Below are 50,035 nucleotides of genomic sequence, written 5' to 3'. Positions count from 1 at the left end.
AAGTATGCAGAATCCATTGGGGCTAGAAGAAAGAGATCTTCATCAAAAGCCGGATATATGACTGCAGCTCACCTTAACCATTGGTACTTTTATCTTGCATAACGCGGGACGGACCATATATGACCTTCGGTCTGACCCCTTTTTATTAATACGAACTAATCTACTCTGCGTAGTCACTCACCGGTGGACAGGTGCAGACGAAGTTTCGATCGCCGTAGACGTTGTCAATACGGTTAACCGTTGGCCAGAACTTCGCTAGGCGAACGGCACTGACTGGGAACACAGCCTGCTCTTTTGAGTAGCTGCGGGTCCACTCTGCATCCACCAGATCTTCCAGGGTGTGCGGTGCATGTCTAAGCACTGAATCTTCTGCAGCGACTTCACCTCGCTCAACCGCCGCAATCTCTTCGCGAATCTTAATCATCGCTTCAATGAAACGATCAAGCTCTTGAATCGATTCTGACTCAGTCGGTTCCACCATTAGTGTGCCCGGCACAGGGAAGGACATGGTCGGCGCGTGGAATCCATAGTCCATCAAACGTTTAGCTATGTCCTCTTCAGTAATGTCAGAGACCTCTTTCAGCGGGCGAATATCGATAATACATTCGTGTGCGACAAAACCATTTGTGCCGCGGTAGAGAATCGAATAGTGATTCTCAAGACGCTTAGCAATGTAGTTAGCATTTAGAATCGCCAGTTCGGTCGATTCGCGCAGACCGCGATCACCGAGCATACGGATGTACATCCAGGTAATCGGCAGAATAGACGCTGAACCGTAAGGTGCTGCCGCTACGGCTCCGTTGCTGCCATTACCGGGCACAGGCGATACACTGTGGCTGGCAAGGAATGGCGCCAAGTGTGATTTGACGCCAATAGGCCCCATACCTGGACCACCGCCACCGTGAGGAATAGCAAAGGTTTTGTGCAAATTAAGGTGTGATACGTCAGCGCCAATCGAACCTGGCTTACACAGGCCTACCTGCGCGTTCAAGTTGGCACCGTCCATGTAGACTTGACCGCCGTGCTGGTGGATCAGTTCACAGATTTCACCCACAGCCTCTTCAAAGACACCGTGCGTCGATGGGTAGGTAATCATCAGTGTCGACAGGTTGTCGCTGTGCTGTTCCGCTTTGGCTTTCAAGTCAGCCACATCCACGTTACCCACTTCATCACAGGCAACCACGACCACTTTCATATCCATCATTGCGGCTGAAGCAGGGTTGGTACCGTGCGCCGACGACGGAATCAAACAGACATTTCGGTGACCTTCACCGATAGACTCTTGGTACTTACGAATCGCTAACAGACCGGCGTACTCACCCGACGCCCCTGAGTTTGGCTGCATAGAGATCGCATCGTAACCGGTAATATCAATCAACCAACGATCCAACTGTTCTAGCATTTCAGCGTAGCCCTGTGCCTGCTCTGCAGGAACGAACGGATGAACATTACCAATCTCTGGCCAAGTGACCGGCGCCATCTCTGAAGTCGCATTCAACTTCATCGTACATGAACCTAGCGGAATCATACCGTGAACCAGAGAGTAATCTTTATTCTCTAGACGCTTCATGTAGCGCAGAATATCGTGTTCAGCGTGGTAGCGGTTAAAGACCGGATGCGACAGAACCTGGTCGTCACGAACTAAATCTGTCGGCAAGGATAAGGACTCATCGACATCGCCTAACTCTTCAACTGAGATAAGCTTACCGGTAATAACACTGATCAGATCCGCGACATCTTCAACGCTGTGCGTCTCATCAAAACTGATACCAAAACGAGTATCAGAGAGTTTACGAAGGTTGATATTGGCATCCAGTGCGCGCTGATAGACCGACGCGTCAGCATCAAAGCTCAAGGTGTCAAAGAAATGGGTATTGGTCGTTAAGCCAGCAGAGTTAAGCTGTTTCGCTGCAAGCTGAGCGAGGCGATGAACACGAGTGGCAATCTTTTTCAGACCGACTGGGCCATGGTAGATCGCATAAAACGCAGCCATATTGGCAAGCAGTGCCTGCGCCGTACAGATGTTAGAGGTCGCCTTCTCGCGACGAATGTGCTGTTCACGTGTCTGCATCGCCATGCGGTAGGCTTGGTTACCGCGGGAATCGATCGATACCCCAATGATACGGCCAGGAACCGAGCGCTTAAGCTTCTCGCTGGTCGCAAAAAATGCAGCGTGTGGACCACCAAAGCCCATCGGCACACCAAAACGTTGTGCTGAACCGAGTGCAACATCTGCACCAAGAGAGCCCGGTGATTTAAGCAGCATTAGTGCTAAAAGATCGGTTGCCACTGCAACCAGTGCACCTTGTGCCTTCGCATCTTCAACGACGCTGGCAAGATCGATGATCTCCCCCTCACTGCCTGGGTATTGAACCAGACAGCCGAAACAGTCGTGTGAAGAGAGGTTCGTGGCATCATCAACCACGACTTCAATACCAAAGTACTCGGCACGTGTTTGAATCACATCCAAGGTCTGTGGGTGTACCTGAGAATCGACAAAGAAGGTGTCTGATTTCTTACGATTAGATCGCTTGAGTAGAGTCATTGCCTCGGCTGCAGCGGTCGCTTCATCAAGCAACGACGCGTTTGCCAAATCCATGCCGGTCAGATCCATGACCATCTGCTGGAAGTTGAGCAGTGACTCAAGACGGCCTTGTGAGATCTCAGGCTGGTAAGGGGTGTAGGCGGTGTACCAAGCAGGATTCTCTAGCACATTACGTTGAGTGACGCCCGGCACCAAGGTGCCGTAGTAGCCCATACCGATAAAGTTTTTGTTCAGTTGGTTCTTAGCCGCGATCTGCTTAAGTTCCGACAGGGCTTCAACCTCTGTCACCGGATTACCAATCGAGAGCGCATCACTCAGCAAGATCGATTCAGGGACGGTTTTCTGAATCAAATCAGCACGATCAGAGACACCCAGGGTGCTGCACATCTGTGATTGCTCAGCATCATTTGAGCCGAGGTGGCGCTGAATGAATTGATCAGAATCGCGAAGTTCTTGAAGCGTACTTTGAGAGTGAGGCATGAAGGGTTCCAACTAACAATTAGAAAGTTTCAATTAAGGCCAATATTCTACTCCTTCAGCCTATTTCATGACACTTTTTGATAGATTGATTGAAAATAAAAAGGCCAGTACACATTTCACAATGCGAACCGGCCTTATCAATTACCGAATTAAAAAAGTTGTTAGCGTCACTAAGCCGCTAGTTGGAGAGCGATCTCTGATCGGTTGATGGCCGAGATCAGTGCCTTTAGAGAAGCCCCTAAACTGTCTGTATCAAAGGCCATACCGACGACACGCTGACCATCAACATTGATTAAGAAGTAAGCTGCTGCCAAGGCATCGGTGCCACTGCCAACGGCATGTTCAGAGTAGTCGATGACGTTGACTGTCTGCCCTGTCAATGCGGCCCAACCATCAAGGAAAGAGGAGATTACCCCTTCCCCCTGACCGATCAGTTCACGATCTTGGCCGTTGATCGAAACTGTCGCTTTGAACTGTTCGTTTTGCTGACGATCAATGGAGAAGCCTTGCAACGCAACTGGCTCAGCCGATTTGATAAAGTTCGCTTTAAGGATTTCAAAAATCGCATCACTGCCCATTTCCGAAGCACTCTCTTCTGAGGCTTTTTGAACCAGCGGAGCCAATTCAGTCTGCATCCAGCGCGGCAGAGTAATGCCATAATCACGTTCAAGTACAAAGGACATACCGCCCTTGCCTGATTGACTGTTAACGCGAATAACCGCTTGGTAATCACGACCAATATCCTTAGGGTCGATTGGCAAGTAAGCCACCTGCCAGTGCTCATCCTCACCCTGTCGGTGCAAACACTTCTGTATAGCGTCCTGATGGCTACCCGAAAAGGCCGTGTAGACCAATTCACCAATCCAAGGGTGACGGGGACTAACCGGCAAGCGCGTACACTCAGTAAAGGTGGTAATAATCTCATCCGGATTAGACAGATCCATTTTAGGATCAACACCTTGGCTGTATAAGTTCATCGCCATTGTGACCAAATCCATGTTGCCGGTACGCTCGCCATTGCCTAGCAAGGTCCCTTCGACACGATCAGCACCGGCCAAAACTGCCAGCTCAGCAGCCGCCACAGCACAACCTCGGTCATTATGAGTGTGAACTGAGATAATCGCGCCAGCACGATTCTTTATATGGGTACAGAAGTACTCAATCTGATCGGCAAAAATGTTGGGCGTCGACTCCTCTACCGTTGACGGTAGATTGATGATGCAGCGGTTCTCAGCCGTTGGCTGCCAAACATCCATTACCGCATCACAGACCTCGATCGCATAGTCGATCTCAGTTCCGGTAAAACTCTCTGGTGAATACTGGAAGGTCCAATCCACTTCTGGGTAATCTTTGGCACCGTCCATAACCCACTGCGCACCCTGAGTCGCAATGGCTTTGATACCTTCGCGATCCTGATTGAATACGCGCTCACGCTGAATCGTACTGGTTGAGTTGTAGACGTGAACCACCGCACTTTTAACACCACGAAGCGCTTCATAAGTACGGTCGATCAGCTCTTTACGGGCCTGTACTAGTACCTGAATCGTCACGTCATCAGGGATCTCACCATTATCGATCAACCAGCGAACAAAGTCGTAGTCTGGCTGACTCGCTGACGGAAAGCCCACCTCAATCTCTTTCAGTCCGATCTTCACCAACAGACGCCATAGACGCTGCTTCTGCTCTACGGTCATCGGTTCAAGTAGTGCCTGATTACCGTCACGCAGATCCACCGACGCCCAAATCGGCGCGTGGGTGATTGTGTTGTTAGGCCAAGTACGATTCTCAATTTGAATCTGTGGAGCTGGCTGATAGCGGCGGTAATCGAAGTTAGACATACAATCCTCAACAGTGGCTTCGAGTTAATTCAATGCTACACAGTTTACTGGGGTTATTGAGGTGAATGATTGCGAATCACCCAACAAATAGGTGAAATTATTATCATTAATTGCTATAAATTAATTAATTAAGCAATTTTATTCTAATTTTTTGCGGATTGTAGAAATGGATCGTTACGATAAGGCTATTCTTCAGCAGCTTCAGCTAGATGGACGCATCTCAAACCAAGAGTTAGCGGATAAGGTCGGTCTCTCACCCTCCCCCTGCTTACGCCGTGTCAGAGCCCTTGAAGAGAGCGGCATCATTAGCGGCTATCGCGCCAACTTGGATGCCAAAAAATTGGGGTTAACGCTTACCGCAATCATTATGATCTCGATGGATCGCCACACCCCAGAGCGTTTCGCTAACTTTGATAAGGTCATTAATGATCTACCAGAGGTATTGGAGTGCTTGCTGATTACCGGTCAGGATGCTGACTACCAACTCAAAGTGGTGGTGCATGACATGGAAGATTTTCAACGCTTATTGCTCGAGAAGATCACCCGCATAGAGGGAGTGACCGGTGTACATTCGAGTTTTGTCATGCGCAATGTTAAGAGTGAATCGGCACTACCCGTTCGATAAAAGCGTGTTATATTTCTGGTCTATAAAAACAGAACAAGGTGTGTGCTATGCCGTTAAAAGCCCTCTCTTTAAGTGTGTCAGTTTTCACAAGCCTAGTGTCGACCTCAGCCTTTGCTGTGACGCCCGATGATAAGTACAAAGAGTCCCTACTCTACGATAAACCCGTCAAAGTCGCCGATGATGTCTACTCGGCCATCGGGCAGTTGAAGTTTTACACCTATGAGAATGCCGGCCACAACAATAACCTTAGCTTCGTGATTGGCGATGAGTCAGTCCTGGTGGTGAATGGTTCAAGTACTTACCTATTAGCCAAAGCCCTACATGATGAGATCAAACAACTGACCGACAAACCGGTTAAATACGTCGTTGATGAAAATGGCCAATCCCATGCCGCTCTGGGAAATAACTACTGGAAAGAGCAAGGGGCAACCATTATTGCCCACGTCGATGCCGAAGAGGAGATTCAAGAACAGGGATTTCGCGGTCTAGAGATGCTCAAAGAGACACTTAAAGAGCGCATCAATGGCACCGAATTGACCGAGATCGATCAAACCTTTGAAGAGAGCATGACGCTGGATCTTGGCGGCATCACGGCAGAACTTATTCACCTTGGTCCTGCCCACTCCAAAGGGGACATCAGTGTTGTGATTCCTGAGCGCAACGTCATGATTGCCGGCGATATCGCGTTTCACCAACGCATGCTGCCCGTCTTTCCAGAGACCAATACGGCTGAATGGATAGAGACTTGGGTGAATGAGTTTACACCGATAGCACAGGATATGATCATTGTTCCGGGTCACGGGGAACCCACTAACTTTGCCGAGGTCGATCGATATACTCGCGGTTACCTTGAGTACGTTCGGGGTAAGATCGGAGAGTTGATTGATGAGGGCGGCACACTCGATGACGCCTACAAAATTGACCAAACACCCTACCTTCATCTAGAGACAGCCGATGAGCTAGCGGGCAAAAACGCGGGGCGCATCTTTGAAGCGATGGAGTGGGAGTGACACAGCGCTTTACTCTTCGCCCCTATCAACAACAGGCGGTTGATGCGACGCTGACGCACTTCCGCCAAACCTCCGAGAGCGCCGTACTGGTGCTCCCTACCGGAGCCGGTAAAAGCCTAATCATTGCCGAGCTAGCCCGCCTAGCAAAGCGTAAAATATTGGTGGTCACTCACGTTCAAGAACTGGTCGAACAGAATGCTTCCAAATATGCGGCATTAGGGCTGACACCGGGTATCTACTCGGCGGGACTAAAGCAGCGTGACACTGAACATCAAGTGGTGTTTGCCTCGATCCAATCAATCGCCAGAAATCTCGATCAGTTTGATCATCAGTACTCATTGATCATTATTGATGAGTGCCACCGTGTCTCTGATAACGACGAATCGCTCTATCAACAACTGATCAGCCAGATTAAGAAGAGTAATCCATCGCTAAAGGTATTAGGACTCACTGCCACCCCCTATCGTTTAGGCCATGGCTGGATATACCATCGGGATTACCGTGGTTTTTTCCGCCAATCAGAGAGCACCATTTTCCAACACTGCATCTATGATCTGCCGATGCGCAACCTGATCAAACAGGGGTTCTTAACGGAGCCTAAGCTGATCAATGCAGCGACCGCACACTACGACTTCTCAGCACTGACACCCTCACCTAACGGACTGTTTGCAGAGCGGGAGGTCAATGAACTGCTGGCTAAATACCCCAGAGTCACTGAAGCCATTTGTGAGCAGGTCGTGGAACTTGCTAACGATCGGCAAGGCGTCATGTTGTTTGCGGCCAGTGTTAAGCACGCAAAAGAGATATTGGACTACCTCCCTAAAGGGGAAGCGGAGCTGGTGATAGCCGATACCGATGCTAAGCAACGTACAGAGATCATCAACCGCTTTAAACAGCGGCAGTTTAAATACCTCGTTAACGTTGCGGTACTGACCACCGGTTTTGATGCACCACATGTCGATCTAATTGCGATTCTTCGCCCCACTCAATCAGTCAGTCTGTTCCAACAGATGGTCGGTCGCGGCTTACGACTGAGTGAAGGTAAAAAAGAGTGTTTAGTCATCGACTACGCCAACAACGGAATCGATCTATTCGACCCTGAAGTCGGCGTACCCAAGCCAGCACCTGATACCGAGCCGGTACAGGTGTTCTGCCCTATCTGCGACTTTGCTAACCTCTTTTGGGGAAGAACCGATCAAGATGGAGCCGTCATTGAGCACTATGGACGCCGCTGCCAAGGTCTCTCTGATGACGGGGAGCAGTGTCAGTTTCGCTTTAAGTTCAAAAGCTGCCCTCATTGCGGCGCTGAAAATGATATCGCGGCACGAAACTGCCAAGGGTGTCATGAGGCTCTGATCGACCCTGATGATCTGATCAAAAAAGCTCTATCACTGAACAGCTGCAAAGTGATTCGCTGTGCGGGACTTAGAGTCAATCAAGAGGATATGGCGATACGAGTGACCTACTATGATGAAGATGCAAACACCCTATCGGAGAAGTTCAACCTCACCAACCCCAAACAAAGGGTGCTGTTTAATCAACTCTTTGGATCACGGGTGAATAGTGGTCAATCACCCACTCTTTTCAATAGCGTGGAATCAGTACTTGAGCTGAGCAGCGCTTTACCCGTACCGGACTTTGTCGTCTCCAGAAAATCGGGTAAGTATTGGCAAGTGACCGAGCGCATCTTTGACTACCAGGGGCGCTATCGTAAAGCGAACCAGCTGTAAAAAACCCTACCTTTTACAGGGTGTTAATTCTTCTCTATTTGCTATGATGCGCGCTCAAATTGAGAGGAGAGAACTATGCGTTTAGCCGAAATGGAAGCGATCATGTTTAACGTCGGTGTCACCGTCTTCGCTCTCTTCATCTTCTTTATCATCTACGATCTTGCTAAAAAATCGAACGCCGGCAAATTCGGTACTTTTATTCTTTTCTTTGCACTCGGCCTAGGCCTTGCTGCCTTTTTAGCAAAATCGATCATCGTTGAGTTTATCGGCGGCTCGATTTAAAGCAATTGCCGGATTCACCAGTGACTGGCTTTAGCCTGTCATCTGCTTTATCAGCGTTTTCCAGAAGATTGAATGTAATTCGAAAGCGGATGACAGGCTGAAAGCCAGTCACCGTTGCTAAAGTAGTTACCTTCTACAATATACCGGCTAGTTACTTTATAATCGCGGAATCATTTTTATAAGGAACAACAATGGAACAGCGCAGTATCAAAGTCGGTCAAATCGATGTGAATAACGATAAGCCGATGGTGCTTTTTGGTGGTATGAACGTATTGGAGTCGCGTGATTTAGCAATGACCATTGCTGAGCAGTACGTTGAGGTGACCAACAAGCTGAACATCCCTTACGTGTTCAAAGCGAGCTTTGATAAGGCAAACCGTTCCTCTATCAACTCTTTCCGTGGCCCTGGCTTGGATGAGGGTTTGAAGATCCTTCAAGAGGTTAAATCGACCTTTAAGGTACCTGTTATTACCGACGTGCACGAACCCTTCCAGTGTCAGCCTGCCGCTGAAGTTTGTGATGTGATTCAGCTACCTGCATTCCTCTCTCGCCAGACTGATCTTGTGGTCGCTATGGCGAAAACCGGTGCGGTGATTAACATCAAGAAAGCACAGTTTTTAGCTCCTCATGAGATGAAGCACATCTTAACCAAGTGTGAAGAGGCCGGTAACGACCAACTGATTCTGTGTGAGCGCGGCAGCGCCTTTGGTTACAACAACCTAGTGGTCGATATGCTTGGCTTTAGCATCATGAAAGAGTTTGGTTACCCAGTTATCTTCGATGCTACCCATGCACTGCAGATGCCAGGTGGTCGTTCGGATTCAGCCGATGGACGTCGTGCACTGGTAGCACAACTTTCTCGCGCGGGCCTTTCACAGGGTATAGCTGGTCTCTTCCTAGAAGCACACCCAGATCCAAACGTTGCAAAGTGTGACGGCCCCTGTGCCCTACCACTATCGAAGCTAGAGCCTTACCTAGCACAGATGAAAGCGGTGGATGAGTTGGTTAAGTCATTCCCAGCGTTGGATACTTCGGCGGAGTAACGCGATCCTGTAGGAACGAATTGCCGAAGGCAAACCGTGAACAATTAATTTGGCGGGTTCGTCCATTCGCGGTTTTTCACTTCGTTCAAATTCGCTCCTACAGAGTGCCGGTGACTGGCTTTCAGCCTGTCATCCGCTTTATCAGCATCTTCCAGAATCTACAATGTAATTCGAAAGCAGCTGACAGGCTGAAAGCCAGTCACTGTTGTCAGACCCCGGCATTTTGCCCAAGCTTCGCTTCCCACTGCTGAGCTCTCTCTAAATCAATCTCCCTACCCAGCTCCCCCTTGGTGTAGATATCCACCATTCGCTGAATGGCAACTGGGTGGCCCTGTTCCGCCGCAGCTTTGTAGTGTTCATAGGCTTTATCAGCCAATTTGAAAATCACTGGCGGATACCCAGACTCATAGAGCTTAGCCATTTGGTATTGTGACTTTGCATCACCGCGCTCAGCAGCAGCCTGAATATACAAAGCCCCCTGCTCTTTGCTGGCAGCATCGGCACCGCGAAAGTGCAGAAGAAACCCATAAGTAGAGAGCGCTTTGACGCTACCGCGTTGGGCCCCTACCCTGAAGAGCTTCATCGTCTTATCGTGAATCCATTTAGAGCGACGTGCGAATGGGCTTCTAAATATGGCGTAGGCAGACCAAGCTGCTAAATTACCCAGCAGTGACATCTTCACTCCTATTTTTTCGGTAATAAAAAAGGGATCAATAGTAGATCCCTTTATTAGATTCAGCTCATTGCGAGATATCAAGCTTTTTCATTGTGCCAGCAGATCAGCCCACTCAGCTTTGAGTGCTTCGAGCTCGTTTTCCGCTTTCTGCTTCGCTTTTTTCTTAAGGCTTGCAACCTCATCTGTTTTCGCTGCAACAATCGCTTTAGCTTCTGCGGCAGGATCCTCGGCATTGGCTACCTGATCCAATAGAGGCTGGGCACCACGGAGAATGGCACGACGGCGCCCCTCTTCAATGCGCGCTAACTCTTCTGCTGTAAGCTCTTTCTGCTTGGCTTTCTGCTTTTCAGCCTTAGGTGCTACATAGGTCAACGGACGAATACCGGCCGCGATACGAACCTTTTCAAGCAGTGGAGCCGCTTCTGCACGTGCCTTTTCAGCCCCTTTGTGAAGCTCAGCTTCAACGGCATCAAGATTGTTCATCAGTTCATTGTAACGTGCACGTGGCGCTGACAATTTGGCATCCAGAAACTCAAACAGCTCTCGCTTTGCTTCACCCCAAGCGATGCCATTTTCAAACGCTGATCGCATTGTTGCACTTTCGTCCTTATTGGCGAACAGATTGTAGAGTTGGAAGATGGTGCTGTTATCGGCATCCTTTGGCTCACCGGGCTCACGCAGGTCGGTTTTAATCTGATTGATGAGCTTGCGTAGCTGATCAGTTGGCGCAAACAGAGGAATCGTATTGTCGTAACTCTTCGACATCTTACGACCATCCAAACCGGGGATCAGTTGAGTCTCCTCATCCACCTGAGCTTCTGGAAGTGTAAACAACTCTTCATAGGTATGGTTGAACTTACCGGCAATATCACGCGCCATTTCGATGTGTTGAATCTGATCTTTACCCACCGGAATCTTATGCGCGTTGAACATCAGAATGTCTGCCGCCATTAGAATGGGGTAGCTAAACAGGCCCATGGTGATGCCATCGTCCAGATCTTCTGACCCAGCATCACGGTTAGCATCGACTGAAGCTTTATAAGCATGAGCACGGTTCATCAAACCCTTGGAGCACATACAAGTAAGAATCCAAGTGAGTTCTGGAATCTCTGGTATATCGGTCTGACGATAGAAGGTCGCTTTGTCGGTATCCAACCCAAGTGCCAACCAAGTCGCAGCAATTTCGCGTGTTGATTGCGCCACGCGCTCTGGATCGTGACATTTGATCAGCGCGTGGTAATCCGCCAAAAAGAAGAACGAATTGGTGTTTGGATTAAGGGTCGCTTCAATTGCAGGTTTAATCGCACCAAGGTAGTTACCAATGTGCGGAGTACCGGTGGTTGTGATACCTGTTAAAACGCGTGTATTGCTCATGGAACACTCAAGAGTCTGTGTGAAAATTAAGGTGCAGATTCTACACAGTTGTGGCTGTAACGCCCACCCCAATCCATTTGCACTTGCCGGTTAATGAAGGTTTAATTTAGGCACTGTTAATTTAAGGAATCATTTGATGGATAGCCAACTTCCGTCCTACATCACTCTGCTAGGCTTTGTAGTGCCTGCCCTGGTCTTTATCATTCGTTTAGACCGCTACCAAGCAGCGACTATCGTACATGCACTGTTGATGGCTCTGCTCTGTCTATTTGTTGGCTTCCTGTTCTCTGGGGCCGCCATCAAGTTATTGAGCCTTAGCAACCCCTTACTCACCTCAGGGATGGTGGTGCTTGGATCTACAATTGCCACCCTGGCGAGATTGATCTGGATAAAACGCTTCGCGTAACAGCTATCAAACCCTCTATTTCAAGTAAATTATCTGAAGAGTGTATCCATGCTACTACTGATATCACCTGCTAAGACTCTCGATTATGAAACACCGGCAAGCACCCAACTGAAAAGTGAGCCTGAGTTTACTGACCGAGCTGAGACGCTGATCAACAACTTGCGTGACTACGCGCCGCAAGATATCGCTGAACTGATGAAGCTCAGCGACAAACTGGCCTCTTTGAACGTAGCGCGTTACCAGAGCTGGGTGAAAGAGCATAACGAGACGAATGCAAAACAGGCATTACTGGCCTTCAAAGGGGACGTCTACACTGGCTTGGATGCTGATTCGTTCGACGAAGCGGACTACCAATTTGCACAGAACCACCTAAGAATTCTGTCCGGCCTCTATGGTCTCCTAAAACCGATGGATTTGATGCAGCCTTACCGCTTAGAGATGGGCACAAAACTTGAAAACGAAGCTGGTAAAAACCTCTACAGCTACTGGGGTTCAACGATTACCGATCGCCTCAATGACGAGTTAGACAGTGATAAAACACCGGTCGTTGTGAATCTTGCGTCGAACGAGTACTTCAAGTCGGTGCAAGCTAAAGCACTTAATGCTCGCCTTATCAGCCCAGAGTTTAAAGATCTGAAAAACGGCCAATATAAGATTATTAGCTTCTACGCGAAAAAGGCACGCGGCCTAATGACCCGCTACGCCATAAAGAACCGCATTGAGAATCCAGAGGATCTGAAACAGTTTGATCTAGAGGGTTATGCATTTAATGCGTCGATGAGTGAAGGAGATAAGTGGGTGTTTACGCGGGATCATGCGGAGTAACGGAACAACTTGGTGACTGGCTTTAGCCTGTCATCCGCCTGATCCGCCTCTACAATTTAGTTCGAAAGCGGGTGACAGGCTGAAGCCAGTCACCTAACACGGAGTAAAAAAAGACCGCCAATAGGCGGTCTTTTTTATTGCTTAGATCAAGCGTCCGGTGACGCTTTATCGAGCTGTTGTGTCTCGTACATCAGGATCGGATCATTCTTATCTTTAATCACACCCTGATCGATCACCACTTTCGATACACCCTCTAGAGACGGTAGTTCGTACATGATCTCGAGCAGTTTAGACTCTAGGATTGAACGCAGACCACGTGCACCGGTTTTACGCTCAAGCGCCAACTCAGCCACTGCGAACAGTGCATCTTCACGGAACTCTAGATCAGCACCTTCCATCTCAAACAGCGCTTGATACTGCTTAGTCAGGCTGTTTTTAGGCTCAGTCAAAATCTGAATCAATGCCTCTTGATCCAATTCAGAGAGCGTCGCGATCATCGGTAGACGACCAATGAACTCTGGAATCAGACCAAACTTAACTAGATCTTCTGCTTCGACGTCATGAATACGATCGACACCCTTCTCGTCATCTTTACTACGAACAGTAGCACTGAAGCCGATTGAGCTTCGCTCACTGCGATCGGCAATGATCTTCTCTAGCCCAGCAAAGGCACCACCGACGATAAACAGGATGTTAGAGGTATCAACCTGTAAAAACTCCTGCTGAGGGTGTTTGCGACCACCCTGTGGCGGTACAGAGGCAACGGTACCCTCAATCAGTTTTAGAAGTGCCTGCTGTACACCCTCACCCGATACGTCACGCGTGATCGATGGGTTGTCGGACTTACGTGAGATCTTATCGATCTCATCAATGTAGATAATGCCCTGTTGTGCTTTCTCTACATCGTAGTCACATTTCTGCAGCAACTTCTGAACAATGTTCTCAACGTCTTCACCGACGTAACCCGCTTCAGTCAGCGTCGTCGCGTCAGCCATAGTGAAAGGCACATTCAACATGCGCGCTAGCGTCTGCGCCAACAGGGTCTTACCGCTACCCGTTGGGCCGATCAGAAGTATATTGGACTTACTCAGCTCAACGTCACTGTTTTTACCCGTAGCACGTAGGCGTTTGTAGTGGTTATAAACCGCTACCGCCAACACTTTCTTGGCACGCTCTTGACCGATCACATACTCATCAAGATTGTCTTTAATCTGACTCGGCGTAGGGAGCGTTTCGTCATCCTGTGACTCTTCGATCTCCGCCATCTCCTCGGTGATGATGTCGTTACACAGATCGACACACTCATCACAGATGAAGACTGAAGGACCAGCAATCAGCTTGCGTACTTCATCCTGGCTTTTGCCACAGAATGAACAAAATAGCTTGCTGTCGTTCTGATCGTTGTTCTCTTCAGACATGTTAATTCCTCTAAAAAGATTAGCCTTCTCGGCTGCTAAGCACTTTGTCAGCTAGACCAAATTCCACCGCCTGTTCGGCTGATAGGAAGGTGTCGTGTTTCATGATTTCGTACAACTCTTCGTACGACTTACCCGCTGTGTTACGTTCAGCGTAGATCTCGGTCAGACGATCGTTAAGGCGCTTAGCCTCTTCCATGTGGCGACGAGCATCTTCAAATTCAAGCTCTTGTACATGTACAGAGCCACGTGTACCAGGCGTACCTGAGCTGACACGGTGAATCATTGTACGTGATTCAGGTAGTAAGAAGCGCTTACCTTTGGCGCCGGCCATCGCAAGGAATGAGCCCATGCTAGCCGCTTGACCCAATACCATGGTGCTGACATCCGGTTTAATGAACTGCATGGTATCATAGATCGCCATACCGGCAGTGACCGATCCACCAGGTGAGTTGATGTACAGGTGGATGTCTTTTTCTGGATTTTCCGCTTCCAAAAAGAGCATCTGTGCAACGATCAGGTTCGCCATGTGATCTTCGACAGGACCGACCATAAAGATTACTCGCTCTTTTAATAGGCGAGAGTAAATATCGTAAGCGCGCTCACCACGGGAACTCTGCTCGACAACCATTGGCACCAAGCCACTGTCTGTTACATCAAATGGGCGGCCTGAGTAGATATCTGACATCAATAGTTTTCCTTATTCACGGCACTAATAACCAAAAAACGACAGCCAGCTTTCGCTAACTGCCGTTTTTTATAAGGATCTAAACGAGGTTTAGATCCATTACTCAACAATAATTACTGCTGAGCCGGCTTAAGAGCTTCTTCGTAGCTGACTTTAACTTCCTTCACCTTAGCAGATGCAAGAAGGTGGTCAACAACTTCGTCTTCTAGAGCAAGGCTACGGATCTGATTTAGCATCTGTTCGTTGCCTTTGTAGTAGCTGATCACTTCATCAGCATCGTCGTAGCTCTCTGCGATATCCGCAAGAATCGCATCAACACGCTCGTCAGTCGCTTCAAGGTTACCCGCTTTGATCACCTCTTGTACTAGAAGACCGATCTTAACGCGACGGATTGCCTGCTCTTCGAACAGCTCTTTAGGTAGAGTGTTTGGATCGATTTGAGCCTGGCCACCAAACTGCTGAACCGCTTGCTGACGAAGTACGTTCACTTCATCATCGATCATTGCTGCTGGTGCTTCGATATCGTTCTGAGCGATCAGTGCATCGAATACAGCTGTTTTAGTCTTAGTTTTAAGCGCGTGGTTCATTTCACGAGCCATGTTCTTTTCAACTTCCGCTTTGAATTCAGCTTCGTCTGCAGAAGAGACACCGAACTTAGCGAAGAACTCTTCGTTTAGCTCAGGAAGTTCTGGCTTAGACACTTCGTTAAGCTTCATCTTGAAGGTTGCAGCTTTACCCGCTAGCGCTTCAGACTGGTACTCTTCAGGGAAAGTGACTTCTACGTCGAACTCTTCGCCTTTCTTCTTACCGATGATGCCATCTTCGAAACCAGGGATCATGCTACCAGAACCGATTACTAGGTCTTGGCCTTCTGCTTTACCGCCTTCGAACGCTTCGCCATCTACGAAACCTTCAAAGTCGATGTTAACTTGGAAGCCTTCTTTAACCATGCCGCGAGTCGCTTTAAACGTGCTCTGCTGCTTGCGAAGTGTGTCGATCATGTTCTTAACGTCAGCCGCTTTGATCGATGCTGTTGCTTTCTCAACTTCAACGCCCGCTAGATCTTTTAGTTCGATCTCTGGGTAAACGTCGAATGTCGCAACGTATGCAAAGTCTTCACCTTCTTTATCAGTTTTGAACTCGATAGAAGGAGCGCCTGCTGGCATTAGTGATTCCTGCTGAACAGCTTCGTAGAAAGTCTCTTGTACGACGCGGTTTAGTACTTCGTAACGAATCGCGTCACCGTACATACGCTTAATCACTTTTGCAGGTACTTTACCTGGACGGAAACCGTCCATACGGCGAGTGCGAGCCTGCTGTACAACCTGCTTCTCAACGTCAGTATCGATACGTTCGGCCGGAACAGTCACGGTTAGTTGGCGCTGAAGGCCTGAAGTAGTCTCTACAGAAACTTGCATGGAATTCCTCATTAATTCTTTTGAGAGTGTCAAACTCTTCTGTCATCAAAAATGACGCAGTCCGAGTCATTAAAATCAAGCGCGAAATTTTCCGGTAACTGAGCCCATTAGTCAAGTAAACATGGCAACAGAACTGAAAAAGTTACAAGGTATAGAAAACGAAGATAAGCTTGATAATACGAGCGATAAAAAAGAGGGAACTTCTAAGGGGTGTTTCCAGATGGTGCGGTCGGAGAGACTCGAACTCTCACACCTTGCGGCACCAGAACCTAAATCTGGCGTGTCTACCAATTCCACCACGACCGCATCTGGATTGTTGCGATTCGGCTGAGCCGAACAGTATTGCTCGTTATAAAAGTATGGTGCGGTCGGAGAGACTCGAACTCTCACACCTTGCGGCACCAGAACCTAAATCTGGCGTGTCTACCAATTCCACCACGACCGCATACTTTTATGATGTACCCAAAAATTGGGGTGGATGATGGGGCTCGAACCCACGACCACCGGAATCACAATCCGGGGCTCTACCAACTGAGCTACACCCACCATTGTGGTACATCTGGACAGGTTGCTTGGCGCGCCCAGCAGGGCTCGAACCTGCAACCTACGGCTTAGAAGGCCGTTGCTCTATCCAATTGAGCTATGGGCGCCTAACGTGCTGCCCGACCTCACAAGTGACTGGATGGAAGTCGTCATCTGCGAGGAGGTGCGTATCCTACGACCTGACCTGCAGGTGGTCAATACCCTGTTTTACTTTTTTAAAGATTTTTTTTCGTTTTGATTAATAGTTGATCAGAAACCGGGGATTTCGGGGGTTTAGCTGGGGTTTCTGGAAGACGGTGAGGTGGCGGATGACAGGCTGAAGACCTGTCACCGGAGAATTAACCAAGCTACGGAGTGGCGGTGACTGGCTTTCAGCCTGTCATCCGCTCTCAAAGGCAACTACCCTTCCCGATACCAAGTCGTTCCTTCCGGACCATCTTTAAGGATGACTCCCGCTGCAGCCAATTGATCACGAATCTCATCAGAGCGGGCAAAGTCTTTGTTCGCTCTCGCCTCTTTACGCTCTACGATCAACGCTTCCACTTCGTCGCCACTGATCTCTCCAGCACTGCCCTGCTGTAGAAAATCTTTAGGGTTTTGCTGCAGTAGACCCACAACACCAGCAAGCGCCTTAATCTGACCTGCCAATTGTGAAGCCGCTGCCTCATCATTACCTTTCAGGCGGTTTAGCTCACTGGCCATCTCAAACAGCACAGCAAACGCCATTGGGGTATTAAAGTCATCATCCATCGCTGCAAAGAAACGATCGCTGTAGTCGTTTGAGGCGATCTCAACTTCAGGTATCTCAACCCCGTCGAGCGCTTGATAGAAACGATCCAGTGCTGAACGGGCCTCTTTAAGACTATCCAGCGAGTAATCGATCGAAGAGCGGTAATGCACACTCGATAAGAAGTAGCGAACCACCTCTGGATTATGCTCTTTAAGCACTTCACGAATCGTAAAGAAGTTACCCAACGACTTGGACATCTTCTCTTTGTTCACTCGCACAGGGCCAGCATGCATCCAATAGTTTACATAGGTCTTGCCATTAGCAGCTTCCGACTGAGCAATCTCATTTTCATGGTGCGGGAAGGGAAGATCAGGTCCGCCACCGTGAATATCAAAGGTTTCACCTAGACAGCATTTAGACATTGCTGAACACTCAATGTGCCAACCTGGACGGCCAGCTCCCCAAGGCGATTCCCAACTGGTCTCACCTGGTTTAGCAGCTTTCCAAAGTACAAAGTCGAGTGGACTCTCTTTTGCTGCCTCAACCTCGACACGAGCACCTGAACGAAGCTCGTCAATCACCTTATTGGTTAGGCGTCCATATGTCTCAAACTTCTCAACACGGTAGTAGACATCACCGTTGGCCGCTGCATAGGCAAAACCTTTGTCGATAAGGGCTTGGACCATGTCGATAATGTCTTGAATGTGATGGGTTGCACGCGGCTCTTGATCAGGACGCAGTACGCTTAGCGAAGCCTCATCTTCATGCATCGCCGCGATCATACGCTGAGTCAGCTGATCAGGAGTCTCACCGTTCTCAGCTGCGCGCTTTAGAATCTTGTCATCGACATCGGTGATGTTTCGAACATACTCAACATCCCAACCACGCGCCCGTAGGTAACGAGTGATCACATCAAACGAGACCATGACTCGCGCATGACCTATATGACACAGATCGTAGACGGTCACCCCGCAGACATACATGCGGATTTTACCCGCTTCAATCGGAGTGAAGGGCTGCTTTGATTTTGAAAGTGTGTTGTATAGTTGAAACATACTCTATCCGTATTAATGCATTTGAGTTGGCAGCTTAACCTCTGCCAACAACGCGCCACCCAGCGGACTGGTTTCGCGTGAAATCAATAAATGACCTTGGTACCAGTGAATCGCTTCCCACTGCCCCATCTTCGCCAGTGAGTAGCGCACCGCCTGATCAAACTGTGCCTGCCCCTGATCCACTGGAACTATCCAGACAAAGGGCTGGGTGACTGCAAAGCCACTGCCATAACCTATAAGCGCTAGACGACGACTCTTTGCGTCATAATCAGCTCCGGTAATTAAACCGGCCACATCAAAGCTCTGTTGCGACCTTACCGACTGTTGATCAGAGTTTGGATCGACTATATAGAGCCGACTCTTATGATCTCGCCAATTCTTAGTAAAGAGCCAGTAGTTACCGTCTACCTCTGTCACTGCTTCACAGTCACGATTGTGGTCTTGGCGCTCGACTGCTGGCGTGACATCAGCCAATTTCACATTAATTGTATTGGCATCTACCAAGCCTTGGCTTTCGTCTAGCTGGTCCCAACTGATTGAGTGGAACTGAAACCAGATACGATCACCGCGATTATTACCGCAATCAGCAATGACCAGCGCCTCACTGGTGGTAATCAGTGACTCCCAATCAAGGTTAGCCGCATTTCTTAGGGTAACCTTTTCCACCTTTGTGGCTGACTCATCCGTTAAATCAAACCCATAAAGGATGGGATCATTACCGCCATCATTAATGGACCATAGGGTCTGATTGTGAAGCGCCAAACCAGAGCCTTCTGGCAAATTTTCGTCTAAGGAGCGAATCGATGTTGGCATCAATCTCAGCTCTGACCACTGCGCTCGATTCACCGGTGACGATGAACAACCGATCAAGATCAGCAGTGGAAGAGCCAGAGAGATCCAGCGCATCTATTTCGCCATTTTCGCCCAAGAGTCACGAAGACCCACAGTGCGGTTAAAGACTAAGCGATCTGCGTTACTGTCTGGATCAACCGCAAAGAAACCCTGTCGCTCAAACTGATAACGGCTCTCGATTGCAGCATTCGCCATACCAACCTCTACACGTGCATTAGGGAATACTGATAGAGACTCTGGATTAATGAACTCCAAGAAATCGCGCTCTTTATCCCCATCTGGATTCGCTTCAGTAAATAGTCGATCGTAGAGACGCACTTCACAAGGAATCGAGTTGTCTGCACTGACCCAATGAATGACACCCTTGGGTTTGTAGTCGGTTGGGTTTTCACCTTTAGTCGCCGGATCATAGGTCACTAATAATTCGGTTACTTCACCCTGCTCATTAGTGACCACCTCTTCACAGGTGACACAGAAAGCGCCACGCAGACGTACGGCAAACCCTGGTGCCAAACGTTTCCACTTCTTAGGCGCTTCCATCGCAAAATCTTCGCGCTCAATCAGAAGGTTCTTAGTAAACGGAATACGACGTACGCCCATCGACTCATCTTTAGGGTGAACAGGCACCTCAAACCACTCCTCTTTACCCTCTTCGTAGTTGGTAATGGTCAGTTTGATGGGATCCGTCACACACATAGCACGAGGCGATTTAGCGTCCAGATCTTCACGAATAGCCGCTTCCAGCATACCCATGTCGACCGTTGAGTTAGAGCGTGTCACGCCGATCATGTCACAGAAATTACGAATTGAATCGGGTGTATAACCGCGACGACGCAAACCAGAGATGGTTGGCATACGCGGATCATCCCAGCCTGAAACGTGCTGCTCATCGACAAGCTGTTTCAGCTTGCGCTTAGAGGTGATGGTGTAGTTCAGATTGAGACGTGCAAATTCATACTGACGGGGTGTTGCCGGTACTGGCAGATTGGCAACAAACCAGTCGTAGAGTGGACGGTGATCTTCAAACTCGAGCGTACAGATCGAGTGTGTAATCTCTTCAATCGCATCCGATTGACCATGTGCGAAGTCGTAGCTCGGATAGATACACCACTTATCACCCGTCTGGTGGTGGTGTGCTTTGCGGATACGGTAGATAACCGGATCACGCATGTTCATGTTAGGCGATGCCATATCAATCTTGGCACGCAACGCCGCTTCACCCTCTTCGAAGCCACCATCACGCATCTTTTCAAACAGCGCTAGGTTCTCTTCAGGTGAGCGATCACGGAACGGGCTGTTTTTGCCCGGCTCGGTCAAATTACCGCGGTACTGACGCATCTCTTCGCCATTCAGCTCACAGACAAAGGCTTTGCCCTCTTGAATCAGGTGAGCCGCCCAAGCATAGAGTTGATCAAAGTAGTTTGAGGTGTAGCGGATGTCACCATTCCATTTGTAACCCAACCACTCAACATCGCGCGTAATCGCATCGATGTACTCTTGTGACTCTTTCTCTGGGTTGGTGTCATCAAAACGAAGGTTACAGACACCTTGGTACTTCTCAGCCGTACCAAAGTTCAGACAGATCGATTTGGCATGACCAATGTGAAGAAAACCATTGGGCTCTGGTGGGAAACGGGTAACAACCTTACCCTGATGCGTGCCCTGCTCTAGATCCTTTTCAACGATCTGATGAATGAAATTGGTAACGGTAACCGCTTCGTTTTTACTCATAATTCAACTTTGACGTGACTGTAAAATAATAAGCGCGGAATTATATGCCATCCGAACACGTCAATACAGGGCGAAACCTCTATTTGATCTGATATACTTCGCACAAATTTCAACTTAAAGGGAAAAACTGATGATCGTTCTTACGACCAACTTCGGCGAAATCAAAATTGAACTCGATTTTGACAAGGCTCCAAAAACTGCAGCGAACTTCGAACAGTACGTTAAAGAGGGTTTTTACGACGGTGTGATTTTCCACCGCGTCATCAGCAACTTCATGATTCAAGGCGGTGGTTTTGAGCCAGGCATGCACCAGAAAAAAACTCGCGAACCGATTGAGAACGAAGCCGATAACGGTCTAAGCAACGAGATGTACACCGTTGCAATGGCACGCACAATGGACCCACACTCAGCCTCTGCTCAGTTCTTCATCAACGTAGCGGATAACGCCTTCCTTGATCACTCTGGCAAGAACACGCAAGGCTGGGGCTACGCGGTATTTGGTAAAGTTGTTGAGGGCCAAGAGGTAGTCGACAAAATCAAACTGGTACCTACAACTATGAAAGTGGGTCACCAAGACGTACCGGTTGACGATGTGATCATCGAGAAGGCTGAAGTTCAGGCTTAATCTTGAAACGTCTATTCATTTCAGACCTTCACCTGCAAGCGGAGCGACCCGAGATCACTCGGGCGCTTCGTTACTTCCTCTCACATATCGCGCCTTCTAGCGATGAACTCTACCTACTGGGTGATATTTTTGAAGCCTGGATTGGTGACGATTTTGCCGACCCTGTTCTCAAGGAGATTCAGCCCTACTTCGAAGCCTTGAGCCGAACGGGTACCAGCATCTTTCTCATGCACGGCAACCGTGACTTCCTGTTAGGCAAGAAAAGTGCAAGGAAACTGTCAGCCGAACTGCTGCCTGAACAGATCAAGATTGAGCTACCCAAACGCGGCACCGCCCTACTGATGCACGGTGATGAACTCTGCATCGATGATTCAGCCTATCAGGCCTTTCGAAACCAGGTGAGAAACCCAAACTGGCAGCAAGGGTTTCTAGCAAAAAGCATTGATGAACGTCTCGCCATTGCACGCCAAATTCGCGATAAAAGCCAACAGCAAAATAGCAACAAAGAAGATTACATCATGGATGTAAATGTTGGATTTTGTGAAGAATTACTTACAAAAGAAGAGTGTCAGATACTGATCCATGGACATACTCATAGACCCAGCATTCATACCAATATCAATGGTAATGATTCGCTAACTAGAGTTGTTTTGGGTGACTGGAGCTCAAGCGGTTATTATCTTCTGAGTCACAAAAAGGAGTTCACACTCTCTAAGTTTGAACCCCCAGAAGATTTCACTTAATTGAGTGAAGGCTTACCCGAATGAAAGCGGAACAGATCATCTTCTGACTCCACTAACTCTTGCTCTCTCTGGCGGAAAAGTTCAATTCGATCGGTAATCGACTCACCCGCATAATCCTCAGCCAGTTTTAGATAGTCCTGATAGTGACGGCCCTCAGAGCGCAGCAGTGAGCGATAGAACTTAGCCAACTCTTCATCAAGGTATGGGGCCAATGCGGCGAATCGCTCACAGGAGCGTGCCTCAATAAACGCACCGACAATCAACGTATCGATCAATCGACCCGGCTCTTCACGTCGAACCAACTCATGCAGACCACTGGCGTAACGCGAAGCAGATAGGTTGCCATATTTAAAGCCTCGCTTATCCATCAGACCCAACACCTGCTCGAAATGGATCAACTCCTCTCGTGCGAGTCGTGACATCTTATTGAGAAGCTCTGGACGATCGACGTATCGAAACATCAACGTCATGGCCGTAGAGGCCGCTTTCTTCTCACAGTGAGCGTGGTCGGTCAGTAGCAGAGATTGATGCTTAGGATCTTTGGCCACCTGGATCCACTGATCCGGTGTTTGGCATCCTAAAAAGCTTTGAATCTCGGTTAACGCGTCCACGTCTCTCTCCATATCATTGTTGGGTGGGGCGAATTATAACGATCAGCGCACCTGTCCGGTACCCTCTTAGATATGTTGCGCTGCAGCGATATACTTTTTCTTTGTAAAACAATAAGAAAAGGTTCTATAAACAGCCGGTTACAAGCCCAAAGTATAAAGGCCTTTTAGCCTTTGGGTGATTAACAGAGAATGGCGACTCCTGTAGAATAACGGCGTTTTTTTAATAACCATTGATATCGGGAAGATATCCTCCTTTCGCCTCACAAGGGCGTTAGGTGTAGCCATTAATGAGGGCCATATCGTGCTTGAAGCTTACCGTAAACACGTTGAAGAACGTGCCGCAGAAGGCGTACCGCCAAAGCCACTAGACGCTGATCAAACCAGCGCACTGGTTGAGCTACTTAAAAACCCACCAGCAGGCGAAGAAGAGTTTCTTCTAGACCTTTTAACTAACCGTGTTCCTGCCGGTGTTGACCAAGCTGCTTACGTGAAAGCAGGTTTCTTGGCGGCGATCGCTAACGGTGAAGCTTCATCTCCTCTAATCAGCAAAGTTGCTGCGGTTGAGCTTCTTGGCACAATGCTAGGTGGTTACAACATCGAGCCAATGATCAAGAGCCTAGATGACGCTGAACTAGCACCTGCTGCTGTTAAAGGCCTATCACACACTCTTCTTATGTTCGATGCGTTCCACGACGTTAAAGAGAAGATGGATGCAGGTAACGCATCAGCTAAACAGGTGATGGAGTCTTGGGCTAACGCTGAGTGGTTCACTAGCAAGCCTGAAGTTGCTGAAAAAATCACAGTGACTGTATTCAAAGTACCTGGCGAAACAAACACCGACGACCTATCACCTGCTCCAGATGCATGGTCACGCCCAGACATTCCACTGCACGCTAACGCGATGCTTAAGATGGAACGTGAAGGCATTAACCCAGAAGAACCTGGTGTTAAAGGCCCTCTAGCTCAGATCGAAGAAGTTAAAGCGAAAGGCTTCCCTGTTGCTTACGTGGGTGACGTTGTCGGTACTGGCTCTTCTCGTAAGTCTGCAACTAACTCAGTTCTATGGTTCTTCGGTGATGATATCCCGAACGTGCCTAACAAACGTGCTGGCGGCTACTGTTTCGGCGGCAAAATCGCTCCTATCTTCTACAACACAATGGAAGATGCAGGTGCACTACCGATCGAGATGCCAGTTGACGACCTAAACATGGGCGACGTGATCGACGTTTACCCATACGAAGGTAAAGTATGTAAGCACGGCACTGATGAAGTGATCTGTGAATTCGGTCTAAAAACTCAGGTTCTTCTAGACGAAGTTCGTGCCGGCGGCCGTATCCCACTGATCATCGGTCGTGGTCTAACGGATAAAGCACGTGAAGCACTAGGCCTAGGTCAAACTGACCTATTCCGTAAGCCACAACAGCCTGCCGACTCTGGCAAAGGTTACACCCTTGCTCAGAAGATGGTTGGTAAAGCGTGCGGCATGGACGGTGTTCGTCCAGGCATGTACTGCGAACCTAAGATGACAACTGTAGGTTCACAGGACACTACAGGCCCAATGACGCGTGACGAGCTTAAAGACCTTGCTTGTCTTGGTTTCTCTGCTGACCTAACAATGCAGTCTTTCTGTCACACAGCGGCTTACCCTAAACCAGTAGACGTTAACACTCACCACACGCTTCCTGATTTCATCATGAACCGTGGCGGTGTATCGCTTCGCCCAGGTGACGGTGTTATCCACTCTTGGTTGAACCGCATGCTTCTTCCTGACACTGTTGGTACGGGTGGCGACTCGCACACTCGTTTCCCACTCGGTATCTCTTTCCCTGCAGGTTCAGGTCTAGTTGCATTCGCTGCGGCTACAGGCGTTATGCCACTGGATATGCCTGAGTCAGTATTGGTTCGTTTCAAAGGCAAACGTAACCCTGGCATCACGCTACGTGATCTAGTACACGCGATCCCTTACTACGCAATCAAAGAGGGTCACCTAACGGTTGCTAAAGCCGGTAAGAAGAACATCTTCTCTGGTCGCGTTCTTGAGATCGAAGGTCTTGAAGAGCTAACCGTTGAACAGGCATTCGAGCTATCTGACGCATCTGCAGAGCGTTCTGCAGCAGGCTGTACTATCACACTAGGTGAAGATTCAGTAGCTGAGTACTTGAAGTCGAACATCGTCATGCTTAAGTGGATGATCGCTGAAGGCTACGGTGATGCGCGTACTATCGAACGTCGTATTAAAGGCATGGAAGAGTGGCTAGCTAACCCAAGCCTAATGCGTGCTGATTCTGACGCTGAATACGCTTGTGTGATCGAAATCGATCTAGCAGACATCAAAGAGCCAATCCTTTGTGCTCCAAACGATCCAGACGATGCTCGCCTACTTTCAACAGTACAGGGCGAGAAGATCGATGAAGTATTCATCGGTTCTTGTATGACTAACATCGGTCACTTCCGTGCTGCAGGTAAACTGCTTGAAGCATCAGGTGCCTCTATCCCAACACGTATGTGGATCGCTCCACCAACTAAGATGGATGCGGCACAGCTAAGTGACGAAGGTTACTACAACATCTTCGGTAAAGCCGGTGCTCGCATGGAGATGCCTGGTTGTTCACTCTGTATGGGTAACCAAGCACGTGTTGCTGCGAAATCGACAGTCGTCTCTACTTCGACTCGTAACTTCCCTAACCGTCTAGGTGATGGTGCAGATGTATTCTTAGCGTCAGCTGAACTTGCTGCAGTTGCTGCACTAGAAGGCAAGCTACCAACGGTTGAAGAGTACATGAACTACGCTCAGAAGATCGACAGCATGGCAGGTGACATCTACCGCTACCTAAACTTCGATCAAATGGAAAACTACGTAGAGAAAGCCTCTTCTGTGATTCCAACGGTTCAAGCTTAATCGGTTGATTAACGCTTAAATAAACCCGGCTTTTGCCGGGTTTTTTTGTTTAATAACGAACCGCTCTGCGGTTGTTTCGCGGTTTACCACTTCGTGGTAATTCGCTCCTACAAACGGAGCATTAAATTGTAGGAGCGAATTGGCGCGCAGCGACAAACCGCGAAATTGTAGGAGCGAATTGGCGCACAGCGACAAACCGCGAAATTAAGATAGCGGATGAGAGGCTGAAAGCCAGTCACCGTCACTCCGTAGCTTGGTTAATTCTCCGGTGTCTGGCTTCAGCCTGACATCCGCCCTATCAGCGTTTTCCAGAGATCAACTCTTGAATCCCCTTCTCTCCCATCTCCCGCAACAGCTCCACATTACGTTCCGGCACCGAATCGATGTCAGGGTGTGTCTCGACGGCCCAGGCGACGCTCGCTTCGCGGAGCAGATGCATCATGGGATAAGGGGATCGATTGGTATGGTTTGCTGGGTCGATCTCTGCGACACCGTCAAACTGATAATCTGGGTGGAAGCCAGCCACTTGGAAAACGCCCGAATAACCCAACGCGTCGATCAACTCATCGACACCTGCCAAATAATCTAAGTAGGCATCAAACTCTGTCGTAAAGTTTGGGTGGATCAACAGAGTCGTTTCGATACTCTTATCGTTCACTAGTCGCTCTAGCTCTTCGACCAACAGCTGAGTAATCGATTCAATGTCGTCACCGGTGTAGACAACATAGCGCAACTGATTTTGATCGATGCTTTTCTTGGCGAAGGGGCATAGATTTAGCCCGACGACCATTTTATCCACCCAATGCTGGGTCGATTTGATTACTTCATTTTCAAAATCAGTCATTTACCAATACTCGTCGAAAATTAGTGATTACTTAATTATACCCAAAGGCGAAGTAAGGCAGTATTTTGATCCCTCTCTGTCAAGACCAAAAAGTGTTTTTTTCACCGTTTTTATTACTCACAGAATCTGTGGATAACTTGGTGAATAATGTTTGGAAGAAGTGCGCTATTACCGATGAACTGGGGCGTTCAGCAAATTGGTTCAATTTTGAACCGGTAAAAATAATTCTTTTAAATTCAATAACTTAAATTATTCAACAGGATTTTATAATTTTTTTTAAATATTTATGTACTTTTTTCTTATAAAAAACTTGCACTGTGAACAAAAATTATTTTTGACTCATTTTGGTGCGGATTTACAGGGGCTGTTCGGCGTCTGGAATTTCGATCTCTATGTGCCCTTTGGGACGACAACAGCAGGTTAAAACCTCCCCCTCTGCACAGTCCACCAGTGCATCCTGAACAGGTTCAACTTCGCCATCTAATAGACGCACCTTACAACATCCACAGTATCCACCGCGGCAGTTGTAAGGTGCAGGTATTTGTTGAGCTTCCAATGCATCAAGCAGTGAAAACTCATACTGGTAGTAGAAGGTATGATGGTTGCTGACTTTGATGCGTGGGATACCCGACATCGTCAAACCCTCAAATTAAAGGTCAAAGCCTTCGAAATCCTCATCCCCTACTTCGTTGTCGATTTGACCGACCAGGTAGGAGCTGATTTCCGACTCTTGAGGAGCCACTTGGACGTTATCGCTGACCAACCATGAGTTCATCCAAGGCAATGGGTTAGCGCGGTTCTCGAAGATCTCTTCTAGACCCAAGGCTTTCATACGGACGTTGGTAATGTACTCAACGTAATCACCCAAAATTCGAGCGTTTAGACCGATCATTGAACCCTGACTAAAGAGGTACTCTGCCCAAGATTTCTCTTGTTCTGCCGCATCACGGAAGAGCTTGATCACTTCCTCTTTCTGCTCAATAGCGATCTGTTTGAAATCAGGATCATCAGCACCCGAGGCCATGATGTTGATCATGTGCTGTGTGCCGGTGAGGTGGAGCGCTTCATCACGTGCAATCAGACGGATAATCTTCGCATTACCCTCCATCACTGCACGCTCTGCGAATGCAAATGAACAGGCGAAGCTGACATAGAAACGGATCGCTTCCAAAACGTTAACAGATACCAGCGTTAAGTAGAGTTTCGTTTTGATGTTGTAGAGTGTTGCATCGACCAGATTACCGTCGATTGTGTGCTTACCTTCGCCATGAATGGTGAAGACATTCACCAGCTCTATCAACTCATCGTAAAGACGCGTCACCGCTTCAGCTCGCTCAACGATCTCTGGGTTGGTCACGATGGTATCAAACACCTTAGACGGTTCAGTCACAATGTTGCGAATGATGTGCGTGTACGAACGGCTGTGAATGGTCTCACTGAACGCCCAAGTTTCAAACCAGGTCTCAAGCTCAGGGATAGAGACGATCGGCAAAAACGCGACGTTTGGCGACCGACCCTGCACTGAATCCAGCAGGGTTTGGTATTTAAGATTGCTCAAGAAGATGTGCTGTTCATGCTCTGGAAGTGCCATGAAGTCTTTACGGTCAGTACTTAGATCAACCTCTTCTGGGCGCCAGAAGAAAGAGAGCTGCTTCTCGATCAGCTTTTCAAAGATTGGATATTTCTGTTTGTCGTAACGCGCAACGTTAACACTGCGACCTAGAAACATCGGTTCGCGAGTTGCATCGTGATTACTGGTACTGAATGTAGAGTAAGACATCTGCCCTAACCTCTTCGTAAAAGTTTAAACGGCCGCCCGAAGTACTGGGCGGCGAACTACAGATTTAAAGTTTACAAGCGCCGCCTTCACAGCCACCCATGTCATCGTGCTGATCTTTAGCACCGTCACGAGTGTTGTGGTAGTAAAGTGTCTTAACACCGTACTTGTAGGCAGTTAGAAGATCTTTCAACAACTGCTTCATTGGTACCTTCTCACCAGGGAACTTAGCCGGGTCATAGTTGGTGTTTGCAGAGATTGATTGGTCTACGAATTTCTGCATGATGCCGACCAACTGTAGGTAGCCTTCGTTGTCTGGGATTGACCACAAAAGTTCGTAGTTATCTTTCAGCTCTAAGTACTCAGGTACGATCTGTTTCATCACACCATCTTTACTCGACTTAACCGAAACATAACCACGTGGTGGTTCGATGCCGTTGGTTGAGTTAGTAATCTGCGAAGAGGTCTCACAGGGCATCAACGCCGTAAGGGTGCTGTTACGCAGACCAAATTCACGGATATCTTCGCGAAGTGTCTCCCAGAAGTAGTTCAATGGCTCTTCGCAGAAGGTATCAACTTCACGCTTGTAGGTGTCGATTGGCAGAATACCCTGAGCGTAGGTGGTCTCGTTGAATTTAGGACAGGCACCCAGCTCTTTTGCCAAGTTGTTTGATGCCTTCAACAGGAAGTACTGAATCGCTTCAAAGGTACGGTGTACTAGGCCATTAGCACTGCCATCGGAGTAACGAACAGAGTTCTTCGCTAGGTAGTAGGCCATGTTGGTTACACCGACACCCAGAGTACGACGACCCATGGTTGCAGTGTATGCAGCTGGAACCGGGTAATCCTGGTAGTCCAACAGACTGTCTAGTGCACGAACAATCAACTCTGACAGCTCTTCTAGCTCATCTAAGTTCTCTAGTGCGCCAAGGTTGAATGCTGACAGTGTACAGAGAGCTATCTCACCGTCCGGATCATTCACCTCTTTCAAAGGCTTAGTTGGCAGCGCAATCTCAAGACAGAGGTTGGACTGCTTAACCGGCGCCACTGTAGGATCGAACGGACTGTGGGTATTACAGTGGTCGACGTTCTGAATGTAGATACGGCCAGTCGATGCACGCTCGGATGCAAGAATACCAAACAGCTCTACCGCTTTGATCGTCTGTTTGCGGATATTTGGATCCTGTTCGTACTGCTCATAGAGACGCTCAAACTCATCTTGGTCAGCAAAGAACGCATCGTACAAGCCAGGCACTTCGTGTGGGCTGAACAAGGTGATGTTGCCGCCTTTGATCAAACGCTGGTACATCATTCGGTTGATCTGAACACCGTAATCTAGGTGACGCACACGGTTCTCTTCGACACCACGGTTGTTTTTAAGAACCAACAGTGACTCCACTTCCAAGTGCCAGATTGGGTAGAACAGAGTCGCAGCACCCCCTCGTACACCCCCTTGTGAACAGCTTTTAACCGCTGTTTGGAAGTGTTTGTAGAAAGGAATACATCCAGTATGGAAAGCTTCACCCTGACGGATTGGGCTACCTAGGGCACGGATGCTACCGGCATTGATACCGATACCCGCACGCTGTGATACGTATTTAACGATCGAAGAGGCTGTCGCGTTGATTGAATCCAGACTGTCACCCGTTTCAATCAATACACAAGAGCTGAACTGACGGGTCGGTGTACGAACGCCCGCCATAATCGGCGTCGGTAGCGACAGTTTAAACAGAGAACAGGCATCGTAGAAACGTTTTACATAACCCAAACGCGTCTCTTGTGGGTATTTAGAGAAGAGACAAGCGGCTACCAACATGTAGAGCTGCTGTGGGCTCTCGTAAATCTTACCCGTAACACGGTTTTGTAGAAGGTATTTACCCTCTAGCTGCTTAACGGCCGCGTAGCTGAAGTTCATGTCGCGATCATGAGCAAGGTAGTCATTCAGCTCATTGAATTCCGCTTCAGTGTAGTCTTCTAAAAGGTGCTTATCGTAACGACCGTCATTCACCATGGCTTGGACATGGGCAAATAGGTGGGGTGGTTCGAATTCACCGAACGCTTTCTTGCGTAAGTGGAAGATCGCAAGGCGCGCAGCAAGGTATTGGTAATCAGGCGCCTCTTCTGAAATAAGATCGGCAGCCGCTTTGATTAGGGTCTCATGGATGTCTGATGTTGAGATACCCTCAAAGAATTGCATGTTGGCACTCAGCTCTACTTGAGAGACAGACACAGTCTTTAGACCGGTTGCAGCCCAAGTCACAACTTTGTGGATCTTCTCTAGATCCAGTGACTCTTGGCTACCATCGCGTTTTGTGACCTTTAAACCCTGTTGCATAACGACATTCCACTTCTTAGTCGGTGTTATTATTCGTGCTGCCTGAGGGTGCTGATCGCTACTTCACACAACACTATATCTTGTGGTTGTCTATCCAACATAAATCACTATATATAGTTATTCGACAAACAACAGACACTAAATATAGTGATCTAGACGAACTTTGCAATAGCAAATATGCGTCAAAAATTTCTTGACTTATTGGGCAAGGGGCGAAGATTCAGCTGTGGTGCGGGCTAGAAGAAAATAGATAATTTCGTCACATTTATATGACATTTTTAAGTAAAGAAATGGGTTGTAATATAAGAGGTGTTTAACGGGTGTGAATCGGCACTCTTAGCGTGAAAATTGTGCCCTTATTTGGTGCAGAATCAACCAAAAGCTCACCCTGATGGTGGCTAATAATGCCATAGGAGATGGATAGACCCAGCCCCGTACCTTTACCAATATCCTTTGTTGTGTAGAAGGGTTCAAAAATACGTTGCTGTATCTCTTTGGTCATCCCTTTACCGTTATCGGCTATCGATATCTCAACCCAGCCTTGGTTCTCTTTGGACGCGATCTCTAAGGTTGGTTCACGCTGACCCTCAAGCGCTTGTGCTGCATTGACAAGAATATTTAAAAGGACCTGATTGATCTCACCGGGGTTACAGAGCACTGGAGGAATCTCTTCAAGAGAGAGGTTGACCTTTGTGTTGGCACTGATCTGGTTGTTAATCAATTTAAGGGTACTTCGAATCCCCTCATTAAGATCAGCTTCTGTTCTATCCTGAGCATCCATTCGAGCAAAGCTTCTTAAGTTGCGAACGATCTCCTTCACCCTCTGCACACCGTCATTGGTATCAGAAACCAACTCATCTAATTCATCGGTGAAATATTCAAGATCTTCCTCTTCAAGGAACTTGAACACACGCTCAGCAAACGCTGGTCGTTCAGATTCATCTACCGCTAGAGATTCGATCAATAGAGGGTAGAGTTTAGCGATGGCGTCACTGTGCTGACCCAAGGTGTCTACATTAGAGTGAACAAACGACAGCGGGTTGTTAATCTCGTGTGCCACGCCAGAGACAAGCGTACCAAGCGTAGCCAACTTCTCAGATCGAATCAGTGCATCTTGCTGCGCTTTTAACTGAACCAAAGAGGCTTCGAGCTCCTGGTTTTTTTGAAACAGCTCACGCGAACGAGTCTCCAGCACATCCTCTGCTGCAAGGCGTGCTTTACGTTCTCGTTCATACGCTTGTTTGTATAGCTCTAACTCTTCAGACATTCACTTTACTTATGTTAAGTTCACAGTGGTCAGCCTCTCTGTGCATACAGATATGGTGCTCAATCTTGATAGGGGTTTGATAGTGAGTGGCCGCCCCCTGGATTAACCCCTCTGCCAAAATACAGAGTTTTCGCGGCGAACGATAGTTCATTACCAATCGGTTGTTGTCACCATTGGCGCAATCAATTGTCGGAAGGTTAGCCTCTGTGTAGAGTTTTTGTACCTCTAAGTGAATCACCGGCTCGATACTTTTCAAGAAACCAAACAGATCGCCCTCAGCTTCCACAAACATAGGGTAACGTTCAGCCAGCTTAGCAAACATGAAATCACCAAAACTGCGAATCACATCCTCTAGGGGAATATCGAGCGCCTGTTGGACTTCATGAACAATCTTAAAGAGTTCGGCATCTTCATAGGTATCGACTGAAATATAGCTACCCGCAACGCAGGCCCTGTTAAGAAGCTGTTGCCAGAGAACAACACCGCCCTTTTCCACTACCATATCCTCAAGGATATTAAACACTACACCTTTCATTAACGATTTCTCTCTAAGCCCTATATGACAATTAGGTAATTAATGAGTTCAGTGTAGAACAGTTTTGAAAAGTTGCTAGCTAATCTCAGATTTATCTTAAGACCAGATAAAACATTGAGCGGCCACGCTGAAGCTGAATCAATAACTGATTGGCACTGCCAGAGAGTTCACGATGAAGATCCTCTAGGGTTCGAACCGAACGTCGATTGATAGAGACAACAAGATCGCCAGCGACCAACCCTGCACGAGCGGCCCGGCTTCCCTGTTCAACACCTTTAACCTGAACCCCTCTGCCACTGGTCACTGGCTCAAAGACGGCACCAGACAGTAACGGATGAAGAGCCCCCTGTTCTGGATCAGATTTAGGTTGTTGATAGGCGACGATCAACTTGGCGGATTGCGGCTCAGCATTGCGCAGTAGTTCCAGCTTTAGTTGATCCCCTTCGGCTGCAAATGCCACGGCGTTAAGAATGGTAGCCGCTGAGATCAGTGCTCTACCATCCAATGTGGTAATGATGTCGCCGACTTGAAGACCGGCACGATCAGCAGGTGAGCCCTTAATCACCTCTGAAACGATCACACCGTTTTGCTGATCATCCAGCCCAAACGCCTGACGTAAATCAGCGGTTAGCGGTTGCACCGAAAGCCCTGCCCAGCCACGCGTCACGCGACCCTCTTCAATCAATTGATCAGCAACACGTCGTGCCATATTACTGGGGATTGCAAAGCCTATTCCGACATTTCCTCCGCTTGGCGCAATAATGGCAGTATTAACACCCACCAGGTCTCCACTCAAATCGACTAGAGCACCACCGGAGTTGCCGGGGTTGATAGAGGCGTCGGTCTGAATGAAGTTTTCATAACCCTCAATACCCAAACCTGAACGCCCTAACGCACTGACAACACCCGTTGTGATGGTCTGCCCAAGCCCAAAGGGGTTACCGATCGCCACAACAAAATCACCGACTCTGAGTGACGAGGAGTCGCGGATCGATAATTCACTCAATCCCGTGGCATCGATATCCAATACCGCAATGTCCACTTCAGGGTCGGCCCCAATCAAACGGGCTTTAAAACTGCGCCCATCGGTAAGACCAATCTGTACCTCGTCAGCCCCTTTAATGACGTGATAGTTGGTAATGATCGTACCCTGCTCGGCATCGACAATCACACCAGAACCGGCACTGCTCTGACTGCGGCGCTGTTGCGGAAAGGCATCTCTGGGAATGTTGAAAAAGCGTTGAAAAAAGGGATCGTTCAACAGTGGGTTGATGATTTGTCGGGTCGAGAAGGTCGAGATGTTGACGACTGCTGGATTCACCCTCTCCAACATAGGGGCAATAGAGGGCAAAGATTGCCCCTGCGAGTCACTGACCGGCAAGCCAGCCTGACTCACTGAGCTTATCAATAGAGAAAAAAACCAAACAACCGCAATCCGCATAACAGACACCTTTAATCGATATAGTTAATTAATAGGAGCAGATCGTTGTTAATTCAAGCTGAAGGTGACGGATTAAAGGGGTCAGACCCCGTTTTAGCTCACTGTTGGAGCGGTCTTGAAAAGGCCGCGATCGGAAGAAAATCGCCTCATCTTCGATAAGGCTCCAACCGTTTAAAACCGATCAATCCCTGAAGCGATTCTTAGCGCTTTTACGCGTGCGGGTTTGGCAGCACCTGCAATACCTAGCATTAGATTGCGTACCAATTTGAGGGGCTTTTTCTGATTACTGAAGAGGCGATAGAAGAGATCCATCGATTGCATCATCAATAGATTAGCGTTGCGGCGTTTCTGTTCGTAGCGTTTAAGTACATCAACTGAGCTGATCGACTCATTTCGAGACAGCGCATCATGAATTACCTCTGAAAACGCAACGACATCCTGAAATCCTAAATTAACCCCCTGACCGGCTAATGGATTGATCTGGTGTGCAGCATCCCCCAGAAGAGCAACGCCCTCGTCCACATAGCGCTGGGCATGCAGACGGCGCAGCGGAAAACTGGCTCTTGCTTGAATCGATTTGATGCCACCCAATCGATTTGGGAAATTGGCTTCGATGGTCGTTTTAAGTTGATCGAACTCCATCGACATCAACTGCTGTACCCGCTCAGGCGCGTCGTACCAAACCAAGGATGCATTCGATCCTGGCAGAGGCAGTAGCGCTCTTGGGCCCGATGGGTAGAACTGCTGCCAAGTAATATCCTGTTGCGGCAACAGCGTCTCAACGTTAATGACCATGGCCATCTGCTCGTAGTCCCACTGATGTGCGCCTAATGCAGCCGCATCACGCACCATTGACTTCCCACCATCCGCGGCTATCACCAGAGGGGTCATTAACGACTTACCCGAATCGAGTTCTATGATGGTCGATGCCGCCGAGTAGTCGATCCGCTCAACCCCGTCAGTGATTAAACTGATATTACTCTGGCCACTCAATTGATCTAGTAGCGCCCGTTGAACCAGACGGTTCTCAACTATGTAGCCCAGCTCGGACATTGAGATCTCTTGGGCAGAGAATTCTGTTGCTAAATTACGTGCTGCTTGACCTGCTAGACCTGGCGCATCTTCATCCATCTCCCAAACGCGCATGCGTTGATAGGGACAAGCTCGCAAAGAGAGAATGGGCTGCCAAGCACCTAATTGATCCAACAGATCGATAGAGGCAGGACTTAAAGCAGAGACGCGCAAGTCCATAGGTTGATCAGCGCTGAAGGCCTCAGGCAGAGAGCGCTCTAGTAGAGCGATATTAAGTTGGGTATCGGCTAGAGACAGAGCCACCGCAGCACCGACCATGCCGCCGCCAACGATGACTAGATCAAATCTACCTTCCATCTCTAACCTACCCGATTCGATTAGGCGCTGAGCACCTCAGTACCACCCATGTAAGGTTTCAGTACTTCAGGAACAACTACGGAGCCATCGGCTTGTTGGTAGTTCTCAAGCACAGCGACCAGTGTACGACCGACAGCCAAACCCGAACCGTTGAGTGTGTGAAGCAGTTCTGGTTTACCTGTCTCAGGATTTCTCCAACGAGCTTGCATACGACGCGCTTGGTAGTCGGTCATATTTGAGACAGATGAGATCTCACGATACTTAGCCTGACCCGGTAACCAAACCTCGATGTCATAGGTCTTAGCGGCAGAGAAACCTAGATCACCGCCACACAGATTTACCACACGATATGGCAGGTTCAGTGCTTGCAGAATACCCTCGGCATGCCCACACATTTCTTCTAATGCGTTCCACGAAGTATCTGGCTTAACCATTTGAACCATTTCAACTTTTTCGAACTGGTGTTGGCGAATCATACCGCGTGTATCACGACCTGCTGAACCCGCTTCAGAACGGAAACATGGACTGTGACAGGCGTAAGCCATCGGCAGTGTTTCAGCGTCGACAATCTCATCACGAACTAGGTTAGTCACCGGCACTTCGGCGGTTGGAATCAGGTAGTAGTGACGTTCACCGAACGGCACTTTAAATAGATCTTCCTCAAACTTAGGCAGTTGACCGGTACCTTGCAGAGACTCACTGTTGACCATGAAAGGAACATTGATCTCGGTGTATCCGTTCTTCTCAATATGAGTGTCCAGCATAAACTGCGCCAGCGCTCGGTGCAGACGTGCTAGAGGCCCTTTGATCACCGCAAAACGAGAGCCCGTTAACTTAGCAGCTACTTCAAAATCCAGACCGCCTAAGCCCTCACCTAGAGAGACATGATCTTGAACATCAAAATCGAATGAACCAGGCTCACCCCATACACGCACTTCAACGTTATCATCTTCGCTCTCACCCGCCGGTACAGAGTCATCGGGCAGGTTCGGTGTGCTCAGCAGGATATCATCCAACTTAGCTTGTACTTCGTTTAGTTTCTCTTTGGATTGATCAAGCTTAGCGCCAAGCTCGCCGACTTCAGCCAACAGCGGTGCGATATCTTGCCCCTGTGCTTTTGCTTGGCCGATCGACTTGGAACGGGTGTTACGCTCCTGCTGAAGGTTCTCTGTCTCAACTTGGATCTGTTTACGCTCCTGCTCTAGGGCATTAAATGCCGCTAGCGGAAACTCGTAACCTTTCTTTTTAAGCTGTTCAGCAATAGCCTCTGCGTTCTCACGAACCTGGCGTGGATCTAACATCGATCAAATATCCTTACAAAATTTAAAGCAGTCGAGTAAACCAAATGGCAGCAGAAAGTGCTGCGACTGATAATACGACGGACAATAGTACATAAAAGATGGCTGCCGTTACATGACCTTCGTTAATCAAGGTAACAGTTTCCAGCGAAAATGTAGAAAAAGTGGTGAAAGCTCCCAAAAAACCGGTCATTAACAGCGGGCGCATCTCAGGTGGCAACTTAGCTCGCTCCATCACCAAAACAAACAGCACCCCCATTAACAACGAACCAACAACGTTAGCCGTTAGGGTACCTACCGGTAACTTTTGATCAGCACTGTTGAGCCAACCACTCAACCAATAACGAGCCATCGCCCCCAGAGCACCCCCTAAAGCAACACTTAATAGATGGACCATCAACTACTCTCCTTAGGGTAACGCTTAGTCGGACTGGCTTGATCAGCCGCTTGTAAGCGGCGCATCTTCTCACTCAGTTTAATCTCTAAACCACGCTCTTCAGGATGATAGTAGGAGCGATCTGCTATCTCCTGTGGCAGGTAGGATTCACCAGCTGCATAGGCGTTGGGTTCATTGTGAGCGTAGCGATACCCTTCACCAAATCCCTGCTCTTTCATTAATCGGGTCGGCGCGTTACGCAAGTGCTCTGGAACCTCGTAACTTGGATCTTTAGCCACATCAGCCAAGCACTGATTAAACGCCTGATAGACAGCATTACTCTTTGGCGCCAACGCACAGTAAATAGTGGCCTGAGCAATGGCTCGCTCACCCTCGGCAGGGCCGACACGCTCAAAGGCATCCCAAGCACTCAACACCACCTGCATCGCCCTGGGATCGGCATTACCGATATCCTCCGAGGCGATGGCAACTAAGCGGCGCGCAATGTAGAGAGGATCGCAACCCGCATCCAACATACGACAGTACCAGTAGAGCGCACCATCTGAACTGGAGCCCCTCACCGATTTGTGAAAGGCTGAAATCTGGTCATAGAAGAGATCACCGTCCTTATCATAGCGGCGCACCCCTGCAGCGAGCACATCAGATAGCGCGGCGATCGACACGTACTCTTTACCCTCGACGGGTTCAGAGAGGTCCGCAGCGATTTCAAGCAGATTTAACGCGCGACGTGCATCACCATCAGCCGCCTGAGCCAGCGCTGTCAAAGCCCCTTCCTCAAAAATTAGATCACGATCTGCAAGGCCTCTTGGGCTACTGAGGGTCTGTTCTAGTAACGCCTCTAAAGTCTCTGCCGTTAACGCTTTTAACGGATAGACACGGGCGCGCGACAGCAAGGCATTATTCAATTCAAACGAGGGGTTTTCAGTTGTGGCGCCAATAAAGATCAGCGTCCCCTCCTCAACATAGGGGAGGAAAGCATCCTGCTGAGATTTATTGAAACGATGAACCTCATCAACAAAGAGGATCGACTGACGACCACTCTGCTGACGTAACATCTTGGCCCGTTCAACCGCTGCACGGACCTCTTTGACGCCATCCATAACAGCAGAGATAGAGATAAACTCAGCGTCTACATAGTATGCAATCAGTCTGGCTAACGTCGTTTTGCCAACACCTGGCGGCCCCCACAGAATCAGCGAGTGGATTGACCCCTGTTCGAGTTGGCGACGCAACGCCTTGCCCTCAGAAAAGAGGTGCTCTTGCCCTCGATACTCTTCTAAGGACCTTGGGCGCATGCGAGACGCTAACGGCTCATAAGCCGTTACTGGAGCGTCTTCGAATAGATCACTCATCCGTTTTGATCCATCAGGATCACATCAACCGATGTGGGGGGCACAAAACGAAACATCGTCTGATCAAAAGCAGCCGGAAAACTCTGTTCACTCAACATAATGAGGGAACGCTGACCTAGCCCATCTTGTATCAACAGTTCGGCAAGTAGATCACCACTAAAGAGTAGGCGCAGGGATTGGAACTCCGCACTCCCTTCCTCTTTTGGCGTTAACTCGAAGAGACTGTTTCCGGCGCCAGCCTCAATCTGCTGAACATTAAAATAGCGATTCAACTGTTCAACATCACCACCCAATACGCGAGCCGGGGTCATCACTTCCCCCTCGCCCAATGGGCGTTGAGTCGCCTGTTCTAAATCCGGATCATAGACCCACAACCATTGGCCATCACTGATGATGGTTTGTGGAAAGGGACTCTCTGTCTCCCAACGAAAACGATCAACCCCTTCGATCCACAAGCGGCCAGAGGCATTTTCAGACTTTAAATTATCATCACCTAAGGTGTACTGCTGAAAGGCAGCAGAGAGCCTAGCGTGAGACTGAAGCAGTGCTGATAGCTGATCAGCCGTTTCGGCCCAGGCCATCATCGGCAGCGACAATAGCAGGAACAGTGCGGTTTTAGTGAATCTCAACATCTCGTTAATCCCTTGGGCCAGCCGGTGCCATAACCTCTCGTTGACCGTTCGATCCTGGTGGCGAGACAACACCGGCCGCCTCCATCGTTTCGATCATTCTAGCTGCACGGTTGTAACCAATTTTTAGCTTGCGCTGCACGGATGAGATAGACGCTTTACGAGTTTCTAAGACAAACGCGACCGCCTCGTCATAGAGTGGGTCGGCTTCATCGTCAAACAGGCCACCGCCACCGCCAGCTGCAGCACCACCCTCTGCTTCACCGTTTAGGATGGCATCGATAAATTCAGGTTCACCCAGCGCCTTCCACGCTTCAACCACACGGTGTACCTCATCATCACTTACAAACGCACCGTGAACACGATTTGGCACACTGGTACCGGCAGGCAGGTAGAGCATATCCCCGTTACCCAATAGGTTCTCAGCGCCCGACTGATCGAGAATGGTTCTAGAGTCAATTTTAGAAGAGACCTGAAAACCGATGCGGGTCGGGACGTTGGCTTTAATCAAGCCGGTAATCACATCAACCGATGGACGCTGCGTCGCAAGAATCAAGTGAATACCAGCAGCACGGGCTTTTTGTGCAATACGCGCAATCAACTCTTCCACTTTTTTACCGACAATCATCATCATGTCGGCGAACTCATCAATCACCACCACAATGTAAGGGAGTGGCTGCAGTTCCGGCGCAGGGTCTGTCGGTGAAAGCCCCTGCTCCATAGGATTCCATAGAGGATCCCTCAAAGGCTGACCGGCAGCGGCCGCTTCACGAACCTTATCATTGAACCCGGCTATGTTTCGCACACCCACTTTCGCCATTAGACGGTAACGATCTTCCATCTCTGCCACACACCAACGTAGACCACCGGCCGCCTCTTTCATATCGGTAATCACCGGTGTTAACAGATGTGGAATGCCATCATAGATAGAGAGTTCAAGCATCTTAGGATCGACCAGCATTAAACGCAGCTCTTCGGGTGTCGCCTTATAGAGCAGACTCAGAAGCATAGCGTTTACGCCGACCGACTTACCGGAACCGGTTGTACCTGCTACGAGCAAGTGAGGCATTTTGGCAAGGTTGGCTACAACAGGATTGCCGGCGATGTCATTACCCAGCGCCAGCGTCAATTTAGAGGCTGCACCCAGATAGGGTTTAGAGTTAAGCACCTCAGAGAGACGCACCATCTGACGAGAGTGATTAGGTATCTCAATACCCATCACCGACTTACCGGGAATCACTTCAACGACACGCACGGCACTGACGGCCATTGAACGTGCCAAATCTTTGGCCAGATTTGAAATTTTGCTGGCTTTAACACCAGGAGCTGGTTGAATCTCAAAGCGAGTGATCACTGGCCCGGGATTGACCTCAACCACTTCAGCGACGACACCAAAGTCATTCAACTTCTGCTCAAGAAGACGAGAGAGATGCTCCACCTCCTCTTCCGTATAGCCCTGATCGGTCTGTATCTCTGGTGGATCGAGCAGATCAAGACTCGGAATTTTCACCTTAGGCTTCACAGCGGCTTTGGGTTTCACCGGCTCAGCATCATCATCGCTATCTAAGGGTTTATGAGTCTCAGAGAGGGGCACGATTTTCGGTGTTCGCTTCTCAGCATCCTCGCGGTTAGCATCGTCAAAAACCGATTTCGACGCAGGCTTAACCTCCGCACCGTCTGACTTAGCCTCAGAACCCACAGTCAGATCATCCATGGTCTTGATCTCAAGCGGTTTAGAACGCGAAGAGTCAAACGAAGGCTCTCCGAAATCGACCACCGGAAGTGACTCCATGCTACCCGGCTCAACTTCAAAATCAGGCTCTACCCGTTGCATCGCTGCTCTTTTTGCAACACGAACTTCCATAGGGCGCTCAGAGACTGTCGCTTTTTGAGTCTCCTCTTCGCTCTTCGCAAAAAGACTCTGCCAGAGCGTCTCTAACCCACCACCGATAGAATCCAATACCTGACGCCAGCTTGAGTCAACATAGAGTGTTAGGCCGATTAACAGAGCAATCCACAATACGACGGTGGCACCGGCTACATTCAACCAACGAACCGCAAAATCACCCAGCGCTTGACCGGAAATCCCACCAGCGGAGAAAGGCAACCCAAGATCCGCATTGCTAATGTGAATTGAGGCTAGACAAGAGGCCGAAAGAACAAATAACAGCGCACCTAGGGTTCGCATTACCACAAAGGGCAACATATCTAGGGTGCCAATGTAGCGACGACGCAACCAACGGTAGGCAGGGACAACCAAAATAAAGGGAATAACAAACGCAACTACCCCAAACCAAGAGACCGAGTAGTCTGCAATCCATGCACCGAACCAGCCGGCCCAGTTGCTAATTTCTGATTGATACCCTTGATGTGACCAACCCGAATCACGCGTGTCGTAACTGATCAAACTCAGCATAAACAGCAGGTTTAAACCGATCAGTAACACCAGCAAGGTTTCGCGAACCACACGGTTCAACTGGGTGGTTAGCGTCAATGTTGACAGCGATTGATTACTACTCAAAAAAATACCCTTAATTCAATCAACTTTATGCTGTGGGAAAATACCATAAAGTGGTAGGTTAGGTCTTGTGATTGAAAAAAAGGGATTCACCCCCATAAACCCTTTAGACCCATTTTTATGACATCTTATTTGGAAACATTTCTATGAGTGACGTTAAACACCACAGTCTTATCATTCTTGGTTCTGGCCCTGCCGGATACACTGCTGCTGTCTACGCAGCTCGCGCCAACCTAAATCCGGTTGTTATCACGGGTATGCAAGCGGGCGGTCAGCTAACCACAACCACCGATGTCGACAACTGGCCAGGTGATGCTGAGGGTGTTCAAGGTCCTGAATTGATGCAGCGCATGCAAGCGCACGCCGAACGCTTCAACACCGAAATCATCTACGACCACATCAATAAAGCTGAATTGACGGAGCGTCCATTCCGTCTAACCGGTGATACTGGCGTCTACACTTGTGATGCTCTGATCATTGCAACCGGCGCCTCCGCTCAATACCTCGGTTTGGACTCTGAAGAGGCGTTTAAAGGCAAAGGGGTAAGCGCCTGTGCAACCTGTGACGGTTTCTTCTACCGCAATCAAAAGGTAGTGGTTGTGGGTGGTGGTAACACGGCCGTGGAAGAGGCACTCTATCTCTCGAACATTGCGAAAGAGGTGGTCCTTGTTCACCGTCGCGATACCTTGCGCTCTGAAAAGATCCTGCAAGATAAGATTTTTGAACGTGCCGAGAATGGCAACATCACTCTGATGTGGAACAATCAACTCGATGAAGTGCTGGGCGACGATATGGGTGTAACCGGAATTCGCGTGAAAAGTACCGAAACTGGTGAGACTCAAGAGATTGACGCTCAAGGTGTCTTCATTGCAATCGGCCACAAACCCAACACTGAACTCTTTGACGGCCAGCTAGATATGCAACATGGCTACCTTAAAATCAAAACAGGTCTTGAAGGTAACGCCACTCAAACCAGTATTGAAGGGGTATTCGCAGCCGGTGACGTCGCTGACCACTCATACCGTCAAGCGATCACCTCAGCTGGTTTTGGCTGTATGGCAGCCCTAGATGCAGAACGCTACCTTGACGATCTAGCTAAGTAATCTAATGATCCCCTGGCTCACTCCGGGAGAGCCCTATTTCCCAGACACCCGCCTCGCACTCGATGACCCAAACGGGTTGTTGGCTGCCGGCGGGGAGCTGAATGCAGCCTGGTTAGCTGCTGCCTACCCACAGGGGATATTCCCTTGGTTTAGCGAAGACGACCCGATTCTATGGTGGTCACCCTCCCCCCGCTGCGTGCTCTACCCAACACAATTCCATGAATCAAAATCGCTTAAAAAACGCCTCAGAAAAGAGCAATTCGCTGTCAGAATCGACTCTCAGTTCGAAGAGATTATTAGGCAGTGTGCTGCGCCCAGAGGTGAAGATGGCACCTGGATAAGCGAGCAGATTATTTCCGCCTACACCGAGCTACATCATCAAGGGATCGCCCACTCTGTAGAGGTCTACCAAGATGATCAACTTGTCGGTGGTTTATACGGCATTGCGATCGGGCGACTCTTTTTTGGCGAGTCGATGTTTTCGCGTGTACCAGACGCGTCTAAAGTGGCCACTAAAATTCTTTGTGCAGAATTAGAAAAAGCGAACTATGCTGTAATTGATTGCCAGATCTACAATCCACATCTGGCCTCACTGGGTGCAGTTGAGATCGAACGGACCGAGTTTGAGCAGCTGTTAACACATTGCAAAAGGACGCCTAGCCATAATCCTTGGGCAAAGCGAAATTGGTATCCCGATGTCGAATCTGCAAACGCTTAAGTTTTTTGTCACGCCTGATCATGACTGCAGCTATATAGAGCGAGCGACAGCCAAAACTCTGTTCGTTGACCCACAAGCCCCCCTGGATAAACCGACCTACTCGCAACTGACTCAATATGGCTTCCGACGCAGTGGCACCCACGTTTACCGCCCCCATTGCGATGGCTGTGCTGCCTGTATCTCAGCGCGCATTCCGGTCGATCGTTTTAAACGCTCAAAATCTCAACGTCGCATTTGGAATAAAAACCAAGACATCTTAGTTGAGACGATCGAACCTCGTTTCGATGAAGAGATTTACGATCTCTACGCCCGTTACATCAACGCACGCCATGATGACGGTGATATGTACCCTCCCTCACAAGATCAGTTCATCAGCTTTTTAGTGGAGAGCAACCAAAGCACGCAGTTTCACCTGTACCGTGATAGTGAGGGTGAACTGCTCGCAGTCGCTGTGACTGATCAGCTCGTTGATGGTCTATCAGCGGTCTACAGCTTTTTTAGTCCTGATCATGATCAACGCAGTCTTGGCGTGTTTGCTGTTCTCTGGCAGGTGGATTACCTGAAACAGATTAACCTTCCCTACAACTACTTAGGTTACTGGGTGAAAAACTGTAAAAAGATGGCCTACAAAACACAGTATCAACCCATTGAGATCTTGCTGGATGATGTTTGGGTTGATGCCACGGACGATATGATCAAGTGATTGTCTAGCCGACCAGAGTCTACGACCTAAACTATTTCACTTTTTTAGCAATTTAGTGCAGAATACGCGACCTTCAGGTCAAGTAACGCACAAAAGCGATCAATTCCACGCTAAGCGATACTTGGTAAAGAATTCCAAAGGTAGGTATTAATGGCTAAAGAAGACGCTTTTGAAATGGAAGGAACGGTAATCGATACCCTTCCCAACACGATGTTCCGTGTAGAACTAGAGAATGGTCACGTAGTAATCGCGCACATCTCTGGCAAAATGCGTAAAAACTACATCCGTATCCTTACGGGTGACAAGGTTAAAGTTGAATTGACTCCTTACGATTTGAACAAGGGTCGTATCACTTACCGCGCTCGTTAATCGAGACCTACAAAAAAATGGCCACTATACAGTGGCCATTTTTGTTTCTGTGCTGGTTTCAAGATCGAGTTCACCTTCAGGGTTCACTACAATCTCAACGGATCCGCCCTCTTTCGACAGTTCACCAAACAGGATCTTCTCGGCCAACGGCTTTTTGATCTTCTCTTGAATTAGGCGACGCATTGGACGCGCACCCATCTTCTCATCATAGCCATGCTCGGCCAGCCAATCGCAGGCTTCATCACTGGCATGAATACTGACCTTTTTATCGTCTAGCTGAACCTGTAGCTCCATAAGGAACTTATCAACCACACCACGCACGATCTCTCTCGTCAGCGCTTTGAACTGAACGATAGAGTCCAAACGGTTACGGAATTCAGGTGTAAAGAGTCGTTTAATCGCCTCCATACCGTCACTGCTGTGGTCTTGTTTAGCAAAACCAAAGCTGGCACGTCCCATATCCTCAGCACCGGCATTGGTGGTCATGATCAGAATCACGTTACGGAAATCAGCTTTACGACCGTTGTTGTCGGTCAAGGTACCGTTGTCCATCACCTGCAACAGTAGGTTAAAGACTTCGGGGTGAGCTTTCTCTATCTCATCAAGCAGCACAACAGCGTGCGGTGATTTAGTCACCGCCTCGGTCAACAGACCCCCCTGGTCAAAACCAACGTACCCTGGTGGCGCACCGATCAATCGGGAGACAGTATGACGCTCCATGTATTCCGACATATCAAAACGAATCAGCTCAATACCTAAAATACGAGCCAGTTGCGATGTCACCTCGGTTTTACCCACACCTGTTGGCCCGGCAAATAAGAAGCTACCGACCGGCTTGTTGGGCTCTTTAAGTCCAGCACGTGATAGCTTGATTGCCGCCGACAGGTTATCGATCGCTTCATCCTGACCCAAAACAACCATTTTCAAATTGGTATCAAGCTTAGCCAGTTGTTGCTTGTCAGAAGCTGAAACCGACTTAGGCGGGATTCGAGCGATCTTAGCGACAATCGTCTCGATTTCGGGCACATCAATCGCTTCAACTCGATCCTCTTCAGGAATGAGTCGCTGATAAGCACCCGCCTCATCGATGACATCGATCGCCTTGTCTGGAAGATGCTTCTCATTGATGTAACGATCCGCCATTTCAGCCGCCGACTTCAGGGCAGCATCGGTGTAACGTATCTCGTGATGCTCTTCAAAGCGTGATCGAAGACCTTTCAAAATTTGGTAGGTATCTTCGACACTAGGCTCTAACACGTCCACTTTTTGGAAACGGCGTGCCAAGGCGCGATCTTTCTCAAAAATGCCGCGGAACTCTTGGAAAGTCGTTGATCCAATACAGCGCAACTGACCTGAGCTTAATAGAGGCTTGAGCAGATTACTGGCATCCATAGAGCCACCCGAAGTGGCGCCGGCGCCAATAATGGTGTGAATCTCATCAATGAACAGAATCGCTTCGCGCTGATCTTTGATCTCGTTTAGCAGTGACTTAAGGCGTTTTTCAAAGTCGCCACGATACTTCGTCCCAGCAACCAGCGCACCCAAATCTAAGGAGTAGACAACTGAATTGGCAATCACATCAGGCACTTGCTCTTCAATGATTAGCTTCGCCAAACCCTCTGCAATGGCTGTCTTACCGACACCGGCCTCACCCACTAACAGCGGATTATTCTTGCGACGACGTGACAGAATCTGAACAACACGCTCAACCTCTGAGTCACGCCCCACCAGCGGGTCGATCTGACCAACCGCTGCCTGTTTGTTTAAATTGATCGCATACTTAGAGAGCGCACTCTCCTGTTTCTGCTCATCTTTCGCATCCGCTGCAGCAGACTGCTGCTCATTGTCTGACTCACTGTCCGAAACGCCATGCGATAAAAAGTTCACGACGTCCAACCGCTCTATCCCTTGCATCTTAAGGAAGTAAACAGCTTGGCTCTCTTGCTCACTGAAAATAGCAACCAGAACATTGGCGCCGGTGACCTCGGTCTTGCCCGACGACTGGACATGAAATACCGCGCGCTGAAGGACACGCTGAAAACCAAGTGTTGGCTGGGTTTCGGACGCTTCGACATTATCGGGAAGCTGAGGCGTTGTCTCTTTAAGGAAGTTGTGCAGCTGATTGACCAGTGCATCAAAGTCAGCCCCGCAGGCAGCCAGTACTTCAAACGCATGACGATTATCGATCAAGGCCAATAACAGATGTTCAACGGTCAAAAACTCGTGACGAGACGTACTGGCTGATTGAAAAGCCTGACTTAGGGTATCTTCTAACTCTCGATTCAACATAGCGAATCTCCTTATGCCTGCTCTACTTCACAGAGTAGCGGATGTTTATTGTCACGTGAATACTGATTAACTTGTGCCGCTTTTGTCTCAGCAACATCTTTAGTATAGACGCCACAGACGCCTTTGCCTTGGGTATGAACGGCCAACATCACTTGAGTGGCTTTCTCTTCGCTCATGTTAAAGAAGCCCATTAACACTTGAACCACAAACTCCATCGGCGTGTAGTCATCGTTCATGAGCAGCACTCGATAGAGCGAGGGTTGCTTCAATTCAGGTTTCGCCTCAGCCGTGGCCAATCCCGGTGGATGCTGTTGATCGTCGTCTTGATCGGACATTTCAGGCTGTGCATGACGCTTTGTAATACTCATTTTCACCAAATTAATCTAAATATAAAAAATTACCGCTTTAGAGTTTATGCATTTTTCGAAAAGCGCTTCATTACCCAGCGCCCGCTAAATACTCTTTAAGTGTAACAAACAGTCAGTGTGTTGAACCCATTACGGATCGTTCATTTAACCAGTTTACGCACTCATGTTACAGATCAGATTGCATAGGAGGATGTCATGCATAGAGGTCAGGTGAAGTGGTTCAACAACGTCAAAGGTTTTGGATTTATTCTGTGTGATCAGTTTGATCAGGAGCTTTTCGTACACTTCAGTGCTATTCAGAAAGAGGGCTATAAAACCCTTAAAGCGGGTCAAGAGGTCGTCTTTGACGCTAAACCCGTCGAGAGCGGCTACCACGCTATCAATATTCAGTTCGACGTAGCCTAAAAGGGCTCATTCTGGGACTTGGGGCTGGCAGACTTATCGCGTACACTGCGCGATAAGTTTTGAGTACTCCTACCCTATGTCTACCCTCTATCTACTGAACAAACCCTTTAATGTCCTACCCACCTTTACCGATGATCAGGGTAGAGACACGCTTGCACAGTTCATTGATATCCCCAAAATCTACGCCGCAGGCCGTTTAGATTACGATTCCGAAGGACTACTGGTCTTAACCAGTGACGGCGAACTGCAGCACCGGCTCGCACATCCTAAGTTCAAACTCCCCAAAACCTACTGGGTTCAAGTAGAGGGCAGTATCACTGAACAGGCTTTGGATCAGCTAAGACAAGGGGTAGAGTTAAAAGATGGCTTAACCCGCCCCGCCAAAGCAAACATCATCCAGATCGATGAACCCTGGCCAAGAACACCACCGATTCGTGAGCGCAAAAACATACCAACCAGCTGGATTGAGCTGGTCATCAGTGAAGGGAAAAACCGCCAAGTCAGACGAATGACGGCGGCCGTCGGATTTCCAACCTTACGTTTGATTCGCTATGCCGTGGGTGAGTGGACAATCGATGATTTAGCACCAGGCGAGTGGCGAAAGTTGGACGTTAACCTAGCACCACTGCCTAAAAAGAGAACTCAACCTGCGAATAACAGGCGGACTAGCGGTCGCCCCAGCTCTTCGCGGCCTCGACGTCGCTAGCTTTCTGCTCGACCCAAACCGATCCTTTATCACTCACCTCACGCTTCCAAAACGGCGCGTCACGTTTTAGATAATCCATAATAAAGCTGGCCGCTTCAAATGCAGCATTGCGATGCGCCGAACTCACAGCCACTTGCACAACCTCTTCGGACAGCCCCATAGGACCGACTCGGTGCACAATATAGATACGTTTTAGCGGCCAACGTTCTCGTGCTTGAGTCGCTATATTGGCTAAGGCCTTTTCAGTCATGCCTGGGTAGTGCTCTAGCTCCATGAACTCTAAATCGGCATCCGGCAATTCACGCACCATGCCTGTGAATGAGACCAGTGCCCCCACCCCTTCTGGTGACTCTTTCAACCAAGTCAAACCATCTGAACTGTCAATCGGTTGCGTAACGACTTCAATGCGATCTTGCATTCTGACCTCAAAATTAAGAAACACCGCCTAGAAACGGCTTAAAATCTGATATGATAATCAGCTATTTTATTGCAGATAGTTAAACGATGCACGACTCCAAACCAAACCGCTGGTTTCCACATGCGACCGTCGCAACAATTGTTGAGAAAGAGAATCGCTTTTTACTGGTAGAAGAGATCATCAACGGCGATCAAAAGGTGCTTAACCAGCCAGCTGGCCATGTTGAAAATGGAGAAACTCTGTTTCAAGCAGCACTGCGTGAAACCGAAGAGGAGACCGCATGGAGCGTTGAACTGGATGCCCTACTGGGACTCTATGTCTACCGCGTGCCTGAATTAGATCTCACCTTCCATAGGGTGACTTTTATCGCGAATGCGCTGTCGCATAACCCTGAACAGGCATTGGATGAGGGGATTCTCCAAGCGGTCTGGATGACGCGCGATGAGGTAGCAGAGAACAAGCACCGTTTACGCAGCCACCTGGTACTGGACTGCATCGATGACTATTTGGCAGGCAAACGCTACCCACTTAATTTAATACACGATCAATTAGACTGACTTCATGAGCACAAAATCGATCACCGAGACAAAAGTTATTGTCGGCATGTCTGGCGGCGTGGACTCCTCTGTCTCTGCATACCTTTTAAAAGAACAGGGCTACCAAGTTGAAGGTCTGTTCATGAAAAACTGGGAAGAGGACGACGGTACTGAGTACTGTACCGCTCTTGAGGATCTAGCCGATGCACAAGCGGTGTGCGACAAACTTGAGATCAAGCTTCATACGGCTAACTTTGCTGCAGAGTATTGGGACAACGTCTTCGAACACTTTTTAGAAGAGTACAAAGCGGGTCGCACCCCCAATCCAGATATCCTCTGCAACCGTGAAATCAAATTCAAAGCCTTTCTTGAGTATGCACAACTACTGGGTGCCGACATGATCGCAACTGGTCACTACACACGTCGTCGCCTGCAGGGTGGAAAGGGCGAGCTGTTAAAAGGTCTAGATCCCAACAAGGATCAGAGCTACTTCT

At 48.7% G+C, this 50,035-nt stretch carries 45 protein-coding genes and 4 tRNA genes (1 of these 49 running past the window's edge); 18 read left to right on the top strand and 31 right to left on the bottom strand.

The features are described 5' to 3' along the window. Positions 1-160 precede the first annotated feature (160 nt). Together gcvP and leuA are read right to left on the bottom strand one after the other, a co-directional pair. Complete coding sequence (gene gcvP / locus XMA152_RS11660) at positions 161-3,025, bottom strand: aminomethyl-transferring glycine dehydrogenase (RefSeq protein ID WP_173483700.1); 2,865 nt, start codon at positions 3,023-3,025, stop codon at positions 161-163. Positions 3,026-3,195: 170 nt separating this feature from the next. Next, positions 3,196-4,863, bottom strand: a complete 1,668-nt coding sequence (gene leuA, locus XMA152_RS11655) for a 2-isopropylmalate synthase (RefSeq protein WP_173483699.1) — start codon at positions 4,861-4,863, stop codon at positions 3,196-3,198. 166 nt (positions 4,864-5,029) lie between these two features. Here leuA and XMA152_RS11650 point away from each other — a divergent pair, with 166 nt between their 5' ends. From XMA152_RS11650 to kdsA, 5 genes are all read left to right on the top strand, one after another. After that, positions 5,030-5,488 carry an Lrp/AsnC family transcriptional regulator gene (locus tag XMA152_RS11650; RefSeq protein ID WP_173481004.1) on the top strand — a complete coding sequence of 153 codons (459 nt, stop codon included), beginning with the start codon at positions 5,030-5,032 and terminating at the stop codon, positions 5,486-5,488. A 47-nt stretch (positions 5,489-5,535) separates the two neighbouring features. Then, a complete protein-coding gene (locus tag XMA152_RS11645; protein ID WP_173483698.1) occupies positions 5,536-6,498 on the top strand; it encodes an MBL fold metallo-hydrolase in 963 nt (320 codons plus the stop codon). After that, positions 6,495-8,228, top strand: coding sequence for a DEAD/DEAH box helicase (locus XMA152_RS11640; RefSeq protein WP_173481006.1), 1,734 nt, complete (start codon positions 6,495-6,497; stop codon positions 8,226-8,228). Before XMA152_RS11645 ends, XMA152_RS11640 begins: the two co-directional genes overlap by 4 nt. Positions 8,229-8,303: 75 nt before the next feature. Next, positions 8,304-8,510 (top strand): DUF2788 domain-containing protein, encoded by a 207-nt coding sequence (locus XMA152_RS11635; protein ID WP_173481007.1) that lies wholly within the window; start codon positions 8,304-8,306, stop codon positions 8,508-8,510. Between the two features lie 191 nt (positions 8,511-8,701). Beyond that, positions 8,702-9,553 carry a 3-deoxy-8-phosphooctulonate synthase gene (kdsA, locus tag XMA152_RS11630; protein ID WP_173483697.1) on the top strand — a complete coding sequence of 284 codons (852 nt, stop codon included), beginning with the start codon at positions 8,702-8,704 and terminating at the stop codon, positions 9,551-9,553. Between the two features lie 208 nt (positions 9,554-9,761). Here kdsA and XMA152_RS11625 read toward each other — a convergent pair whose 3' ends face one another. Together XMA152_RS11625 and XMA152_RS11620 are read right to left on the bottom strand one after the other, a co-directional pair. Beyond that, a complete protein-coding gene (locus tag XMA152_RS11625) occupies positions 9,762-10,229 on the bottom strand; it encodes a tetratricopeptide repeat protein (protein ID WP_173483696.1) in 468 nt (155 codons plus the stop codon). 87 nt (positions 10,230-10,316) lie between these two features. After that, on the bottom strand, positions 10,317-11,603 hold the full coding sequence (locus XMA152_RS11620) for a tryptophan--tRNA ligase (RefSeq protein ID WP_173483695.1): 1,287 nt from the start codon (positions 11,601-11,603) through the stop codon (positions 10,317-10,319). A gap of 136 nt (positions 11,604-11,739) precedes the next feature. Between XMA152_RS11620 and XMA152_RS11615 the strand changes: the two genes are divergently transcribed. Together XMA152_RS11615 and yaaA are read left to right on the top strand one after the other, a co-directional pair. Next, positions 11,740-12,009 (top strand): hypothetical protein, encoded by a 270-nt coding sequence (locus tag XMA152_RS11615; RefSeq protein ID WP_173481012.1) that lies wholly within the window; start codon positions 11,740-11,742, stop codon positions 12,007-12,009. Positions 12,010-12,057: 48 nt separating this feature from the next. Then, positions 12,058-12,834, top strand: coding sequence for a peroxide stress protein YaaA (gene yaaA, locus XMA152_RS11610; protein ID WP_173483694.1), 777 nt, complete (start codon positions 12,058-12,060; stop codon positions 12,832-12,834). Between the two features lie 146 nt (positions 12,835-12,980). Here yaaA and clpX read toward each other — a convergent pair whose 3' ends face one another. The 10 genes from clpX to XMA152_RS11560 form a co-directional block, all read right to left on the bottom strand. Further along, positions 12,981-14,252 carry an ATP-dependent Clp protease ATP-binding subunit ClpX gene (gene clpX / locus XMA152_RS11605; protein ID WP_173481014.1) on the bottom strand — a complete coding sequence of 424 codons (1,272 nt, stop codon included), beginning with the start codon at positions 14,250-14,252 and terminating at the stop codon, positions 12,981-12,983. A 19-nt stretch (positions 14,253-14,271) separates the two neighbouring features. Beyond that, entirely contained in the window at positions 14,272-14,937 is a 666-nt protein-coding gene (locus XMA152_RS11600; protein ID WP_173483693.1) for an ATP-dependent Clp protease proteolytic subunit, read from the bottom strand. A 113-nt stretch (positions 14,938-15,050) separates the two neighbouring features. Next, positions 15,051-16,355, bottom strand: coding sequence for a trigger factor (gene tig, locus XMA152_RS11595; protein ID WP_173483692.1), 1,305 nt, complete (start codon positions 16,353-16,355; stop codon positions 15,051-15,053). A gap of 221 nt (positions 16,356-16,576) precedes the next feature. Beyond that, positions 16,577-16,661 (bottom strand) — tRNA-Leu (locus XMA152_RS11590). Positions 16,662-16,715: 54 nt separating this feature from the next. Beyond that, a tRNA-Leu gene (locus XMA152_RS11585) sits at positions 16,716-16,800 on the bottom strand. 25 nt (positions 16,801-16,825) lie between these two features. After that, positions 16,826-16,901, bottom strand: a tRNA-His gene (locus XMA152_RS11580). Between the two features lie 27 nt (positions 16,902-16,928). Further along, positions 16,929-17,005 (bottom strand) — tRNA-Arg (locus tag XMA152_RS11575). Between the two features lie 292 nt (positions 17,006-17,297). Then, positions 17,298-18,683, bottom strand: coding sequence for a cysteine--tRNA ligase (cysS, locus tag XMA152_RS11570; protein ID WP_173483691.1), 1,386 nt, complete (start codon positions 18,681-18,683; stop codon positions 17,298-17,300). Positions 18,684-18,695: 12 nt separating this feature from the next. After that, a complete protein-coding gene (locus XMA152_RS11565) occupies positions 18,696-19,589 on the bottom strand; it encodes a hypothetical protein (RefSeq protein ID WP_173483690.1) in 894 nt (297 codons plus the stop codon). Next, positions 19,590-21,266, bottom strand: a complete 1,677-nt coding sequence (locus XMA152_RS11560) for a glutamine--tRNA ligase/YqeY domain fusion protein (protein WP_173483689.1) — start codon at positions 21,264-21,266, stop codon at positions 19,590-19,592. It lies immediately after the preceding gene. A gap of 130 nt (positions 21,267-21,396) precedes the next feature. Between XMA152_RS11560 and XMA152_RS11555 the strand changes: the two genes are divergently transcribed. Further along, positions 21,397-21,891, top strand: coding sequence for a peptidylprolyl isomerase (locus XMA152_RS11555; protein WP_173483688.1), 495 nt, complete (start codon positions 21,397-21,399; stop codon positions 21,889-21,891). A gap of 2 nt (positions 21,892-21,893) precedes the next feature. Next, positions 21,894-22,634: a UDP-2,3-diacylglucosamine diphosphatase gene (locus tag XMA152_RS11550; protein ID WP_173483687.1), complete on the top strand. Its 741-nt coding sequence runs from the start codon at positions 21,894-21,896 to the stop codon at positions 22,632-22,634. Here XMA152_RS11550 and XMA152_RS11545 read toward each other — a convergent pair. After that, positions 22,631-23,245 (bottom strand): tRNA-(ms[2]io[6]A)-hydroxylase, encoded by a 615-nt coding sequence (locus XMA152_RS11545; RefSeq protein WP_371813303.1) that lies wholly within the window; start codon positions 23,243-23,245, stop codon positions 22,631-22,633. The genes XMA152_RS11550 and XMA152_RS11545 overlap by 4 nt on opposite strands. A gap of 301 nt (positions 23,246-23,546) precedes the next feature. On the opposite strand from XMA152_RS11545, the gene acnB reads away from it, so the two are divergent. Then, positions 23,547-26,144 carry a bifunctional aconitate hydratase 2/2-methylisocitrate dehydratase gene (gene acnB, locus XMA152_RS11540; protein WP_173481023.1) on the top strand — a complete coding sequence of 866 codons (2,598 nt, stop codon included), beginning with the start codon at positions 23,547-23,549 and terminating at the stop codon, positions 26,142-26,144. A gap of 298 nt (positions 26,145-26,442) precedes the next feature. On the opposite strand, the gene XMA152_RS11535 is transcribed toward acnB, so the two are convergent. From XMA152_RS11535 to XMA152_RS11475, 13 genes are all read right to left on the bottom strand, one after another. Then, positions 26,443-26,988: a DUF1415 domain-containing protein gene (locus XMA152_RS11535; protein WP_173481024.1), complete on the bottom strand. Its 546-nt coding sequence runs from the start codon at positions 26,986-26,988 to the stop codon at positions 26,443-26,445. Positions 26,989-27,343: 355 nt separating this feature from the next. Then, positions 27,344-27,622 (bottom strand): class I ribonucleotide reductase maintenance protein YfaE, encoded by a 279-nt coding sequence (gene yfaE / locus XMA152_RS11530; protein ID WP_173481025.1) that lies wholly within the window; start codon positions 27,620-27,622, stop codon positions 27,344-27,346. Positions 27,623-27,637: 15 nt separating this feature from the next. After that, positions 27,638-28,768 (bottom strand): class Ia ribonucleoside-diphosphate reductase subunit beta, encoded by a 1,131-nt coding sequence (gene nrdB, locus XMA152_RS11525; RefSeq protein WP_173483685.1) that lies wholly within the window; start codon positions 28,766-28,768, stop codon positions 27,638-27,640. A gap of 64 nt (positions 28,769-28,832) precedes the next feature. Next, the gene (nrdA, locus tag XMA152_RS11520) at positions 28,833-31,100 is read right to left on the bottom strand and encodes a class 1a ribonucleoside-diphosphate reductase subunit alpha (RefSeq protein ID WP_173481027.1); all 2,268 of its coding nucleotides are present in this window, start codon (positions 31,098-31,100) and stop codon (positions 28,833-28,835) included. 313 nt (positions 31,101-31,413) lie between these two features. Continuing rightward, positions 31,414-32,367, bottom strand: a complete 954-nt coding sequence (locus XMA152_RS11515; protein ID WP_173481028.1) for a sensor histidine kinase — start codon at positions 32,365-32,367, stop codon at positions 31,414-31,416. Further along, the gene (locus tag XMA152_RS11510; protein ID WP_173483684.1) at positions 32,360-32,902 is read right to left on the bottom strand and encodes a heme NO-binding domain-containing protein; all 543 of its coding nucleotides are present in this window, start codon (positions 32,900-32,902) and stop codon (positions 32,360-32,362) included. The genes XMA152_RS11515 and XMA152_RS11510 overlap by 8 nt, the downstream gene beginning before the upstream one ends. A gap of 91 nt (positions 32,903-32,993) precedes the next feature. Continuing rightward, positions 32,994-34,343 (bottom strand): Do family serine endopeptidase, encoded by a 1,350-nt coding sequence (locus XMA152_RS11505; RefSeq protein ID WP_173483683.1) that lies wholly within the window; start codon positions 34,341-34,343, stop codon positions 32,994-32,996. A 171-nt stretch (positions 34,344-34,514) separates the two neighbouring features. After that, positions 34,515-35,732, bottom strand: a complete 1,218-nt coding sequence (locus XMA152_RS11500; protein ID WP_173483682.1) for an FAD-dependent monooxygenase — start codon at positions 35,730-35,732, stop codon at positions 34,515-34,517. Between the two features lie 20 nt (positions 35,733-35,752). After that, positions 35,753-37,033 (bottom strand): serine--tRNA ligase, encoded by a 1,281-nt coding sequence (gene serS, locus XMA152_RS11495; protein WP_173481032.1) that lies wholly within the window; start codon positions 37,031-37,033, stop codon positions 35,753-35,755. Positions 37,034-37,055: 22 nt separating this feature from the next. Beyond that, positions 37,056-37,427: a fluoride efflux transporter CrcB gene (gene crcB / locus XMA152_RS11490; protein ID WP_173481033.1), complete on the bottom strand. Its 372-nt coding sequence runs from the start codon at positions 37,425-37,427 to the stop codon at positions 37,056-37,058. Next, complete coding sequence (locus tag XMA152_RS11485) at positions 37,427-38,779, bottom strand: replication-associated recombination protein A (RefSeq protein ID WP_173483681.1); 1,353 nt, start codon at positions 38,777-38,779, stop codon at positions 37,427-37,429. Before XMA152_RS11485 ends, crcB begins: the two co-directional genes overlap by 1 nt. Next, positions 38,776-39,411: an outer membrane lipoprotein chaperone LolA gene (gene lolA, locus XMA152_RS11480; RefSeq protein WP_173481035.1), complete on the bottom strand. Its 636-nt coding sequence runs from the start codon at positions 39,409-39,411 to the stop codon at positions 38,776-38,778. The genes XMA152_RS11485 and lolA overlap by 4 nt, the downstream gene beginning before the upstream one ends. Before the next feature lie 4 nt (positions 39,412-39,415). Further along, positions 39,416-41,929, bottom strand: coding sequence for a DNA translocase FtsK (locus XMA152_RS11475; protein WP_173481036.1), 2,514 nt, complete (start codon positions 41,927-41,929; stop codon positions 39,416-39,418). Between the two features lie 143 nt (positions 41,930-42,072). On the opposite strand from XMA152_RS11475, the gene trxB reads away from it, so the two are divergent. The 4 genes from trxB (at position 42,073) to infA (ending at position 44,819) form a co-directional block, all read left to right on the top strand. After that, complete coding sequence (trxB, locus tag XMA152_RS11470) at positions 42,073-43,029, top strand: thioredoxin-disulfide reductase (protein ID WP_173481037.1); 957 nt, start codon at positions 42,073-42,075, stop codon at positions 43,027-43,029. A gap of 4 nt (positions 43,030-43,033) precedes the next feature. After that, positions 43,034-43,747 carry a leucyl/phenylalanyl-tRNA--protein transferase gene (gene aat / locus XMA152_RS11465; RefSeq protein ID WP_173481038.1) on the top strand — a complete coding sequence of 238 codons (714 nt, stop codon included), beginning with the start codon at positions 43,034-43,036 and terminating at the stop codon, positions 43,745-43,747. After that, entirely contained in the window at positions 43,725-44,450 is a 726-nt protein-coding gene (locus tag XMA152_RS11460) for an arginyltransferase (RefSeq protein ID WP_173481039.1), read from the top strand. Before aat ends, XMA152_RS11460 begins: the two co-directional genes overlap by 23 nt. Before the next feature lie 150 nt (positions 44,451-44,600). Beyond that, complete coding sequence (gene infA / locus XMA152_RS11455) at positions 44,601-44,819, top strand: translation initiation factor IF-1 (protein ID WP_169450742.1); 219 nt, start codon at positions 44,601-44,603, stop codon at positions 44,817-44,819. A 24-nt stretch (positions 44,820-44,843) separates the two neighbouring features. Here the strand turns inward: infA and clpA are convergent, their stop codons facing one another. Together clpA and clpS are read right to left on the bottom strand one after the other, a co-directional pair. Next, positions 44,844-47,108, bottom strand: coding sequence for an ATP-dependent Clp protease ATP-binding subunit ClpA (gene clpA / locus XMA152_RS11450; RefSeq protein ID WP_173483680.1), 2,265 nt, complete (start codon positions 47,106-47,108; stop codon positions 44,844-44,846). A gap of 11 nt (positions 47,109-47,119) precedes the next feature. Continuing rightward, complete coding sequence (gene clpS, locus XMA152_RS11445) at positions 47,120-47,476, bottom strand: ATP-dependent Clp protease adapter ClpS (protein WP_217362057.1); 357 nt, start codon at positions 47,474-47,476, stop codon at positions 47,120-47,122. Positions 47,477-47,671: 195 nt separating this feature from the next. Between clpS and XMA152_RS11440 the strand changes: the two genes are divergently transcribed. Together XMA152_RS11440 and XMA152_RS11435 are read left to right on the top strand one after the other, a co-directional pair. Continuing rightward, complete coding sequence (locus XMA152_RS11440; RefSeq protein ID WP_173481041.1) at positions 47,672-47,881, top strand: cold shock domain-containing protein; 210 nt, start codon at positions 47,672-47,674, stop codon at positions 47,879-47,881. Between the two features lie 76 nt (positions 47,882-47,957). Further along, a complete protein-coding gene (locus tag XMA152_RS11435) occupies positions 47,958-48,587 on the top strand; it encodes a pseudouridine synthase (RefSeq protein WP_173481042.1) in 630 nt (209 codons plus the stop codon). On the opposite strand, the gene XMA152_RS11430 is transcribed toward XMA152_RS11435, so the two are convergent. Further along, a complete protein-coding gene (locus XMA152_RS11430; RefSeq protein ID WP_173483679.1) occupies positions 48,547-49,005 on the bottom strand; it encodes a molybdenum cofactor biosynthesis protein MoaE in 459 nt (152 codons plus the stop codon). The two genes, XMA152_RS11435 and XMA152_RS11430, sit on opposite strands and share 41 nt — an antisense overlap. A gap of 86 nt (positions 49,006-49,091) precedes the next feature. Here XMA152_RS11430 and XMA152_RS11425 point away from each other — a divergent pair, with 86 nt between their 5' ends. Next, positions 49,092-49,562, top strand: a complete 471-nt coding sequence (locus XMA152_RS11425; protein WP_173481044.1) for an NUDIX hydrolase — start codon at positions 49,092-49,094, stop codon at positions 49,560-49,562. A 4-nt stretch (positions 49,563-49,566) separates the two neighbouring features. Next, on the top strand, positions 49,567-50,035 hold the beginning of the coding sequence (gene mnmA, locus XMA152_RS11420) for a tRNA 2-thiouridine(34) synthase MnmA (RefSeq protein ID WP_173483678.1). It continues 653 nt past the right edge of the window; 469 of the gene's 1,122 nt are visible here — the first part of the coding sequence; it begins with the start codon at positions 49,567-49,569; the stop codon falls past the right edge of the window.

Origin of the sequence: Marinobacterium sp. xm-a-152 (genome assembly GCF_013282965.1) — a bacterium.
GTDB lineage: Bacteria > Pseudomonadota > Gammaproteobacteria > Pseudomonadales > Balneatricaceae > Marinobacterium_E.
The sequence above is the reverse complement of the archived record's forward strand: the minus strand, read 5'-3'. Positions and strand labels throughout refer to the sequence as shown.

What these genes read in the sequence shown, in the direction of transcription:
- XMA152_RS11535 (WP_173481024.1), bottom strand. Translation starts at nt 26,988, where the DNA reads ATGACTGATTTTGAAAATGAAGTAATCAAATCGACCCAGCATTGGGTG.
- cysS (WP_173483691.1), bottom strand. Translation starts at nt 18,683, where the DNA reads ATGTTTCAACTATACAACACACTTTCAAAATCAAAGCAGCCCTTCACT.
- kdsA (WP_173483697.1), top strand. Translation starts at nt 8,702, where the DNA reads ATGGAACAGCGCAGTATCAAAGTCGGTCAAATCGATGTGAATAACGAT.
- infA (WP_169450742.1), top strand. Translation starts at nt 44,601, where the DNA reads ATGGCTAAAGAAGACGCTTTTGAAATGGAAGGAACGGTAATCGATACC.
- XMA152_RS11635 (WP_173481007.1), top strand. Translation starts at nt 8,304, where the DNA reads ATGCGTTTAGCCGAAATGGAAGCGATCATGTTTAACGTCGGTGTCACC.
- clpX (WP_173481014.1), bottom strand. Translation starts at nt 14,252, where the DNA reads ATGTCTGAAGAGAACAACGATCAGAACGACAGCAAGCTATTTTGTTCA.
- XMA152_RS11560 (WP_173483689.1), bottom strand. Translation starts at nt 21,266, where the DNA reads ATGAGTAAAAACGAAGCGGTTACCGTTACCAATTTCATTCATCAGATC.
- clpA (WP_173483680.1), bottom strand. Translation starts at nt 47,108, where the DNA reads ATGTTGAATCGAGAGTTAGAAGATACCCTAAGTCAGGCTTTTCAATCA.
- XMA152_RS11430 (WP_173483679.1), bottom strand. Translation starts at nt 49,005, where the DNA reads ATGCAAGATCGCATTGAAGTCGTTACGCAACCGATTGACAGTTCAGAT.
- XMA152_RS11425 (WP_173481044.1), top strand. Translation starts at nt 49,092, where the DNA reads ATGCACGACTCCAAACCAAACCGCTGGTTTCCACATGCGACCGTCGCA.
- XMA152_RS11650 (WP_173481004.1), top strand. Translation starts at nt 5,030, where the DNA reads ATGGATCGTTACGATAAGGCTATTCTTCAGCAGCTTCAGCTAGATGGA.
- XMA152_RS11435 (WP_173481042.1), top strand. Translation starts at nt 47,958, where the DNA reads ATGTCTACCCTCTATCTACTGAACAAACCCTTTAATGTCCTACCCACC.
- XMA152_RS11485 (WP_173483681.1), bottom strand. Translation starts at nt 38,779, where the DNA reads ATGAGTGATCTATTCGAAGACGCTCCAGTAACGGCTTATGAGCCGTTA.
- XMA152_RS11645 (WP_173483698.1), top strand. Translation starts at nt 5,536, where the DNA reads ATGCCGTTAAAAGCCCTCTCTTTAAGTGTGTCAGTTTTCACAAGCCTA.
- XMA152_RS11505 (WP_173483683.1), bottom strand. Translation starts at nt 34,343, where the DNA reads ATGCGGATTGCGGTTGTTTGGTTTTTTTCTCTATTGATAAGCTCAGTG.
- serS (WP_173481032.1), bottom strand. Translation starts at nt 37,033, where the DNA reads ATGTTAGATCCACGCCAGGTTCGTGAGAACGCAGAGGCTATTGCTGAA.
- XMA152_RS11555 (WP_173483688.1), top strand. Translation starts at nt 21,397, where the DNA reads ATGATCGTTCTTACGACCAACTTCGGCGAAATCAAAATTGAACTCGAT.
- XMA152_RS11515 (WP_173481028.1), bottom strand. Translation starts at nt 32,367, where the DNA reads ATGTCTGAAGAGTTAGAGCTATACAAACAAGCGTATGAACGAGAACGT.
- XMA152_RS11615 (WP_173481012.1), top strand. Translation starts at nt 11,740, where the DNA reads ATGGATAGCCAACTTCCGTCCTACATCACTCTGCTAGGCTTTGTAGTG.
- XMA152_RS11620 (WP_173483695.1), bottom strand. Translation starts at nt 11,603, where the DNA reads ATGAGCAATACACGCGTTTTAACAGGTATCACAACCACCGGTACTCCG.
- yfaE (WP_173481025.1), bottom strand. Translation starts at nt 27,622, where the DNA reads ATGTCGGGTATCCCACGCATCAAAGTCAGCAACCATCATACCTTCTAC.
- XMA152_RS11440 (WP_173481041.1), top strand. Translation starts at nt 47,672, where the DNA reads ATGCATAGAGGTCAGGTGAAGTGGTTCAACAACGTCAAAGGTTTTGGA.
- XMA152_RS11460 (WP_173481039.1), top strand. Translation starts at nt 43,725, where the DNA reads ATGTCGAATCTGCAAACGCTTAAGTTTTTTGTCACGCCTGATCATGAC.
- trxB (WP_173481037.1), top strand. Translation starts at nt 42,073, where the DNA reads ATGAGTGACGTTAAACACCACAGTCTTATCATTCTTGGTTCTGGCCCT.
- clpS (WP_217362057.1), bottom strand. Translation starts at nt 47,476, where the DNA reads ATGAGTATTACAAAGCGTCATGCACAGCCTGAAATGTCCGATCAAGAC.
- aat (WP_173481038.1), top strand. Translation starts at nt 43,034, where the DNA reads ATGATCCCCTGGCTCACTCCGGGAGAGCCCTATTTCCCAGACACCCGC.
- XMA152_RS11500 (WP_173483682.1), bottom strand. Translation starts at nt 35,732, where the DNA reads ATGGAAGGTAGATTTGATCTAGTCATCGTTGGCGGCGGCATGGTCGGT.
- leuA (WP_173483699.1), bottom strand. Translation starts at nt 4,863, where the DNA reads ATGTCTAACTTCGATTACCGCCGCTATCAGCCAGCTCCACAGATTCAA.
- tig (WP_173483692.1), bottom strand. Translation starts at nt 16,355, where the DNA reads ATGCAAGTTTCTGTAGAGACTACTTCAGGCCTTCAGCGCCAACTAACC.
- XMA152_RS11600 (WP_173483693.1), bottom strand. Translation starts at nt 14,937, where the DNA reads ATGTCAGATATCTACTCAGGCCGCCCATTTGATGTAACAGACAGTGGC.
- crcB (WP_173481033.1), bottom strand. Translation starts at nt 37,427, where the DNA reads ATGGTCCATCTATTAAGTGTTGCTTTAGGGGGTGCTCTGGGGGCGATG.
- XMA152_RS11565 (WP_173483690.1), bottom strand. Translation starts at nt 19,589, where the DNA reads ATGCGCTGGATCTCTCTGGCTCTTCCACTGCTGATCTTGATCGGTTGT.
- XMA152_RS11510 (WP_173483684.1), bottom strand. Translation starts at nt 32,902, where the DNA reads ATGAAAGGTGTAGTGTTTAATATCCTTGAGGATATGGTAGTGGAAAAG.
- lolA (WP_173481035.1), bottom strand. Translation starts at nt 39,411, where the DNA reads ATGTTGAGATTCACTAAAACCGCACTGTTCCTGCTATTGTCGCTGCCG.
- nrdA (WP_173481027.1), bottom strand. Translation starts at nt 31,100, where the DNA reads ATGCAACAGGGTTTAAAGGTCACAAAACGCGATGGTAGCCAAGAGTCA.
- yaaA (WP_173483694.1), top strand. Translation starts at nt 12,058, where the DNA reads ATGCTACTACTGATATCACCTGCTAAGACTCTCGATTATGAAACACCG.
- XMA152_RS11625 (WP_173483696.1), bottom strand. Translation starts at nt 10,229, where the DNA reads ATGTCACTGCTGGGTAATTTAGCAGCTTGGTCTGCCTACGCCATATTT.
- nrdB (WP_173483685.1), bottom strand. Translation starts at nt 28,768, where the DNA reads ATGTCTTACTCTACATTCAGTACCAGTAATCACGATGCAACTCGCGAA.
- gcvP (WP_173483700.1), bottom strand. Translation starts at nt 3,025, where the DNA reads ATGCCTCACTCTCAAAGTACGCTTCAAGAACTTCGCGATTCTGATCAA.